This window comes from Streptomyces sp. NPDC001714 (genome assembly GCF_042892755.1).
GTDB lineage: Bacteria > Actinomycetota > Actinomycetes > Streptomycetales > Streptomycetaceae > Streptomyces.
On sequence record NZ_JBIAUL010000007.1, the window covers coordinates 514,252 to 561,313 of the forward strand.

At 72.6% G+C, this 47,062-nt stretch carries 38 protein-coding genes and 1 pseudogene; 22 read left to right on the top strand and 17 right to left on the bottom strand.

Features of this window, described 5'->3' with window-relative positions:
• Nucleotides 1–244: 244 nt before the first annotated feature.
• Nucleotides 245–1,480: an ROK family transcriptional regulator gene (locus ACFY0P_RS21600; protein WP_388915252.1), complete on the bottom strand. Its 1,236-nt coding sequence runs from the start codon at nucleotides 1,478–1,480 to the stop codon at nucleotides 245–247.
• 68 nt (nucleotides 1,481–1,548) lie between these two features.
• Nucleotides 1,549–2,802: an FAD-binding protein gene (locus ACFY0P_RS21605; protein WP_388915255.1), complete on the bottom strand. Its 1,254-nt coding sequence runs from the start codon at nucleotides 2,800–2,802 to the stop codon at nucleotides 1,549–1,551.
• Between the two features lie 159 nt (nucleotides 2,803–2,961).
• Here ACFY0P_RS21605 and ACFY0P_RS21610 point away from each other — a divergent pair, with 159 nt between their 5' ends.
• The 5 genes from ACFY0P_RS21610 to ACFY0P_RS21630 all read left to right on the top strand — a co-directional run bounded on the left by ACFY0P_RS21610 (nucleotide 2,962) and on the right by ACFY0P_RS21630 (nucleotide 9,110).
• A complete protein-coding gene (locus tag ACFY0P_RS21610; RefSeq protein ID WP_388915258.1) occupies nucleotides 2,962–3,969 on the top strand; it encodes a hydroxyacid dehydrogenase in 1,008 nt (335 codons plus the stop codon).
• A gap of 71 nt (nucleotides 3,970–4,040) precedes the next feature.
• Entirely contained in the window at nucleotides 4,041–5,108 is a 1,068-nt protein-coding gene (locus tag ACFY0P_RS21615) for a LacI family DNA-binding transcriptional regulator (RefSeq protein ID WP_388915261.1), read from the top strand.
• Nucleotides 5,109–5,213: 105 nt separating this feature from the next.
• On the top strand, nucleotides 5,214–5,888 hold the full coding sequence (locus ACFY0P_RS21620; RefSeq protein WP_388915264.1) for a pyridoxamine 5'-phosphate oxidase family protein: 675 nt from the start codon (nucleotides 5,214–5,216) through the stop codon (nucleotides 5,886–5,888).
• Between the two features lie 57 nt (nucleotides 5,889–5,945).
• The gene (locus tag ACFY0P_RS21625) at nucleotides 5,946–7,265 is read left to right on the top strand and encodes a radical SAM protein (protein WP_388915267.1); all 1,320 of its coding nucleotides are present in this window, start codon (nucleotides 5,946–5,948) and stop codon (nucleotides 7,263–7,265) included.
• Nucleotides 7,266–7,598: 333 nt separating this feature from the next.
• Nucleotides 7,599–9,110: a cellulose-binding domain-containing protein gene (locus tag ACFY0P_RS21630; protein WP_388915270.1), complete on the top strand. Its 1,512-nt coding sequence runs from the start codon at nucleotides 7,599–7,601 to the stop codon at nucleotides 9,108–9,110.
• Between the two features lie 97 nt (nucleotides 9,111–9,207).
• Here ACFY0P_RS21630 and ACFY0P_RS21635 read toward each other — a convergent pair whose 3' ends face one another.
• Genes ACFY0P_RS21635 through ACFY0P_RS21645 form a run of 3 tightly spaced genes read right to left on the bottom strand, consistent with a single transcriptional unit; the run spans nucleotide 9,208 to nucleotide 12,085 of the window.
• Entirely contained in the window at nucleotides 9,208–10,209 is a 1,002-nt protein-coding gene (locus ACFY0P_RS21635; RefSeq protein ID WP_388915273.1) for an ABC transporter substrate-binding protein, read from the bottom strand.
• Between the two features lie 50 nt (nucleotides 10,210–10,259).
• Nucleotides 10,260–11,294: an ABC transporter permease gene (locus ACFY0P_RS21640; protein ID WP_388915275.1), complete on the bottom strand. Its 1,035-nt coding sequence runs from the start codon at nucleotides 11,292–11,294 to the stop codon at nucleotides 10,260–10,262.
• On the bottom strand, nucleotides 11,291–12,085 hold the full coding sequence (locus ACFY0P_RS21645; RefSeq protein ID WP_388915278.1) for an ATP-binding cassette domain-containing protein: 795 nt from the start codon (nucleotides 12,083–12,085) through the stop codon (nucleotides 11,291–11,293). The genes ACFY0P_RS21640 and ACFY0P_RS21645 overlap by 4 nt, the downstream gene beginning before the upstream one ends.
• A 201-nt stretch (nucleotides 12,086–12,286) precedes the next feature.
• Between ACFY0P_RS21645 and ACFY0P_RS21650 the strand changes: the two genes are divergently transcribed.
• Complete coding sequence (locus tag ACFY0P_RS21650; protein WP_388915281.1) at nucleotides 12,287–13,303, top strand: LacI family DNA-binding transcriptional regulator; 1,017 nt, start codon at nucleotides 12,287–12,289, stop codon at nucleotides 13,301–13,303.
• 235 nt (nucleotides 13,304–13,538) lie between these two features.
• Here ACFY0P_RS21650 and ACFY0P_RS21655 read toward each other — a convergent pair whose 3' ends face one another.
• From ACFY0P_RS21655 to ACFY0P_RS21665, 3 genes are all read right to left on the bottom strand, one after another.
• The gene (locus ACFY0P_RS21655; protein WP_388915284.1) at nucleotides 13,539–15,317 is read right to left on the bottom strand and encodes a DEAD/DEAH box helicase; all 1,779 of its coding nucleotides are present in this window, start codon (nucleotides 15,315–15,317) and stop codon (nucleotides 13,539–13,541) included.
• A gap of 96 nt (nucleotides 15,318–15,413) precedes the next feature.
• Nucleotides 15,414–15,617: a cold-shock protein gene (locus ACFY0P_RS21660; RefSeq protein WP_016578941.1), complete on the bottom strand. Its 204-nt coding sequence runs from the start codon at nucleotides 15,615–15,617 to the stop codon at nucleotides 15,414–15,416.
• A 140-nt stretch (nucleotides 15,618–15,757) separates the two neighbouring features.
• Nucleotides 15,758–17,077 (bottom strand): acyltransferase, encoded by a 1,320-nt coding sequence (locus ACFY0P_RS21665; protein ID WP_388915288.1) that lies wholly within the window; start codon nucleotides 17,075–17,077, stop codon nucleotides 15,758–15,760.
• A 361-nt stretch (nucleotides 17,078–17,438) separates the two neighbouring features.
• Between ACFY0P_RS21665 and rsgA the strand changes: the two genes are divergently transcribed.
• The 3 genes from rsgA (at nucleotide 17,439) to ACFY0P_RS21680 (ending at nucleotide 21,803) form a co-directional block, all read left to right on the top strand.
• A complete protein-coding gene (gene rsgA / locus ACFY0P_RS21670) occupies nucleotides 17,439–18,533 on the top strand; it encodes a ribosome small subunit-dependent GTPase A (RefSeq protein ID WP_388915291.1) in 1,095 nt (364 codons plus the stop codon).
• 170 nt (nucleotides 18,534–18,703) lie between these two features.
• A complete protein-coding gene (locus ACFY0P_RS21675; RefSeq protein ID WP_388915409.1) occupies nucleotides 18,704–20,164 on the top strand; it encodes a DNA-3-methyladenine glycosylase 2 family protein in 1,461 nt (486 codons plus the stop codon).
• Between the two features lie 457 nt (nucleotides 20,165–20,621).
• Entirely contained in the window at nucleotides 20,622–21,803 is a 1,182-nt protein-coding gene (locus ACFY0P_RS21680) for an SGNH/GDSL hydrolase family protein (RefSeq protein WP_388915293.1), read from the top strand.
• A gap of 4 nt (nucleotides 21,804–21,807) precedes the next feature.
• Here ACFY0P_RS21680 and ACFY0P_RS21685 read toward each other — a convergent pair whose 3' ends face one another.
• Together ACFY0P_RS21685 and ACFY0P_RS21690 are read right to left on the bottom strand one after the other, a co-directional pair.
• Nucleotides 21,808–22,293 carry a DUF456 domain-containing protein gene (locus tag ACFY0P_RS21685; protein WP_388915296.1) on the bottom strand — a complete coding sequence of 162 codons (486 nt, stop codon included), beginning with the start codon at nucleotides 22,291–22,293 and terminating at the stop codon, nucleotides 21,808–21,810.
• A gap of 111 nt (nucleotides 22,294–22,404) precedes the next feature.
• Nucleotides 22,405–22,533, bottom strand: a pseudogene (locus tag ACFY0P_RS21690) (helix-turn-helix transcriptional regulator); the annotation flags it as partial.
• A gap of 552 nt (nucleotides 22,534–23,085) precedes the next feature.
• Here ACFY0P_RS21690 and ACFY0P_RS21695 point away from each other — a divergent pair.
• Nucleotides 23,086–24,570, top strand: coding sequence for a protein phosphatase 2C domain-containing protein (locus ACFY0P_RS21695; protein ID WP_388915299.1), 1,485 nt, complete (start codon nucleotides 23,086–23,088; stop codon nucleotides 24,568–24,570).
• 78 nt (nucleotides 24,571–24,648) lie between these two features.
• A complete protein-coding gene (locus ACFY0P_RS21700) occupies nucleotides 24,649–26,391 on the top strand; it encodes a pyruvate dehydrogenase (protein ID WP_388915301.1) in 1,743 nt (580 codons plus the stop codon).
• Between the two features lie 13 nt (nucleotides 26,392–26,404).
• Here ACFY0P_RS21700 and ACFY0P_RS21705 read toward each other — a convergent pair whose 3' ends face one another.
• Nucleotides 26,405–27,802 carry a helix-turn-helix domain-containing protein gene (locus tag ACFY0P_RS21705; RefSeq protein WP_388915304.1) on the bottom strand — a complete coding sequence of 466 codons (1,398 nt, stop codon included), beginning with the start codon at nucleotides 27,800–27,802 and terminating at the stop codon, nucleotides 26,405–26,407.
• A 177-nt stretch (nucleotides 27,803–27,979) separates the two neighbouring features.
• Between ACFY0P_RS21705 and ACFY0P_RS21710 the strand changes: the two genes are divergently transcribed.
• From ACFY0P_RS21710 to ACFY0P_RS21720, 3 genes are all read left to right on the top strand, one after another.
• Nucleotides 27,980–28,600: a hypothetical protein gene (locus ACFY0P_RS21710; protein ID WP_388915307.1), complete on the top strand. Its 621-nt coding sequence runs from the start codon at nucleotides 27,980–27,982 to the stop codon at nucleotides 28,598–28,600.
• Nucleotides 28,601–28,752: 152 nt separating this feature from the next.
• Nucleotides 28,753–29,214: a hypothetical protein gene (locus ACFY0P_RS21715; RefSeq protein WP_388915310.1), complete on the top strand. Its 462-nt coding sequence runs from the start codon at nucleotides 28,753–28,755 to the stop codon at nucleotides 29,212–29,214.
• A gap of 308 nt (nucleotides 29,215–29,522) precedes the next feature.
• Nucleotides 29,523–29,972, top strand: a complete 450-nt coding sequence (locus ACFY0P_RS21720; RefSeq protein WP_388915313.1) for an ATP-binding protein — start codon at nucleotides 29,523–29,525, stop codon at nucleotides 29,970–29,972.
• An 84-nt stretch (nucleotides 29,973–30,056) separates the two neighbouring features.
• On the opposite strand, the gene ACFY0P_RS21725 is transcribed toward ACFY0P_RS21720, so the two are convergent.
• Complete coding sequence (locus ACFY0P_RS21725) at nucleotides 30,057–31,088, bottom strand: DUF2637 domain-containing protein (RefSeq protein ID WP_388915316.1); 1,032 nt, start codon at nucleotides 31,086–31,088, stop codon at nucleotides 30,057–30,059.
• A 329-nt stretch (nucleotides 31,089–31,417) separates the two neighbouring features.
• A complete protein-coding gene (locus ACFY0P_RS21730; protein ID WP_388915319.1) occupies nucleotides 31,418–32,242 on the bottom strand; it encodes a (2Fe-2S)-binding protein in 825 nt (274 codons plus the stop codon).
• A 163-nt stretch (nucleotides 32,243–32,405) separates the two neighbouring features.
• Here ACFY0P_RS21730 and ACFY0P_RS21735 point away from each other — a divergent pair, with 163 nt between their 5' ends.
• The gene (locus ACFY0P_RS21735) at nucleotides 32,406–33,173 is read left to right on the top strand and encodes a GntR family transcriptional regulator (RefSeq protein ID WP_388915322.1); all 768 of its coding nucleotides are present in this window, start codon (nucleotides 32,406–32,408) and stop codon (nucleotides 33,171–33,173) included.
• A 300-nt stretch (nucleotides 33,174–33,473) separates the two neighbouring features.
• Here ACFY0P_RS21735 and ACFY0P_RS21740 read toward each other — a convergent pair whose 3' ends face one another.
• From ACFY0P_RS21740 to ACFY0P_RS21750, 3 genes are all read right to left on the bottom strand, one after another.
• Nucleotides 33,474–33,974 (bottom strand): DUF2231 domain-containing protein, encoded by a 501-nt coding sequence (locus ACFY0P_RS21740; RefSeq protein ID WP_388915325.1) that lies wholly within the window; start codon nucleotides 33,972–33,974, stop codon nucleotides 33,474–33,476.
• A 74-nt stretch (nucleotides 33,975–34,048) separates the two neighbouring features.
• Nucleotides 34,049–34,816 carry a hypothetical protein gene (locus tag ACFY0P_RS21745; RefSeq protein ID WP_388915327.1) on the bottom strand — a complete coding sequence of 256 codons (768 nt, stop codon included), beginning with the start codon at nucleotides 34,814–34,816 and terminating at the stop codon, nucleotides 34,049–34,051.
• Between the two features lie 168 nt (nucleotides 34,817–34,984).
• A complete protein-coding gene (locus ACFY0P_RS21750; RefSeq protein WP_388915330.1) occupies nucleotides 34,985–36,685 on the bottom strand; it encodes a PucR family transcriptional regulator in 1,701 nt (566 codons plus the stop codon).
• 373 nt (nucleotides 36,686–37,058) lie between these two features.
• Here ACFY0P_RS21750 and ACFY0P_RS21755 point away from each other — a divergent pair, with 373 nt between their 5' ends.
• The 5 genes from ACFY0P_RS21755 to ACFY0P_RS21775 all read left to right on the top strand — a co-directional run bounded on the left by ACFY0P_RS21755 (nucleotide 37,059) and on the right by ACFY0P_RS21775 (nucleotide 43,993).
• Entirely contained in the window at nucleotides 37,059–37,949 is an 891-nt protein-coding gene (locus ACFY0P_RS21755; RefSeq protein ID WP_388915333.1) for an FAD binding domain-containing protein, read from the top strand.
• The gene (locus ACFY0P_RS21760) at nucleotides 37,949–38,539 is read left to right on the top strand and encodes a (2Fe-2S)-binding protein (RefSeq protein WP_388915336.1); all 591 of its coding nucleotides are present in this window, start codon (nucleotides 37,949–37,951) and stop codon (nucleotides 38,537–38,539) included. Before ACFY0P_RS21755 ends, ACFY0P_RS21760 begins: the two co-directional genes overlap by 1 nt.
• 5 nt (nucleotides 38,540–38,544) lie before the next feature.
• The gene (locus tag ACFY0P_RS21765) at nucleotides 38,545–40,977 is read left to right on the top strand and encodes a xanthine dehydrogenase family protein molybdopterin-binding subunit (RefSeq protein ID WP_388915338.1); all 2,433 of its coding nucleotides are present in this window, start codon (nucleotides 38,545–38,547) and stop codon (nucleotides 40,975–40,977) included.
• Nucleotides 40,978–41,253: 276 nt separating this feature from the next.
• Entirely contained in the window at nucleotides 41,254–42,711 is a 1,458-nt protein-coding gene (locus tag ACFY0P_RS21770) for an NCS2 family permease (RefSeq protein ID WP_388915341.1), read from the top strand.
• 124 nt (nucleotides 42,712–42,835) lie between these two features.
• Entirely contained in the window at nucleotides 42,836–43,993 is a 1,158-nt protein-coding gene (locus tag ACFY0P_RS21775) for an XdhC family protein (protein WP_388915344.1), read from the top strand.
• Nucleotides 43,994–44,012: 19 nt separating this feature from the next.
• On the opposite strand, the gene ACFY0P_RS21780 is transcribed toward ACFY0P_RS21775, so the two are convergent.
• Complete coding sequence (locus ACFY0P_RS21780) at nucleotides 44,013–44,453, bottom strand: SRPBCC family protein (protein WP_388915347.1); 441 nt, start codon at nucleotides 44,451–44,453, stop codon at nucleotides 44,013–44,015.
• A 157-nt stretch (nucleotides 44,454–44,610) separates the two neighbouring features.
• Between ACFY0P_RS21780 and ACFY0P_RS21785 the strand changes: the two genes are divergently transcribed.
• The gene (locus ACFY0P_RS21785) at nucleotides 44,611–45,633 is read left to right on the top strand and encodes a DUF2278 family protein (protein ID WP_388915412.1); all 1,023 of its coding nucleotides are present in this window, start codon (nucleotides 44,611–44,613) and stop codon (nucleotides 45,631–45,633) included.
• Between the two features lie 81 nt (nucleotides 45,634–45,714).
• A complete protein-coding gene (locus ACFY0P_RS21790) occupies nucleotides 45,715–46,965 on the top strand; it encodes a cytochrome P450 (RefSeq protein WP_388915415.1) in 1,251 nt (416 codons plus the stop codon).
• The last annotated feature ends 97 nt before the right edge of the window (nucleotides 46,966–47,062 follow it).

Below are 47,062 nucleotides of genomic sequence, written 5' to 3' on the forward strand. Positions count from 1 at the left end.
GGGCCGACCGGCCGCGGATACGTCACGACGGTCGCAGAGCGCCGAGTAGCCCGGCAATGGATTAATCGAGCCGCGATTTGGACTATTCGATCACTGGGATCCGGTCACCGAGATCCGATCACCCGGATCCGATCACCCGGATCCGATCACCCGGATCCGATCACCCGGATCCGATCACCCGGATCCGGTCACCGGGATCCGGTCACCGGCAAGAGCGCGTCAACGGCCGTGAGGGCCGGGGCGGTCAGCGGGAGGCGGGCATGGTGCGGCCCGTGCGGCCCCCGTTGCGCAGGCCCACCGACCGCAGGGCGCCCTCCAGCGCGAACGTGGCCGCGCCCAGGCAGACCGGGTCGGTGGGGATGGGGGAGAGGACGATCTCGGTGGCGGCGAACGGCCGCCCGAGCGCGTGCCGCCGGACGGCCTCCCGCACCTCCTCCAACAGCGGCTCGCCGAGCCGGCGGGCCACCCAGCTGCTGAGCACGACCAGCTCGGGGTTGAGCAGATTGACCAGGTTGGCGATGCCGGCGCCGATGTAACGGGCCGTGTCCCGTACGACCTTGACGGCGACCGGATCACCCTCCGCCAGACCCCGGGCCAGCGCGCCCACGGTGGCCGTCTGGTCCTCCGGGTGCAGCAGCGGGCTCTGCGGGCTCAGCTCCCGCAGGTTCAGCATGATCCCGGGCGCGCCGACGTACGTCTCGACGCAGCCGTGGTTGCCGCAGTGGCACGGCCGCCCGTCCAGGACGAGCGTCGTGTGCCCCCACTCCCCGGCGCTGTTGCTGACCCCCCGGTGCAGCCCGCCGCCGAGCGCGAGCCCGGCGCCGACCCCGGTCCCGAGGTTCACCACCACGGTGTCCCCGCGCCCGCGCGCCGCCCCGAACCACTGCTCGGCCACCACACACGCCCGCAGCGGGTTGTCCAGGTAGAGGGGGTAGGCGATGTGCTCGGCGAGCAGGTCGAGCAACGGCACGTCGTGCCAGTCCCAGTTGGGCGCGTACTCGGCGATGCCGGTGGCCCGGTCCACCTGCCCCGGCACGCTCACCCCGACGCCCAGCACCCGCGCGCCCTCGATCCCGGCCTGCGCCACCACCGCGCCGACCGCCGCGGCCACCTGGCCCACCACCTGCTCGGGCCGGTTCTCGCCGGGGCGCATGTCCTCGTCGGCGCGGGCCAGCACGTTCAGGGCGAGGTCGAACAGCTCGACGTGGACGTACGTCTCCGCGATGTCGACGCCGATCAGCGCGCCCCCCGAGGCGTTGACCGCGACGAGTCCCCGGGGGCGGCCGCCGGCGGAGTCCTCGAAGCCGACCTCCGTGATCATCCGCAGCTCCAGCAGCTCCCCGACGAGGGTGGCGACCGTGGCCAGGCTCAGCCCGGTGACGGCCGCCAGCTCCTGCCGGGAGGTGGGAGACTCGGCGATGATGTGCCGCAGTACCTCGTAGCGGTTGGCGGTGCGGATGTCACGTGATGTGTGCTTCACGCGGCGCAAGGCTATGGCCTGGGAAGCGCTTTCGACAAGGCATTACGTTAAGGGTTTGATTAAGTCCGTCAGTCACCCAGGAGATCCGCCACGAAGGGGTTCGAGAACTTCCCGTCGGGGTCCAGGTCCCGGGCCAGGACGCGGAAGTCGCCGAGGCGCGGGTAGCGCCGCCGCACTTCCGCCGCCGGGGCGGCGAAGACCTTGCCCCAGTGCGGCCGCGGGTCGAACGGCTCCAGTGCCTCCTCCAGTCCGCGCACCACGGGCAGTACGGCCGACAGGTCGTCCACCCAGGTGAAGTGCAGGGCCACGGAGTCGCGGCCGTGGGCGGGGCTGAGCCACTGCGGATCGGCGGCGATCGTCCGCACCTCGCAGGTCTGCAGGACGGGGGAGACCGTCCGCCGGATGCCGTCGACGGCGTGCAGCGCGTCGACGGTCGTCGTCCTCGGCAGCAGGTACTCCGACTGGAGCTCGTCCCCGCTGCTCGGCGTGAACTCCGCCCGGAAGTGCGGCAGCCGCTCGTGCCAGGGCCCCGGCACCCCGAACTGCTGGGTGCAGTTGCCCGCCGGCATGCCGGGCACCGGGTGCATCGCCTCGGTCGCGGGCGCGGCCCACCCGAAGTCCACGGCAGGCCGGTCGGTGCGCCGCTTCACCCACACCTGCCGGAAGCCCGGCTCCCGCCAGTCGGTGAACAGGCTGACGCTGTAGGCGGCGCCGGACACCGCCGGGAAGTCCAGGCCGTCCAGCGGCAGTTCGGTGTATACGGTCTGCGCCATGTCATATGCCGCCTCCAGGTCCAGGGTGAGCGCGGTGACGGCCCCCAGCGCCCCCAGCGAGGTCACCGCCCCCTCGAACCCCGCCTCCCCCCGCGCGATCGTCACCGTCGAGCCGTCGGCGAGGAGCAGCTCCACCTCCCGCACCGGCGCCGCGAGCGACCCGTTGGCCACGCCCGAGCCATGGGTGCCGGTGGCGACCGAGCCGGCCACCGAGATGTGCGGCAGCGAGGCCATGTTGGGCAGCGCGAGGCCGTGGGCATGGACCGCGCGGGCCAGCTCGGCGTACCGCACCCCGCCCGCGACCCGGACCGTACGGGCCGCGGTGTCCACCTCGATCACCGGCGGCAGCCCGGCGATCGAGACCAGGACGCCCTCCGGGCCCGGGTCGGCGATGCGGTTGAAGGAGTGCCCGCTGCCCAGCACCCGTACCCGCGCGCTGCCGGCCACCAGCGACCGCAGCGCGTCGAGCGAGCGCGGGCGGTGGAACTCCTTGGCGGTGTACGTGATGTTGCGCGCCCAGTTGGTGACCGTCTGCACCGGATCCGTCATCTCTGCCGTCCCATCCTGTCGTTCGCCGGAGAGTGCCGGCCGTCCTTCGAGAGTGTCCGTCCCCTCCGGGGGTGCCTGTCCATTGACCCTCTCATTCGCCGAGACCTACGGTAGAGACCGGTTGCTATCCGCGCGTCACCGAGCCGGAAGGTCACTTCCTTGCCCGAGCGTCCCCAGGCACTGTTCGCCATGTCAGCCCAGAACGTGCCGCACGTCTTCCCGCCGGAGGTGCTCGCGCGACTGCGTGAGTACGTAGAAATCGATCCCACTCTGGTGGCGCACGACTTCACCGACCCCCGGATACGGGAGACGCTCGCCCGCACCGAGGTGCTGGTCACCGGCTGGGGCTGCCCGGTCCTGGACGCCGCCGCCCTGGACGCGGCGCCGAAACTGCGGGCGGTGCTGCACGCGGCCGGCTCGGTCAAGGGCTTCACCACGCCCGAGGTCTGGCGGCGCGGCGTCGTCGTCTCCTCGGCCGCCGCCGCCAACGCGCTGCCGGTCGCCGAGTACACCCTCGCGATGATCCTGCTGGCCGGGAAGGGCGTCTTCGCCTTCCGCGACCTGCTGCGCACCCGCCGCGCCTTCCCGTACGGCGACATCGTCCCCGGCATCGGAAACTTCCACCGCCGGGTCGGCATCGTCGGTGCCTCCCGCATCGGCCGCCGGCTCATCGAACTCCTGCGCCCGTACGACCTGTCCGCCGCCCTCGCCGACCCCTACGTGGACGAGACGGAGGCCGCGCGGCTCGGCGTTCCGCTGCTGCCCCTTGACGAACTGCTGCGCACCTCGGACATCGTCACCGTGCACGCCCCCCAGACCCCGGAGACCCGGCATCTCCTCGGCGCCCGCGAACTCGCCCTGATGCCGGACGGCTCGGTACTGATCAACACCGCGCGCGGCTCCCTCCTCGACCACGACGCCCTGATCGAGGAGCTGCGCACCGGCCGCCTGACCGCGATCCTCGACGTGACCGACCCGGAGCCGCTGCCCGCCGACTCCCCCCTCTTCGACCTCCCGGGCGCCTTCCTCACCCCGCACCTGGCCGGCTCGCAGGGCAACGAGCTGGCGAGGCTCGGGCTCACCGTCGTGGAGGAGGCCGGACGGCTGCTCACCGGCGACGGCCTGCGGTACGCGGTCGACCACTCGGTCCTCGAGCGGGCCGCGTGACGGCCCGTCCGCCGGGGGCCTCCGGCCGTCTCGTAGGGTGACCTGAACACATGACGAAGGGGAGCCGAGCGGTGGCGAAGCGGACACAGCCGGCGCCGAACGGGGACGCCTCGACGGTACGGGACGTGGCCGCGCGGGCCGGGGTCTCCGCGTCGACCGTCTCCCGGGTCCTCGGCGGCACCTACCCGGTGGCCGCCGCCACCCGCGCGAAGGTCCTGAAAGCCATGCGCGAGCTGGACTACGTGGTCAACGCGCACGCCCGCGCGCTCGGCGGCGCCACCAACAACACGGTCGCCTTCGTCGTCGACGACGTCACCGGCCCCTTCTACGCGCACATCGCCCGCGGGGTGGAGGAGCAGGCCTCGGCGGAGGGCCGGCTGTGCATGCTCTGCACCACACACGGCGACCCGCGGCGCATCCTCGCCGTCGTGGAGACCATGCGGGAGCAGCGGGCCGACGCGGTGATCGTGGTGGGCGGCGCCCTTCAGGACAAGGCCTACCACGACCGGATGACCCACTTCGCGCACGCCCTGGACCGGTCCGGCTCCCGGCTGGTCCTCGTCGGCCGCCCGCCGCTCGGCCCCGGCGTCCCGGCCACGGTCGTCGACTACGACAACGAGGGCGGCGCCTTCGCCCTCACCGGCCACCTCCTCTCCGGCGGCCACCGGCGCATCGCCTACCTCGGCCGCGTCCCCGGCCTGTCCACCAGCGCCCAGCGCATCGCCGGCTTCACCCGCGCCCACGAACTCCTCGGCCTCGCCCCGGACCCCGGCCTCGTCCTCGACGGCGTCTTCTCCCGCTCCTACGGCTACCAGGCGACCCGGGAACTCCTCGCCTCCGGACGCGACTTCACCGCGGTCTTCGCGGCCACCGACATGATCGCCACCGGCGTGATCCAGGCCCTGCGGGAGTCGGGCCGCCGCATCCCCGACGACATCGCCGTGGCCGGCTACGACGACATCCCGGTCGCCCGGGACGTCTACCCGACGCTCACCACGGTCCACGTACCCCAGGAGGAGCTGGGCCGCGCCGCCGTCCGCCTCGCCCTGCACCGCGACGAGCTGCCGGACGGGCAGCATCTGGTGCTGGGGACGCACGTGGTGCTGCGGGAGTCGACGCGGCGGGCTGCCGGCGGCTGAGCGGCCGGGGCGTAAGGGCTGCGGATTTCGTCGTCAGATGCTTTGCTCGCTGCTGTAATCGATGACGCTATGGCCACCGTGCAGCGATATCGGTAGCGTGCGCGTATGACCCCTGACCGGCTGCCCCCACGCCTTCCCGCCACCGGTCTCACCCGCCATCGCCGGCTGCGCGAGCAGGGCAGCCTCGACCGGGCCGACCTGGAGGCGATCCTCGACGCCGGGTTCGTCTGCCATCTGGGGGTGGTGGTCGAGGGGCGCCCGCTGGTCGTGCCGACGGTGTACGGGCGGGACGAGCGGCAGCTGTACCTGCACGGCTCGGTCGCCAGCCGCAGCCTCGCGGGCGGGACCCCGGTGTGCGTCACGGTGACGCACGTCGACGGCCTGGTGCTGGCGCGGTCCGTCTTCGAGCACGGCGTCAACTACCGCAGTGCGGTGATCCACGGCACCGCCCGCAAGGTGACCGACCCCGAGGAGAAACTGACGGGCCTGCGCCTGCTCACCGAACACACGGCCCCGGGCCAGTGGTCGTACGCGCGCCGGCCGAACCGCAGGGAACTGGCCGCCACCACTCTGCTGGCCCTCTCCCTGGTAGAGGCCTCCGTCAAGATCCGTACCGGGGCGCCGGAGGACGGCGGCGGACCGGACGCGGAGCTGGGGCTGTGGGCCGGTGTCCTGCCGCTGACCTCGGCCTGGGGTGCGCCCGTGACGGATCCCGCACTGCCCCCGAACACCCCCGTACCGGGACACATCGCGCGCCGAGAGGGGACCCGGCACGGCTGACGGCGGGGCGGGGGCATACCGTGAGGAGTCGAACGCCTGAGCCGGGAGGAGACACGGATGGGCAGCCGTACCGCGCTGGTCGAGGATCTGATGGAGAGGTTCCCGCACGTACCACGGGAGGCCGTCTTCAAGGAGGACCTGCTCCGGGGCGGTGTGGCCTTCGACCCGTCCGCGCTGAGCGACAACGAGAGCGGCGAGGTCAAGCCGAAGTCGTACTTCATCTTCTCCTTCGACCACGGCACCCTGCCCGAGCTGGGTGAGGCCGCGCTGCGCCGGCCCCCGGAGGAGATCATCCTCACCGGCGGGCCGTACGACCTGCGGCGGACCGTGGTGTCGGTGCGGGTGAACCCGACCTCGCCGTACCGGGTGGCCGCCGACGAGGAGGGCGTGCTCGGGCTCTACCTCGACGGGAAGCGGATCGCCGACGTCGGGGTGCCGCCCATGCCGGAGTACTACCGGCACAAGCTCGCCAACGGGAAGTCCGTGATGGAGGTCGCCCCGACCATCCAGTGGGGCTACCTGATCTACCTCACCGTCTTCCGGGTCTGCCAGTACTTCGGCGCCAAGGAGGAGTGCCAGTACTGCGACATCAACCACAACTGGCGCCAGCACAAGGCGGCCGGGCGGCCGTACACGGGGGTGAAGGACGTCGAGGAGGTCCTCGAGGCCCTGGAGATCATCGACCGGTACGACACCGCCAAGGCGTCCACCGCCTACACGCTGACCGGCGGCGCGATCACCAAGACCGTCTCCGGGCGCGACGAGGCCGACTTCTACGGCCACTACGCCAAGGCCATCGAGGAGCGGTTCCCGGGGCGGTGGATCGGCAAGGTCGTGGCGCAGGCGCTGCCGCGGGACGACGTGCAGCGGTTCAAGGACTACGGCGTGCAGATCTACCACCCCAACTACGAGGTGTGGGACGAGTACCTGTTCAAGATGTACTGCCCGGGCAAGGAGCGGTACGTCGGCCGGGACGAGTGGCACAGGCGGATCCTGGACTCCGCCGAGATCTTCGGCGCGCGGAACGTGATCCCCAACTTCGTGGCCGGCGTGGAGATGGCCGAGCCGTTCGGGTTCAAGACCGTGGACGAGGCGATCGCGTCGACCACCGAGGGGCTCCGCTTCTTCATGTCGCACGGCATCACGCCCCGCTTCACCACGTGGTGCCCGGAGCCGACCACCCCGCTCGGCAAGGCCAACCCGCAGGGCGCCCCGCTGGAGTACCACATCCGGCTGCTCCAGGCCTACCGCCAGACGATGGAGGACTTCGGCCTCTCCTCGCCGCCCGGTTACGGCGAGCCCGGCCCCGGCCGTGCCGTCTTCTCCGTCAGTTCGTTCATGGACAGCCTGCCCGCGGAGGAGCCGACGAAGGTGTGACGCAGGGGGGCTCGGGGCTCGGCAGGGCGGGCGCAATTATTTACGGGAACGGTGAGTCGAAACGCGGTCGCTGTCCGTACCAGAGGCCGGAGTTGTGGGCCACGGCGGACACGAAGGTGTTCTCCGGGCGGTCGGCACGGCGGTTGACGTGACGCCGGGGGCCGGTGGTACAGGTGACGGGGAGAATCCGTGGCACGACCACCGGAAACCGGTTTTGCATATGCCGCTTGTCAGTTGTGCAGGAGACGTGAAAAGCTCTGGCCCTGCCGTGAGGTTCCCCCCAACTCCGTTGCCGATACGGTGAGTTGACCTTGCTTTGGATGCAGGAGACCCATGCCCGACCTGCCGACCCCTCAGGACGCCGCCGAGGCAGCGCTGTTCTCCGAATGCTGGGACGCGGTGCTCTCCTACGCCGACCTGTGCACGTCCGGCTCTCTGACGGCCAATCAGCTGGCCACCGAGGCCTTCACGCTCGGCATGCGTGAGGCCCGTGAGGCGGACTTCGCGCCGGTCCGCAGCTCCGGACGGCGCGCCACCCGGCTTCCCATGATCCCGCTGCTGCTCACCGCCGTGCGCAACACGGCCGCCACCTGGGAGGCCGGCGGGCTGGGGCACAAGCTCGATCCGGATCTCAGGCTGTGGCTCAACTCCGAGAAGGCCGCGCGCTACACGGGTCCGCCGTTGCAGCGGCCCGTCGCACTGCGCGGCCTGCGCGACATGCAGGACGCCGACGCCTCGCTGCTGTGGCTGGCCGAGGTGGAGGCGCTGCCGCTGTCCTCCGTGGCGCGCCGGCTCGGTCTCGACCAGGCCGTCGTCGCCCAGGAGTTGGACCAGGTGCGCGGACTCTTCCGCGACCGCTGCCACCGTGCCCACCTCGACACGCCGATGGCCGCCGAGTGCCGCAGCTACGCCCGGCTCCTCGACGCGGTCACCCGGTCCTCGGCGGCCGACACACCCGAGGACCTCTCCCGGCACCTCGCCACCTGTGTGCAGTGCGCCGAGGCCGCCGCCTGTCTGCGGCTGCACGGCGGCGGACTGCCCGCCGCGCTCGCCGGCGGGGTCGTCGGCTGGGGTGGCCTCGCCTACCTGGAGCGCCGCCGGCGCGCCGCCGAGGTGCGGCTCGGCGCGAGCCGCCCGGCCACCGCCGACCACGATGGCGGCGACCCCAAGGAGAGCGTCGGCCGGGGCAAGGTGCTGCGGCACGGCCTGCTCGGCGCGGCGGTGCTGATCTCGCTGCTGGCGCTCGGCGTGTCGATGATGCCGATGGGCGGCGGCTCCGGCGACGACACGGCCTCCGCCTCCCACGACGACCGTCAGCCGGTGGCCGACCCCACCGCCGTCGTCCCGTCGGCCGACCCGACCGCCACCCACACCGCCTCCGCCTCCGCGGCCCCCTCCTCCTCGGCCACCGCGGGAAAGCCGGGCCACAAGAACCCCGACCCGGAGCCCCAGGGCACCTCCTCGGCCACGGCCACGGCGAGCACCGGCCACCACGGCACCGCCTCCACCGGCCCCACCGGCCCCGCGGCGGCCACCTGCCGGGTCTCCTACGACCTGGTCAACCAGTGGACCGACGGCTTCCAGTCCACCGTCACCGTCACCACCAGCCAGGCGCTGACCGGCTGGCGGGTCCAGTGGTCCTTCCGGGACGGTCAGAAGGTCACCCAGATGTGGGACGCGACCGTGAGCCAGGACGGTGGCCGGGTCACCGCCGACGCCGCCGACTACAACCAGTCGGTCGCCGCGAACGGCACCCTGTCCTTCGGCTTCCTCGGCACCTGGAGCGGCAGCAACTCGGCGCCGTACGCCTTCACGCTGAACGGCGACTCCTGCTCGCTGAACTGAGCGAAGCCGCCCGTACGACGCGCGGCCGGGCGGACCCAAGGGGGTGGGTCCGCCCGGCCGCTGACCGTACGTCAGGGTCGTGTTCCGGAACCTCCGCTCAGCACTGCGACTTGTAGAAGTACCTGCTGACGGCCGGCTCGTTCATGTTGTCCTTGGTGATCGCCACCATGTCGGTGCCGATCGACTTGCTGACCGACTTGCCCTCGAAGGCGTTGGCGAGCTGGTCCACCGCCTGCCGGCCGATCGCCGCCGGGTCCTGGGCGACCAGCACCTGGAGGGTGCCCGCCTTCAGGGAGGCGATCTCGTCGGGCTCGGCGTCGAAGGCGGCCACCTTCACCGCGCCCTCCTTGCCGGCCTGCTTCAGGCCGGTGGCGATGCCCTGACCGGTGTTGGTGTTGCCCGCGAACACCCCGCCGAGGTCCGGGTGGGCGGCGAGCGTCGACTGGATCTGGGAGGCCGCGGTGGCCGGCAGGTCGTTGTCGTAGAGCGTGGGCAGCACCTTGATGTTCGGGTACTTGGCCATCTCCTCGGTGAAGCCCTTGATCCGCGCGTCGGTCGTGGACACACCGGGCTTGACGCTGATGACGATGACCGAGCCCTTCTCCTTCATCAGCTTGGCCAGCGCGTCGGCGGCGACCCGGCCGCCCTTCTCGTTGTCCGAGGAGATCCGGGTGATGCCGATCGAGGTGTCGGTCACCGTCGTGTCCACCAGCGCCACCTTGGTGCCGGCCGACTGGATCTGCTTGAGCGAAGGGGTCAGCGCGCTGGTGTCGACCGGCGAGATCAGCAGCCCGTCGGGCCGGGACGCGGCCGTCGAGTCGAGCAGCGGCCGCTGCACCGACACGTCCCACTGCGCGGAACCGTCGGCCTTGAAGTCCATCCCCTTGGCCTTGGCCTCCGCCTGCGCGGCACAGGTCATGGTGATGTAGAAGGGGTCGCTCTTCACCCCGGTGATCAGCCGGACCTTCTTGCCCTTGGCGCTGCCCGAACCGCCCGAGCCGCCACTGTCGTTCGACGAACCGCACGCCGAGGCCGCGCCCAGGGCCAGGACCGTGCCCACCGCGACCAGCAACCCGCGCCTGCTGCGAATGTTCCCCATCACAGAGTTCTCCTTAGTCACGAGCGATTCAGTAGTCACGAGTGATGCCGTCATGCACGTTCCCGGGTCTTCCTGCGCAACTGGTCGATGTAGACGGCCACGACCAGCACCACGCCCACCGCCACGTCCTGCCAGTACTGCTGGACGCCGATCACGATCAGCCCGGTGGTCAGCACCGCCGGGATGAACACACCGATCACCGTGCCCAGCACCGAACCCCGCCCGCCGAACAGGCTGGTACCGCCGAGGACCACCGCGGTGATCACCTTGAGGTTGTCCGTGGAGTGCCCGGCGATCGACGTCGTGCCGTACGAGGCCAGCCACATCACCGCGCCGAGCCCGGCCAGCAGCCCCATCAGGCCGTAGACCTTCACGAGTTGCCGGCCCACCGGAATGCCCGCTCGCCGTACGGCGGTCGGGTTCGAGCCGATCGCGAGGGTGTGCTCGCCGAACCGTGTGCTGCCGAGCACCGCGCCGAAGATCGCGGTCACCACGGCCGCCAGGATCACCATCCAGGGGATGCCCAGCACCTTGCCGAAACCGAGGCTGTTCTGCAGATGCGTGGAGGCCGCCCCGGCCGGGTCCTGGCCGCCGGTGGCGAGTTCGGCGATGCCCAGCGCCGCGCCGAGCCCGCCCAGCGTCACGATCAGCGGCGGCACCTTGCCGGTCGCCACCACCGCGCCTTGCAGCGCGCCCCACGCCGTACCCACCGCCAGCGCGATGACGACACAGAACGCGACCGTGCCCCAGCCCGAAGTCGCCCCGCCGTGATGGATGTTGTACTCACCCGCCGCCACCGCGGCCAGCACCAGCACCGAGCCGATCGACAGGTCGATGCCCGCCGTGATGATCACGAACGTCATGCCGACGCCGAGCACCAGGTAGATGGCCGCGTTCACGGCGATCTGGGTGATGTCGTACGTGGTGAAGAACTTGCCGGGCGCCGCGATCGTGAAGAACAGGACCAGCGCCACCAGGATGACAAAGGTCCACAGCTCGTTGAGGGTCGCCGCGCGGCGCACCCAGTCGGGCACCGCGGCCCGGCCGCCCGCGGCCACCGGGGCCTTCTCGCTCTGCGCCGTCATCGTGCGCCCTCCGCTTTCCCGGTGCCGTTCGGCCCGTCCAGCGAGCCGGTCATCGCCCCGACCAGCTCCTCGATCGTCGTGTCCGCGGCGGTGTACGACGCGACCCGCCGGCCCAGCCGCAGCACCTCCACCCGGTCCGCGACCGACAGCACCTCGGGCATGTTGTGGCTGATCAGCACGACGCAGATGCCCCGGTCGGCGACCCTGCGGACGGTCTCCAGGACCCGGGCGCGCTGGACCACGCCCAGCGCGGCGGTCGGCTCGTCCATGAAGATGACCTTGTGGGCGAAGGCGACGGCACGGGCCACCGCGACGGACTGCCGCTGCCCGCCAGACAACGTTGTCACAGCGGCCGTCACATCCTTGAGTTCCACACCGAGTTCGGCGAAGGCCTTGACCGCCTCCCGGCGCATCGTGGGCCGGTCGAGAACGCCGAGGCGCCCGAGCAGCCCCCCGCGCACGATCTCCCGGCCGAGGTAGAGGTTGGCCGCGGCGTCCAGGTCGGGCGCGAGCGACAGGTCCTGGTAGACGGTCTCCACGCCCTGCCGCTGGGCGTCCATCGGACCGGAGAACCGCACCGGCGCGCCGTCCAGACGGACCTCGCCGGCGTCGGGGGAGAGCACGCCCGACAGGACGTTCACCAGAGTGGACTTGCCGGCACCGTTGTCACCGATGAGGGCGACGACCTCGCCGGGGTATGCCGTGAAATCGGCGCCCGAGAGCGCCTGGACGTGGCCGAAACGCTTGACCACCCCATGTGCGGTGAGCAGTGGTTCCCTTGCAGAGGCCATGTTGTGCCTTCTGGTTGGTATCGTTAACAGCTTGGCTGATTCTTGGGGCGCCCGCGGCGGGGTGTCAAGGGTGGTGCAGCCGGTCGCCGAGCACGCTGGTCGCGCCCTCATCTCCCGCTGTTTGCAAGGCCGTTGATACGCATGCGAGTTGGTAACGTTAACGAGTCGACGCTCAAACGTGACGCAGGTGGAGGACGTGGCGTGGCAGCCACCCGGCCGACCATGAAGGACGTTGCCGCGGAAGCGGGCGTCAGCACGATGACGGTGTCCCGCGTCGTCAACGGCGATTCGGCCGTCGCCCCGCGGACCGCCGCGCGGGTGGAGGCCGCGGTCCGCAAGCTCGGCTACCAACGCGACGACGTGGCACGCCAGTTGCGCCGCACCCACGAACTGAGCCAGATCATCGGCCTGTTGGTCGACGACGTGACCGACCCCTTCATGGCCGCGGTCGCCTCCGCCGCCGAGGACGTCGCCCGGCAGCGCGGCAGCATCATGCTCATCGGCTCCAGCCGCGCCGACCTGCGCCGTGAGCGCGAGGTGATCGCCGCGTTCACCGCCCGCCGCGTCGACGGTCTGATCCTCACCCCGGCCGCCGGCAGCCACCGCTTCCTGCGCCCCGCGCAGGCGCAGGGCACGAAGATCGTGTGCGTGGACCGGGCGGCGCCCGGCCTGGACGTGGACGCCGTGGTGGTCGACAACTTCGGCGCGGTGCGCGGGGCCGTGGCGCAGCTGGTGGCACACGGCCACCGCAGGATCGGCTACATAGGCGACACGCCGAAGATCTGGACGTTCGGCGAACGCCGGCGGGGCTATCTGGCGGCGCTCGGGGCCGCGGGCATCACGGTCGACCCGGCGCTGGTCAGGGACGCCGTGCGCACCGGTCCGGAGGCGGCCGCGGCCGTCACCGGGATGCTGGCGCTGCCCGACCCTCCGACGGCCCTCCTCGCCGGCAACGAACTGCTCGCCTTCGGCGCCCTGACCGCGGCCCCCGCCGACCTCGCCTTCGTCGCCTTCGACGACTTCGCGCTCGCCGCCCGGCTGACCCCGCCCGTCACGGTGATCGCCCAGGACCCGGTGGCCCTCGCGACCAGCGCGGCCCACCTCCTGTTCGCCCGCATCCACGGCGACGTCTCACCACCACGCACGGTGGTCATGCCGACCCGGCTGATCCGGCGGGGGTCCGGGGAGATACCCGGGCCGTTCGTGGGAGGGGCGTAGGGCTTCGATGAGGGCGTGGTCCGGCCCGGATTCCGGGTGCGGGCCGGTGCGGGCGGGCCGCGCAGTTCCTCCCCCAGCCTTCGGCCGGGGGTACCCCCAGCGCCCCTTCAGGGCGCGACAGCGTTCGGGGTGTGGCGGCGTGGAGCGCCCCTTCAGGGGCGCGGGGAACTGCGCGACCAGCCACGATGGTGCCGCAGTCGACTGACGGCGTGGCGCGGCACTTCCGGCGGAGCGCTCAGGTGGCCGTGGTGCGCCGACCCCCTCGGCGGCCGGAGCCGTGGCCGCTCGTGCCGGCCGCCCCGCCGGACGGGGTGCGCCGGCGGGAGCCGCGGTCGTCCTTGTCGGAGGTGGTGCCGGCCGCGCCCCGGCGGTCGGAACCGCGGCCGGCCGCGCCGCCCGCAGCCCCACCGGACGCGGCCCGGCGGTCGGCACCACGGCCGTTGCCCGTGCCGACGGAACCGCGACCACTCGTGCCGGCGGCACCACGGCCACCCGCTCCTGGGGCATCCCCCGTGGCCCCCGCGGTTCCCTTGCGGCGGGCGGAACGGCCGTCCGCCGCGGGCGTGCCGGCTCGGCCGCCCGTGGCCGTACCCGTCGCCGTTCCGGCGTCGCCGCCGCGGCGTCGGCGGGCGGAGCGCCTGCCCGGCTTGGGGACGGTCTTCTGGTCCGGGCGGGACGCCGGGGGCGTCGCCGGCTGCGGGAGCTCGATGACGACGGGCACACCGGAAGGTTCACGGGCGCCGGTGAGGGTGGTCAGTTCGGCGTCGCCCGACGTGACGCGGGCCGTGCGGGGGCGGATTCCCGCGTCCGACATGAGCCGGGTGACGTCCCGCTTCTGCTCGGGCAGGACCAGCGTGACGACACTGCCGGAGCCCCCGGCGCGGGCCGTACGGCCGCCCCGGTGGACGTAGTCCTTGTGGTCGGTCGGGGGATCGACGTTCACGACGAGGTCGAGGTTGTCGATGTGTATGCCCCGGGCCGCGACGTTCGTCGCCACCAGAGCGGTGACCTGGCCGTTCCTGAACTGCTCCAGCGTGCGGTTGCGCTGCGGCTGGGAGCGGCCGCCGTGCAGCGCCGCCGCGCGCACGCCGACGGCCAGGAGCCGCTTGGCGAGCCGGTCGGCGGATCTCTTGGTGTCGAGGAAGAGGATGACCCGGCCGTCGCGGGCCGCGATGCGCGTGGTGACGGCCTTCTTGTCGGTCTCGTCCTGGACGTGGAGCACATGGTGCTCCATGGTGGTGACCGCCCCCGCGGACGGGTCCACGGAGTGCACCACGGGGTCGGACAGGAACCGCTGCACCAGACGGTCGATGTTGCGGTCGAGGGTGGCCGAGAAGAGCAGCCGCTGTCCGTCGGGCCGTACCTGCTGGATCAGCTTGGTGATCTGCGGCAGGAAGCCCATGTCGGTCATCTGGTCGGCCTCGTCCAGCACCGTGATGCGGACGTCGCCGAGTACGCAGTCCCCGCGTTCCACGAGGTCGTTGAGCCGGCCCGGACTCGCGACGACCACCTCGGCGCCGCGCCGGAGGGTGGCGGCCTGCTTGGTGATCGACAGTCCGCCGACGACCGTGGCCACCCGGAGGTTCACCGCCGTGGCGTAGGGGGTCAGCGCGTCCGTCACCTGCTGGGCGAGCTCACGGGTGGGCACCAGCACGAGTGCGAGGGGCGCCTTGGGCTGCGCGCGCAGCCCCGCCGTACGGGCGAGGAGCGCCAGCCCGAACGCGAGGGTCTTGCCGGAACCGGTGCGCCCCCGGCCCAGCAGGTCACGCCCGGCGAGTGAGTTGGGCAGCGTGGCGGCCTGGATGGGGAACGGGGTGGTCACGCCCTGCGCGGTGAGGGTCTTCAGCAGCGCCGCGGGCATGTCCAGAGCGGCGAAGTCCTCGACGGCGGGAAGCCCCGGTGTCGTGTTCTCCGGCAGCCGGAACTCACGCGCCGACGACCCGGACGGCGGGGACGCCGCGGAGGACGTGGACGACGAGGTGCGCCTGTTCGGCTTCTGGGGCCTGCGGGACATGCGGCTGTCTGCCTTCCTGGAACAGCACAAACCGGGGTCCGCACCATGACGATACGGACCCCGGCGAGTGGAAAAGCGCGGATACGCGTCCGGCGATCAGGCGGGGACGATGTTCTCCGCCTGCGGGCCCTTCTGGCCCTGCGTGACGTCGAAGGAGACCCGCTGGCCCTCCTGGAGCTCACGGAAGCCCTGGGACTGGATGTTCGAGTAGTGGGCGAACACGTCCGGGCCGCCGCCGTCCTGCTGGATGAAGCCGAAACCCTTTTCGGCGTTGAACCACTTCACGGTTCCCTGTGCCATGACCTTCTCCGATCTGTAGGCAGAGGCCCCATCCGGAGATGCCGGTAAAACAACTAATGCGCCTGCAGGAGAAACATTCCCGTCAGGCGCACATAGGTTCATGGGTACCACAACTGCAACTGTGCAACCGTAGCACAGCCTCAGACCCGGTCCGGAGCGCGCGTGGCCTCGGGCTGCCCGACGCGCTCGGTGGCCGTCCACCGGGGAAGCATCACCAGCACCGTGCCCAGCGCCAGACCCATGGCGGGCAGCACGGGGAACCGGCCGTCCGGCGCGAAGCCCCGCACGGCGAAGCTGCCCAGAGCGGCGACGACCATGGCCAGCCCCACCCACAGCGGCCACGCGCGGCGCAGACCGGCGTCCGGGACGGTCCGCCCGTACAGCACGCCCAGCCCGCGTTCCGACGGTCGCAGTGCGGAGACGACGCAGGCCAGGACGGCGCCCAGCACCAGCAGCCACGGCACGCGCAGTCCCCACCACGCCGCGGACCCGAGCGTCGGCTCGGGCGCGAGGCCGGTCAGGTAGAACGCGGCGGCGACGATCAGCACCGGCAGCATGTGCCACAGATACAGCGTCATACTGGCCGCGCCCACGGGGCGGACCACCCGCCACACCCGCTCGCGGTCCAGCAGCCGCCGCAGCTGCGGCGCCGCCAGGAGGCTCACACCGACCTGGGCGACCACCCACGCCAGCATCGCGGCCGACGGCGGATTGGTGTTGCTCGGACTCTGCCCGGTCACCAGGATCAGACTCACCGGGAACGGCCCGAGGGCCACGAGCGCGGCGAAGGCCAGACCGCCGCCCGCCGCCATCGCGAGCGGCACAAGCCGACGGCCGGTCAGCAGACCGTCCCGCCAGCAGAAGCCCAGCTGATAGGCGACACCCCACACGAGCACGTAGTTCAGCAGCCCGACACAGGGCGTGTGCACGGTCACCACGAGGGCGTCGGCCGCCAGGGCGACCGCCCCCAGCACCGGCGGGACGCGCGGTCCCCACCGCAGGTGCGCCGCGTACAGCGGCGGCGTCAGGGCGCTGAGCAGCAGATACACCGGCAGGAACCAGAACTGCATCGCCATCGCCCACCCCACCAGCGCCAGCGTGTCCGCATCCACGCCGACCGCCGCGCAGATGCCGACGGCGAGCAGCACCGCACCGCTGTAGACGGCCACCGGAAGAAGCAGCCGCAGCGCCCGCCGCCCCAGCCACCCCGCGGGCGTACCCCCGGCCGCCCGGGCCCGTGCCCAGGAACCGCCGGCTCCATGGCCACCGGCCAGGAAGAACAGCGGCATGATCTGGAACCCGAGAGTCAGCCACTGGGTCCAGGGCACGACCGCCAGCAGCTCCGGGGCGGTGATCCGTCCGTCGGGCTCCCGGACCAGGGCCGTGATCAGCCAGTGGCCGAGCACCACCAGCACGATCGCCCACGCGCGCAGGAAGTCGACGTAACGGTCTCTGCTCATGGCCGTCATGTTCCCGTGGCCCCGGCGGCGCCGCGGCGGGAAGTCCGGGCCGCAACCGATCCGTGCCCGGTACGACACCACCCGCGAGGCCCACGAGGCCCGGGCAACCCGGTCGCGAAGGAGAGCCCCCTGACCCCGATCCGCAATTCGGTGGCGGCGCGGTGCGGTCAGCCTCTAAGGTCGGTGGAGTTGGAGCGGCTACCCCCGGGTGCCGCGGGTGAGTTGGCTCGATCAGGGAGGTGTTGACCGATGGCTGCCGTTGCGGTGGGCGTTGCCCGCGACCAGAAGTTCATCCATTCCACCTCCGCGGCCACCGGCTGACCTCTCAGCTTTCCGGGGCCGCCCCTGTGAAGGGTCACCCTTGACTTCCAGCTCCGCTGTTTTCTCCGCACTCGCTCCCTACGGCTGGGACGAGACCTGGGCGAAGGAGTTCGCCCCCTACGACACCGAGGGACTGCTCGCCGGGCGGGTCGTCCGGGTCGACCGCGGGCAGTGCGACGTCGTCACCGCCGGCGGCCTGGTGCGCGCCGACACCGCGTTCGTCACCCCGCACGATCCGCTGCGCGTCGTGTGCACCGGCGACTGGGTCGCCGTGGAACCCGGCGGCAACCCCCGTTACGTACGCGCGTATCTGCCGCGCCGTACCGCCTTCGTGCGCTCCACCTCCTCCAAGCGGTCCGAGGGGCAGATCCTCGCCGCCAACGTCGACCACGCGATCGTCGCGGTGTCCCTGGCGGTCGAACTCGACCTCGGCCGCATCGAACGGTTCCTGGCGCTGGCCTGGGAGTCCGGGGCGCAGCCGGTCGTGGCCCTCACCAAGGCCGACCTGGTCCCGGACCCGGTGACCCTCGCGCACCTCGTCCAGGACGTCGAGACGACGGCCCCGGGCGTGCCGGTCCTCACGGTCAGCGCGCACGCGGGCGACGGCCTCGAGACGCTGGTCGGCCTCGTCGGCTCCGGTACGTCGGTGCTGCTCGGCCAGTCCGGCGCCGGCAAGTCCACCCTCGCCAACGCGCTCCTCGGCGAGGACGTGATGGACGTCCGGGCCGCCCGGGACGTCGACGGCAAGGGCCGCCACACCACCACCACCCGCAACCTGCTCGCCCTCCCGGGCGGGGGCGTGCTGATCGACACGCCCGGACTGCGGGGCGTGGGGCTGTTCGACGCCGAGACCGGCGTCGGGCAGGTGTTCGCCGAGATCGAGGAACTGGCGGAGGGCTGCCGGTTCTCCGACTGCGGACACGAGAGCGAGCCGGGCTGCGCCGTGCGCTCCGCGGTGGAGGCCCAGGAGCTGCCCGTACGCCGGCTGGAGAGCTACCGCAAGCTCATGCGGGAGAACCAGTGGATCGTCGCGAAGACCGATGCGCGGCTCCGGGCCGAGATCAAGAAGGACTGGAAGAAGAGGGGCGCGGAGGGGAAGGCGGCGATGGAGGCGAAGCGAGGGCGGCGGCGGTAGCGGTGGAAGGGCCGCTTCGGGTGCGTGGGGCCGAGCGCGCACCCGCGGCGGCAGCCGCACGTCGACACCGCCCCGCGCCCCTGGCGGGGCGCTGTCACTCCCGGGGGCTCCAGCCTCATGTCCGATTCCCGCCAGCCCTCTTTCCTCCCGTCGCCCACACTTGAGCCGTGATGGACGAAGACACCAGGTACGAGGCGGTCCGCAGCCGGGACGGCCGGTTCGACGGCGCGTTCTTCTTCGCCGTCGAGACCACCGGCATCTACTGCCGCCCCAGCTGCCCCGCCGTCACCCCGAAGCGGCGCAACGTCCGCTTCTTCCCCACCGCGGCCGCCGCGCAGGGCTCCGGTTTCCGGGCCTGCCGCCGGTGCCGCCCGGACGCGGTCCCCGGCTCCGCCGAGTGGAACATCCGTGCCGATGTCGTCGGCCGGGCCGTACGGCTGATCGGCGACGGCGTGGTGGACCGGGAGGGTGTCGGCGGGCTCGCCGACCGGCTCGGCTACAGCGCACGCCAGGTGCAGCGGCAGCTCACCGCCGAGCTCGGCGCCGGCCCCGTCGCCCTCGCCCGGGCCCAGCGGGCGCACACCGCGCGCACGCTGCTCCAGACCACCGAGCTGCCGATCACGGAGATCGCGTTCGCGAGCGGCTTCGCCAGTGTCCGGCAGTTCAACGACACCGTTCGCGCCGTGTACGCCACCACCCCGAGCGGGCTGCGCGAGGCCGCGCCCGGCGGCCGCGGCGCACGGCGCGGCTCCCCGGCCGCCGGCATCCCGCTGCGGCTCGCCCACCGCGGCCCGTACCAGGCCGCCCCCGTCTTCGACCTGCTGGAACGAGAGGCCGTGCCCGGCATCGAGGAGATCACCGGCGCCCCTGGCGCGCGCACCTACCGCCGCACCCTGCGGCTGCCCTACGGCCATGCCGTCGTCGCCGTCGAGGAGCGGACCGGTACGACCGCCGCGACCGGTGCGGGCCTCGGCGCGCATCCCGGCGGCTGGCTCGACGCGCGGCTGCGCCTGACCGACCCGCGCGACCTGACCACCGCCGTACAGCGGCTGCGCCGGCTGTTCGACCTCGACGCCGATCCGTACGCCGTCGGCGAGCGGCTCGCCGAGGACCCGCGGCTCGCTCCGCTGGTCGCCGCCCGGCCGGGGCTGCGGTCACCCGGCGCCGCGGACCCGGCCGAGGCCGCCGTCCGGGCCCTCGTCGGCACCGCCGGCGCCGAGCGGCTGGTACGGCGGTACGGCAGGGCGCTGGACGCTCCGTCCGACGGCCCCACGCACCTCTTCCCCGAGCCCGCGGTGCTCGCGGGAGCGGAGCCCGACGGCAGCCTCGGCGCGCTTGCCGCGGCGCTCGCCGACGGGACGCTTCGGCTGGATCCGGGCGCCGACCGGGACGAGGCGGAGGGGGCGCTGCGGTCCCTTCCCGGGATGGACCCCGCGATCGTCGCCACCATCCGCGCCCGCGCCCTCACCGACCCCGACGTCGCGCTGCCCGGCCTGCCCGGCCTCGACGTACCGGACGAGTGGCGGCCCTGGCGGTCGTACGCCGTCCGGCACCTGCTGCTGGCAGCAGAGTCGAGGAACGGCTCGCCGCCCACTTCGCCGGCGAACTCAAGGAGTTCCGGCTGGAGTTGAGCGGAAGGTGCAGCTCCTGACGTTGGCGGGAGCGGTGGGCTGAGGCGGGGGCGGGGACGCTTACCGGCGCTTGCGGGGTGCCTCCCCCAGAGGGGGGACCCCCAGCGCCCACCCTCCCCCCGCTCTCGGCTTCGCTCGAGCGGGGGGACCCCCATCGCCCCAGCGGCACGACTGCCCGCGGTAAGGTTGAAGGCACGGCTGGGCAACGCCCCGTGAGGGGCGCTGGGGGTACCCCCGGCCGAAGGCTGGGGGAGGAACTGCGCGATCAGCTCCCACTCGCCCGCAGTCATGGAACAACCGTCACCGCCTTTCCGCTCCCACTCGCCCGCAGTCGAACCGCTCTCCGGCCGCTGTCGCCGCGCTCCGCCACCCGGGTGGTCTCGTAGTCGAGTTGCTGTTCAGGGCCGCGCCCGTATGTCACCTTCCCGTCCAGTAGGCCTCGGAAGGGCAGGTGGGGATGGGCAAGGTCGGGCGAGTGCTCGTGGTGGCGTTGTTGTCGGTGATGGGGGTGAGCGGGCGGGCCGGTGCCGATCCGGAGCTCTCGCTCTGGGCGGGGAGCTGGGAGGCCGCGCCCTCCGGTACCGAAGCGGCGGTGCCCGGCGCCGCGTACCGCAATGTCGTTCACCTGAGCGTCGGCGGCGGCGAGGTGCGGGTGAGGGTCAGCAACCGGCTCGGCAGCGCCCCGCTCCGGCTCGGAGCCGTCACCGTCGCCCTGCGGCAGGGCACCGGCCCGGCCGCCGTCCCCGGCTCGATGCGCGCCGCGACCTTCGGGGGCGCCGGCACCGCCGTCGTACCCGTCGGACAGGACCTGGTCAGCGACCCGGTGCCGCTCACCGTGCCGGCCGCCGCCGACCTGCTGGTCAGCGTCGAGACCCCGGGCGACTCCGGGCCCGCCACCTACCACCGGGTCGCGCTCCAGACCAGCTACCTCGCCGAGGACGGCACCGGCCGGGCCGACGACGAGGACGGGGGCGCCTACACCCGCACCACCGGCCACTGGTACTACGTCACCGGCGTCGACGTGCAGGCCGTGACCCGCGGCACCGTGGTCGCCTTCGGCGACTCCCTCACCGACGGCAACGGCACCAGTATGGACGCCAACCACCGCTGGCCCGACCGCCTCGCGGAGCGGCTGCGGCCCTTCCGGGTCGGCGTCCTCAACGCCGGGATCTCCGGCAACCGGCTCCTGCTCGACAGCACCGGAGGACCGGGAGCCCTCAGGCGCCTGGACGCCGACGGGCTCGACCGGAGCGGGGTCCGGACCCTGGTCGTCCTCGAAGGCATCAACGACATCAAGGGCACCCCGGAGGCCACCGACCCCGCCGACTTCGTGCGGGCGTACCGGACCATCGTGGCCCGCGCCCACGAGCGCGGGATCCGGGTGGTCGGCGCGACCCTCACCCCGTACGGGGGGTACAGCGCGTACACCGCCGCCCGCGAGGCCGTACGGCAGCGGGTGAACGCGCTGATCCGCACCGGGCAGGTCTTCGACGCGTACGTCGACTTCGACGCCGTCGTACGGGATCCGCAGCAGCCCGGCCGCATCCTGCCCGCCTACGACCCCGGCGACCACCTGCACTTCAACGACACCGGCACGCGTGCCCTCGCCGACGCCGTGCCGCTCGCCGACCTGCTCTGAGCGCTCAGCCGGACCAGATCACCGCCGTCAGCCAGCCGGCCGTGACCAGCAGGCACGCGAACAGCTCGGCCAGCACGCTGGAGCCGCCCGCGTTCATCGCGGTGCGCAGGGCGGCCCGCGCCTCGGCGTGCCGGCCGAGACGGAGGCGTTCGTGCAGGTAGATCCCGGCCATGAAGCCGGGGATCGCGCCGAGGACGGGGAGCAGGACGAAACCGAGGACGGCGCCGGTTCCGGCGTACACGCCCATCCGGGGGGTGGCACCGCTCGCCCGGAGCCGGCGCGGGGGCAGCACCCAGCGGACCACCAGTGCCACCAGCAGCACCAGGGTCGCCCCGACCAGGACCGTCCAGGCCACCGGGCGTGGGTCGTACAGCGCCCACCACAGCACCGCGGCCCACACCAGCCCCGTCCCCGGCGCCCCGGGCACCAGCACCCCGCACAGGCCGAGCACCAGCACCAGGCCGACCAGCAGGAGTTCCCCTGCTCCCATCTGCCCAGAGTGCCGGACGGCCGGCGGATGCGCAGGTCAGTTCCGGGTCACCCAGCCCCGCTCGTACGCGTGCCAGCCCAGCTGCATGCGGGTCGAGACCCCGGCCAGCTCCGCGCGCTCGGTGTCCGGCTCCGCCAGCGTCAGACGCCGCGCCAGACCGGGCACGTCGGCGGCGCCCGCGGACACCAGCGCCCGGTACGCCGACTCGTCCCGTTCGTCCAGCCCCAGCGCTGCCAGCATCGACCCGCGTCCCTCCCTCGAAGCCCGGTGGCATGGCGGGAACCGGCCACGGCGCAAACCCGCCGCGGCCCGTCATCGCCGTACCGCGCGTCACTCTGCCAAGATCACGTCACCGCAGCACCTTCGCACGGAGAACCGATCCGCCGTTCACAGCCGGCCACCAGGAAGACCCGTCACAATCTGGCCTTCCGGTCGGCGCAGTGGCGTTCGGCCGTGTGAACGGTGACCGGCCCCATGACGCGCGTACGCGTAGGGGATCTGGGGCCGGTCACTCCGGTGTCGCCGGGTGGTTCTCCCGTGGGGGGTGGGACCACCCGGCGACTCACAGGTGTCAGCCCCTGGCGTCCGCGGCAACGCCCGCACTCCCGTCGACCCTTGTCAGGCGCGCCTCGCCCGCGCCGTCCGTGCCGTCCGGCACACGCGTGTCGTCGATCCCCTTTCCTCGTACGGGTGTTCAAGATGTCCCCCGTCATGCCCTTCGAGACGGGGTCCGGTACGGGATTTTCCTGATGCCCCGTTTTCATCCGGCCCGTGCGGTGGACAATTAGGGGCATGAGCCAGCCAGGGGGTAGGCCCACCCGTCACGAGGACGACTGGTGGGGGCAGTTGTACGACGACTCCACCGAGGACACCGGACCCACGCCCGCACCCGATTCCCTGGACGACCGCTTCGCCTCGGCGAAGAAGACGGTGGGGGGACGGCGGGACGTCACCGTGGAACCGGGCGACGAGCAGCCACCGCCGACCGTGCCGGCCCAGCGGGCGCCCTCCGCCCCCGCCGAGGAGACCAGGGCCGCTCCGAAGACCTGGCCGTGGGACGAGGAGGACCAGGAGCTGCTGGAGGCGGACGACGACCCGGCGGACCTCCACCCCGGCACCCGGCTCGACCTGCCCGCGCCGCCCTCGCATGCCGCCCCGGAAGCACTGGAAGCCGCGGAAGCCCGGGAGGTTCCGCAAGCCTCGGAGGTTCCACAGGCCTCGGAGGTTCCGCAGGCCCTGGAGGCTCCGCAGGGCCCGGAAAGCCGGGACGCCTCGGCCGCCGTGGCCGTCCCGGCCGCCGCCTCGGCCTCCTCCGTGGACTACGTCGGCTCCGGACCGCCCACCTACGACGCCGAGCCCACGGCCCTGCCCGCCGCCGACCCCGACGAGCTCGACGACCTGGTCGCCGACACCGTCCTGGACGGCGCCCGGTACGGTCCCTGCACCCTGCGGGCCGTCTCGCAGCGCGGTGACTCCGCCCGGTACCGGGGCGAACCGCGCCGCGACGCCCTGCTCACCGCCCGGTTCGGGGCCGGCGATCAGGCCCTGGTCCTGGTGGCGATGGCCACCGGTGCCCGGGCCACCCCCGGCGCGCACCGGGCCGCCGCCGAGCTGTGCGAGTGGATCGCCCGGGGCGTGGGCCGCAGCCACCGGCGGCTCACCGAGGACATCCAGGCGGCCCGCCGCGGCGACCTCAAGTCCGGGCTGCACCGGCTCACCGACCGCAGCCTCGGCAAGCTCCGGGCCAGCGCCGCCGAACAGGGCATCGCCCCCGAGGAGTACGCGGCCAGCCTGCGCTGCCTCCTCCTCCCCGCCCACCCCCAGTGCCGTACCCGCGTCTTCTTCGGGGTCGGCGAGGGCGGCCTGTTCCGGCTGCGGGGCGGTGAGTGGCAGGACATCGAACCGCGCGTCGACACGGACACCGCCGGTGAACCCGTGCTCGGCTTCGGCTCGCTGCCCTCCGAGACCCCGGCGGGCGACCGGCTCACCATGGACCTCGGCATCCCGACCCCGCCCAGCCCCTACGAACCGGCCCCCGAGCCGCCCCGCGACCCGTTCCTGTTCCGGGCCTCGGTAGCCCGCCCGGGTGATGCCCTGGTGATGTGCACGGGCGGCCTCGCCGACCCGCTGCGCGGCGAGCCCGCACTCTGCGCCTACCTGGCCCGACGCTGGTCCGGCCGCACCCCGCCGGGCCTCGCCGCGTTCCTCGCGGACGCCCAGGTCCGGGTCAAGGGGTACGCCGACGACCGTACGGCGGCGGCCGTCTGGGAGGCGTGAGCGCGCCCTCTGTGGATACATGGAAGGGCGTCGCGGGGGGAGCCGGAGATCCGCGCAGCCGAAGGGTGCCCGACCGCCATGGCCAAGCAGAACGTCGCCGAACAGTTCGTCGACATCCTCGTCCGCGCCGGGGTGCGCCGCCTCTACGGCGTCGTCGGCGACAGCCTCAACCCGGTCGTGGACGCCGTCCGCCGCAACGCCGCCATCGACTGGATCCACGTCCGCCACGAGGAGACCGCCGCCTTCGCGGCCGGCGCCGAGGCCCAGATCACCGGCACGCTGGCGGCCTGCGCCGGCTCCTGCGGGCCGGGCAACCTGCACCTCATCAACGGCCTGTACGACGCCCACCGCTCGATGGCCCCGGTCCTCGCCCTCGCCTCGCACATCCCCTCCAGCGAGATCGGCCTCGGCTACTTCCAGGAGACCCACCCCGACCGGCTCTTCCAGGAGTGCAGCCACTACAGCGAGCTGATCTCCAGCCCGCAGCAGATGCCCCGGCTGCTCCAGACCGCCATCCAGCACGCGGTCGGCCGCAGCGGGGTGAGCGTGGTGAGCCTGCCCGGTGACATCGCCGACCAGCCCGCCCCGGAGCAGTCCGCCTCGGCGGCCATCGTCACCTCCCGGCCCACCGTCCGCCCCGGCGACGCCGAACTCGACAAGCTGGTCGCGATGATCGACGCGGCGGACAAGGTGACCCTGTTCTGCGGCAGCGGCACGGCGGGCGCCCACGCGGAGGTCATGGAGCTGGCGGAGAAGGTCAAGTCCCCGGTCGGCCACGCCCTGCGCGGCAAGGAGTGGATCCAGTACGACAACCCGTACGACGTCGGCATGAGCGGGCTGCTCGGCTACGGCGCCGCCTACGAGGCCACCCACGAGTGCGACCTGCTGATCCTGCTCGGCACCGACTTCCCGTACAACGCCTTCCTCCCCGACGACGTGCAGATCGTGCAGGTTGATGTGCGCCCCGAGGTCCTTGGCCGCCGCTCCCGCCTGGACCTCGCGGTGTGGGGCGACGTGCGCGAGACGCTGCGCTGTCTGGTGCCGCGGGTGCGGGCCAAGGAGAACCGGCGGTTTCTCGACCGGATGCTGAAGAAGCACGCGGACGCGCTGGAAGGGGTGGTGAAGGCGTACACGCGGAAGGTCGAGAAGCACGTCCCGATCCATCCCGAGTACGTGGCCTCGGTCCTCGACGAACTCGCGGACGACGACGCGGTGTTCACCGTCGACACCGGCATGTGCAACGTGTGGGCGGCCCGGTACATCTCGCCCAACGGCCGCCGCCGGGTCATCGGTTCCTTCTCGCACGGCTCGATGGCCAACGCGCTGCCGATGGCGATCGGCGCCCAGTTCACCGACCGGCGGCGGCAGGTCGTGTCGATGTCCGGGGACGGCGGATTCGCCATGCTGATGGGCGACTTCCTGACCCTGGTCCAGTACGACCTGCCGGTGAAGGTGGTCCTGTTCAACAACTCCGCGCTGAGCATGGTCGAGTTGGAGATGCTGGTCGCGGGGCTGCCCGCGTACGGCACCGGCAACACCAATCCCGACTTCGCCGCCGTCGCGCTGGCCTGCGGAGCCTACGGCGTGCGGGTCGAGAAGCCCAAGCAGCTCGCGGGTGCGCTGAAGGACGCCTTCAAGCACAAGGGGCCGGCCCTGGTCGACGTGGTGACCGACCCCAACGCGCTGTCCATCCCGCCGAAGATCAAGGCCGAGATGGTCACCGGCTTCGCGCTCTCCGCGTCCAAGATGGTCCTCGACGGCGGCGTGGGCCGGATGGTCCAGATGGCCCGCTCCAACCTGCGCAACGTGCCCCGGCCGTGACGCGGGGCATGGCTCAGTCGGTGGGCACCCACTGGCGGACGCCGTCGACGAAGCCGTACCAGTAGTGCGGCAGGCCCTTGACGGAGCTGGTGCGGAAAGGCCGGCCGTGGTCGTCGATCCGCACCGTGCCGCTGCGGCCCTGTGACGACCAGTCGAGTTCGAGGTACCAGCGGCAGTCGCAGCCGACGGTGCTCGCCTTGACGCGCAGTACCTCGGGGTCCGTGGCGGAGACCCGGTAGGGCAGGTGCATGGTCGACACGGTGTGCCCGTCGGGGCCCTCACCGGCCACCGGGCGGGCGATGGGGCGGTCCTTGTCCAGGTTCACGTCGAAGTACCGCGGGGTGAGGCCACCGCCGCAGCCGTCCGCCATGGAGTAGGCGATGCCGGGCGCGGGAGCCGTACGGCCGACGACACGCACCCGCAGGGCCTCCAGGACGACGGCGGTGGACGAACGGCCCTGCACGGAGACGTCCACGATCGTGTTGCCGCCGTGCACCGCGTTCTGGGTGGCCGCCCACGTGCCGGCGTCCTGCGGGGCGGGCGGCGGTGGGACCTGGGCCGGCTGCTTGTCGATGACGTACTGGTGGTCGCAGCCCAGTTCCCAGAGCTGCGAGTTCGCGGTCCAGGTGAGGGGGACGCCGGTGGCGGCGGGGGAGCCGGGCGTGCCGCTGCCGGAGGGGGAGGAGGCCTTGGTGCCGCCCGACGAGGACGAGGTCGAGGTCGAGGACGACGGGGTGGCGGAGGCGGAGTTCGGCGCCGGGCCGGTGGCGCCGCTGCCGTGGCGCTCGGCGTCGCCGGCGGTGGTCGTGGTGGAGGAGCCGGGATCCCGGGCCCCGGCGCCGACGGCCTGCCGGTCGTCCGGAAGGGCGGCCAGGGTGCCCAGCGTCACCAGCACCACGGTGACCACGGCCGAGGCGACCAGCGTGCGCCGCCTGCGATACCAGGGGCGGGCGACGGGAGCCGCTTCCGTCACCGGGGCCGGTTCCGTCACGGGGGCTGCGTCCGCCAGGAGCGCCGCTTCCGCTACGGGCGCCGCTTCCGCCGACGGCTCGGCGGCGGTTCGCGGGTCCTCGGGGGTCCGCTCGTCCGCCGTCGCGGGTCCGGCGCCCTCCCCGGCGCGTGGTCGCTGCCGGGCCGCCACCGCTCGCAGCCAGCGCTCGTGGAGTTCGAGCCGCTCCTGCGGTGTCGCCCCGCAGAACGCCGCCAGCCGCTCCACCGGGGCGAAGTCCAGGGGCACCGCCTCGCCCGCGCAGTAGCGGTGCAGGGTGGAGGTGTTCATGTTCAGCCGACGGGCCAGCGAGCCGTAGCTCCGGTCCGTACGGTCCTTCAGCTGCCGCAGCAGCGCCGCGAACTCCTCGACATCGTCGCGCACGGGCACCTTCCCCCGGTCGTCGCCATCCCAGGCACTCATATACCTGCACGTCAACGGGGCTGGGATGGTTCCAGGGCGGGGAAACGGGCGGTCGCCGTTGCGGTCCACGCCGGTGACGGCCGATGCTCTTGGTGTCGCACCGAGCAGGGCCGGACCGACCAGTCGGCCGCGTCGGCGGCAGCCCACACCCATGCACCGACCCACGGGGGAACACCCATGCCCAAGCGCACCCGAGCAGGCGCGCTCACCGCACTCGCCGGCGCCGCACTCGTCGCCGGTACCGCCCTCGCCGCTCCCGCGGCGGCCGCACCCAAGGCGCCCGGCTTCCTCAAGGCGGCCGACCTGCCACCGCGGGCCGGCACGTCCTGGACGGCCGGCAAGGTCACCGCCGGCATTCCGGAGGAGGTCAAGGAGGACATCTGCATCGGCGCCGGGCTCGGCGGCGGCCAGGACTCCTGGTACCGGAAGTTCCGGACCGACCTCGACACGAGTGCCCGTCAGGTCAGCGCCGAGCTGCCCAGCCTCCGCCTGGCGAAGGGCCGGTTCGCGAAGCTCGACGAGGACATCGTGTCCTGCGCGGACCGGATCGAGATGGAGGACCCGCAGATCCGGGCCACGCTTCAGGACCACGGCACCCTCCCGGTCGGGGACGGCGCCCATGTCTACGCCCTGCGCACCGTGACCGCCTGGGGCGCCAGTGACATCCGGCTGATCTCCATCGGCCGGGAGGGGCGCACCGTCACCGTCGTGGACTGGGGGCAGCTCGGCGGCTTCGTGGACGCGCCCGTGAAGGCCTTCAAGAAGACCACCACCACGGCCGTGAACAAGCTCCACTGACCCACACGAGGGCCGGGGCCGCCCTCTCCCTCGGGGGTGGGGAGGGCGGCCCCTGACACAGAACAGCAAGACAGAAGACAGCAAGACAGCAAGACAAGAGACAGCAAGACAAGAGACAGCAAGACACGAGACTCGGAAAACGGGGAACAGACATGAGCAGCAAGACCCGCGCCGTCCTCACCGCCGGCGTCCTCGCCGTGGCCCTCGGGCTCGGCGCCACCGCCCAGGCCTCGGCCGGCGCACCGCGCACCGTCAGCGGCAACCCTGCCGACAACGTCAGCCGGATCGCCGACTTCTACGGCGCCTACATCGACGCCGAGAGCGACCCGGACGGCAGCGGCAACCTGCCCACCGCGCTGCGTGCCTACTACATCGCCCCGACCTACCTGAAGAAGCTGACGGCCTGGGAGAACCGCGAGCACGCGGACGGGGTGCTGCGTGCCCAGAACACCCCGCTCAGGTGGAAGGTCACGGAGACCGGCACCGGCAAGTACACGGAGGCCGTCGTCACGCTCACCTGGAGCCGCAACACGAGCACGAAGCTGGTCGTCGACATGACCCGCGACACCCACAAGATCGTCAACATCGGCACCAAGGGCCTCGGGAGCAAGTAGCCGGAAGGTCGGCTTTCGGCCAGGTTCGCCGGTGCCGCGGACCGCGTGAAACAGCTCAGGAGGTTGCGCGCGGGGCTGAATCACGCCGGGTCCGCGGCACCCTTGGCGCGTACGGGACGGTCCGGGCGGCGACGTACGGGCCGGAGCGGGCACCGGACATGGCCGAACACCCGGTCGTCATCGGCGTGACATGACTGGCCCGTGCCCGAGCGGGCATGGATCCCCGTGAACGTGTTCGATCAGGAGGGGAACCGGCAGACAGCGTGCGGGCGGGGGTCATGAACAGTCAGGCACGAGGGGGCGGTCCCGTGGCCATCGGGGCCTCCTCGGCGCAGACGGCGGGGGAAGAGACCGACACGACGGAACGGGGACACCCGCCGCAGTTCAGGCGCCGACTGGGGCGGTCCGATCTGCGGGCGGTGCCCGAGACACGCAGGGAACTGCGCGAACTGCTGCGGCACTGGGGGCGTCCCGGCCGCTCCGAGATAGCGGAACTGCTCACCAGCGAACTCGTCACCAACGCGCTCGTCCACACGGACCGCGAGGCGGTACTGACAGCGGTCGTGGAGCCGGGCCAACTGCGGGTGGAGGTACGGGACTTCGTGTCCCGCAGGCCGCGGATGTGCGCCCCGGACACCGACGACGGCACACACGGCCGGGGCCTGGTGCTGGTCGACGCCTTCGCCGACGCGTGGGGTGTCCAGGCCCACGAGGTCGGGAAGTCGGTGTGGTTCGAACTGGACGCGGAGGCCGCCTAGCCGGCGCCTCGTACCCGACGGGACGGGGGGCGTGACCATCATGGTCACGCCCCCCGTCCCGAGGTGCTGTGCGGCAGCAGGCGATCAGCCGAACTGCTGCTCGAGGTCCTTGAGCTTGCGCTCCAGGGAGTCGAGGCGCGGCAACGCCATTGTGTCGTCCTCCGCGGTCAGGTCGACGGTGATCGGGTCAGACCCTTTGCGGACGGGCTGAAGGGAGGGCCGCTGGCGTACGGGCAGCTGCTCCGGCGCCGATATGGCAGGCTCCGCGGTGGGCTGCGAGGCGCGCTCGACCTGGTGCACCTCGTCCTGCCGGCCGCGTCCGACGAAGCCGCGGTGGCCCCGGCTGATGGCCTTGAGCTGGGCCCGCTCCAGACGGTCCTGCTCGCGGCGGCGCAGCCGGTTGGTCTCCTTCTGCCGCTTGTCCTCGCGCACCTCGTCGACCGCCTCGTCCAGGCTGCGCACGCCCTCCAGGAGCATCAGCGACCAGGCCTTGTAGGTCTCGCGGGGGGCACGCAGCCAGCGGACGATACGGATCTGCGGCAGCGGGCGCGGCACCAGGCCCTGCTCGCGCAGGGCGGCCTTGCGGGTCTGCTTCAGCGCACGGTCGAAGAGGACGGCCGCGGACAGCGACATGCCGGCGAAGAACTGGGGAGCGCCCGCGTGGTCGACGCCCCTGGGCGCGTGCACCCAGTTGAACCAGGCCGCGGCGCCCGCGAAGGTCCACACGAGTATCCGGGAGCCGAGGGCCGCGTCACCGTGGCTCGCCTCGCGCACCGCGAGGACGGAGGAGAACATCGCCGCGCCGTCCAGGCCGAACGGCACGAGGTACTCCCAGCCGTCGGAGAGGCCGAGGTTCTGCTGGCCGAAGCCGACCAGCCCGCGGAACGAGAGGGCCGCCGCGACCGAGGCGGAGGCGAACAGGAGCGCGTAGGAGACGGTGCCGTATATGGCTTCCTTGCGCCGACGGCGCTCCTCGCTGCGCTCCCACGAGTCGTCCTTCGCGTGCTCCCCGCCGGACCGCTTGGAGCGCGTCAGTACCGCCACCGCGACCAGCATGCCCAGGAGCAGTACGGCGCCGGGAAGCAGCCAGTTCAGCGATATGTCGGTCAGTCTCATCTAGGGGTCCCTTGCATTGGGATAGGGCGTATCGCCCGCCATAGTGGCCCAATCCCACTGGCCCTCAGGGGGTTTCGGGGCAAGAGGCCGCCAAGGAAGTGCAAGGGGATGCCCCAGGGCGGCATTCTGCTCGAACTGCCGCATGAGGGGCGGGAGTTGAGTTCGAGTAAGACTACCCATACGGGTGGTTCCTCGGAAAGTTCCTGCGGCAAGTGAGGAAGTTGTGAATTCCCTGTCCCCGCAGAGGAGCTCCCGCCACCGGCGATCTTAGTGGATGCCGAGGGGTGCCGTGTCCCCGGGGTGGGGCCTGCGATCGGCCTGAGGGCGCCTCAGGCCGCCGCGGCCGCCGTGAGTTTGGCGATCCGCACGTCGTCGCAGGTGCGCGGGCAGGTGGCGCAGGTGTCCTCGTGGCGCAGTGTGTAGTACATGCAGCAGCTCGCCCGGTCCCGGGTGGGCAGCGGCTCCCCGGCCGGGCCGGACAGCACCCGGAAGGCGGCCGAACCGACGTACGGCTTGGTCGCGCCCGGGAGCTGCTGTTCGAGCTCGCGTACGGCCCGGGCCTCGTCCCCGAGCAGCCCGGCGATGTACCAGAGCCCCTCGACGACCTCGTCCGTCGCCATGCCCCACAGGGCGCGCCCGCGCCGCCGCATCCGCGGTCCGAAGCCGCCGAGGACCGGCTCCAGGTGCTCGGCGACGGCCGCCCGCACCTCGGCGCGCAGTGCCTCCTCGCCGGCCACGACGACCGCGCCGGGCAGCGCCGCCGCCGGGTCGCCCGGGAGACAGGCGAAGGAGGTGACCCGGACGGCCATCCGGCCCGCCGCGCGGTCGTACGACACCTCGGTCGCGGGGAGGCGGGGGACCCGGCGGTCCAGGAACCAGGGGAGGGTGATCAGGAGGCAGGCGGCCCAGCCGTAGCGGTGCAGGCCGAAGGTGGCGACCACGTCGGGGCGGGCCGGCCTCCCCTCGTCCCGCAGGATCTGGTCCTCGTCCCAGGCCAGGAACGCGTCCAGGCCGGGGCCGCCCGCCGCCAGCTCGGCGGCGCCCACCCAGCCGCCGCCCCCGGGGGCCGGGTCGCCCGGCCCCAGCTCCGTGACCGCCAGGTCCGGGCAGACCTCGGTGAGGCGCGCGTAGGCGGCGGAGACGGGCGAGGACATGGGCTACCACCGATCGGGTGCGGGCCGACTGTCGGGTAAGTAAGCCTTACCTTACCCATTCGTTCGGAAATTTGAACCAGCGCCTTGTGCGCCTAAGGTGCTTGACGGACAAGTAACAACCCGCCGTTAATGACCCAAGTGCCGACGAGCCGGAGGAGGACCCGTGGACCAGCGCGCGCACGCGGCTCCCGCCGAGACGGCCAGGGTGCCGGCGCAGTCGCGGTCCGAGGAGTCGGCGCGGGAGGCGCCCGGTTTCCCCGCCGGCCCGCCGGCCGCCCGGGGCGAGCACACGCACAGCGAGCGGCCGATCCCGCAGCCCCGGCCCGCCGTGCAGCGGGCGTCCGTGCGCGGGCAGATCCTCGACGCGCTGCGCACCGCGCTGGTCGGCGGGGAGCTGGCGCCCGGCGAGGTGTACTCGGCACCGGTGCTGGGGGAGCGGTTCGGGGTCTCCGCGACGCCGGTGCGCGAGGCGATGCAGCAGCTGGCGCTGGAGGGCGCGGTCGAGGTGGTGCCCAACCGCGGGTTCCGGGTCGTCGAGCGGGGCGCACGCGAGCTCGCGGAACTGGCCGAGGTACGGGCGCTGATCGAGGTACCGGTGATGATGCGGCTGGCGCGCAGCGTGCCGGCCGAGCGGTGGGCCGCGCTGCGGCCGCTGGCCGAGGAGTCGGTGCGGGCGGCGGCGACGGGGTGCCGGGCGACGTACGCGGAGGCCGACCGGGCGTTCCACCGGGCGGTGCTGGCCCTTGCGGGCAACGAGCAGCTGGTGCAGATCGCGGAGGACCTGCACAGGAGGGCGGTTCCGCTGCGCGGGGCGCGGGCCGACCTGGTGTCGGACGCGGCGGAGCATGCGGCGCTGCTGGAGGCGTTGATCGCGGGGGAGTCGGATGCGGTGCGGAGGTTGGTGGCCGGGCATTTCGCTGCCGCGGGCTGACAGGGGAAGGCGTTGGCGCGGCTTCCGGCCGTGAGAGGGGCGGCCGGGGGCCGGGTGTCAGGCGGGATGTGGTGAGTGCCGGGCGGCCGCCGTGGAGGCGCGGGCCGCGGGCCGGGGGCCGGGTGCGGGTGCTTCGTGGCTGGTCGCGCAGTTCCTCCCCCAGCCTTCGGCCGGGGGTACCCCCAGCGCCCCTGACGGGGCGCGGTCCTGGCCGTTTCTTCCAGCCGCGGGCAGTCGTGCCGCTGGGGCGGCACCCGGCCAGTGCCGGTGGAGCGTCCCCACCCCCCGGCCGCAGCCCCCTCAGTTGCCCTGTGCCGTCTTCTGGTACGCGTCGTGCCACGCGGCCTTCGCGCCCGAGTCGCCTATGCGGTAGACGTCGATCACCGCGCCGGTCGCCACGGCCACCGACAGCACGCCCACGACGATCCGCACCGGGAGGGCCGACCAGCGGGCACCCTGGCCGGGAGCCCGCTCCTCCCCGCCGCGTCGGGTCGCCCACCACACCACGGTGGCGAGCAGGAACAGACCCAGAGCCCACGGCAGCAGGCCGTCGCCCAGTTCGGTGTGCCGGCGGACCAGGGTGTCCTCGGTCACGTGCCGCTCCAGCCACTCACCGGCCTGCGTCGTCAGCGGCACGCTGACCAGGGCGACCAGGGCGAGCGCGGGCAGCAGCACCCCCAGCCGCCGGGCGGCCCGCGGCCACAGCGCGGCGGCCACCAGGGTGAGAGCGGTCAGCGGGACCAGGACGACGACGATGTGGACCAGCAGGACATGGGCCGGCAGCCCGTTGACGGTGCTCATGGCGAAGCGCTCCTGAGAGGGTCGGGGCGCGCCAGCCTGGCACAGCCAACTCTCAGTTTCCTCTGAGCCGGGTCTCAGGCGGTCGCCGCTCCCGGCGCGGGAGGTGTCAGCTGCCTCGCCAGCCAGGTCGGGACACCGCCCAGCAGGCGGAACAGGCGGCCCGCCTCCTCGCGCAGGCGGGACGCCTCCGGCTCGGACTCCGTGTCGGCGAGGGAGGCGAGCGCCGGAGCGGTGCCCACCAGGTAGCCCAGTTCCTCCCTGATCCGCAGCGACTCCGCGAACCCGTGCCGCGCCTCCGCCAGCTCCCCGTCCCGCAGCGCCAGTCCGGCCAGGTGGCGCCAGGTGAAGGAGAGCAGGAGGGGGTCGGCGTGGGCGGTGGCGGCGGCGTGGGCCCTGCGGTAGGCGGCGCGGGCCGCCTGCGGGGAGCGGGTCAGGTTCTCCGCCAGCAGGCCCCGGCGGAAGTCGAGCAGCGCCCGGCCCGGCGCCCCCGGAGGGATCAGCGCCGCCGCCCTCCCGAGCGCGGCCCGTGCCTCGTCCGCCCGGTCGCGGACCCCGTGCAGGGTGGCGGCGTAGGCGAGTTGCCCGCGTTCGCAGGCGGCAGCGCCCCGCTCCTCGTCGGTCCGGGCCACCGCCTCCGCCGTCCGCAGCGCGTCCTCGGCCTCCTCCCAGCCCCCCTCGGTGTACAGACACCGCTCGACCATCAGCCCCGCCCGCTGCAGGGTGTACGTCGGCGTGTCCGAAGGCAGCAGAGCCGCCGCGTCGGCCCAGCAGGCCCGCGAGCGCAGCCGCCATACCGCGGTCTGGAGCGGATCGTCACCGTCGGTCGTTCCGTTCCCAGACATGGCGGAATACGCCACGTTGCCCTCCCCTTGCGCGCCGTCGAGCAGTGAAGTGGTGGCCGCATTCCAGCACCGATCGCCGCGCCGGGCCAAGAGGGTGGGTGAATAATTTCACAAAGTCGTGGGACGGCGGCGGCACTTGGCACGAGCCGGTCGCACCCCCGCGTGACCTCAGCTCATCCGCAACGCCAAGAAGAAATCGAGCTTGTCCTCCAGCCGGGACAGGTCCCGGCCCGTCAACTGCTCGATCCTGCCCACGCGATAGCGCAGCGTGTTGACGTGCAGGTGGAGACGGGTGGCGCAGCGGGTCCAGGAGCCGTCGCAGTCGAGGAACGCCTCCAGGGTGGGGATCAGTTCGGCCCGGTGACGGCGGTCGTAGTCGCGCAGGGGGTCCAGGAGGCGGGCGGTGAAGGCGCGCCGGACGTCGTCGGGGACGAAGGGGAGGAGCAGGACGTGCGAGGCCAGCTCCTGGTGGCCGGCCGCGCAGACCCGGCCCGGGCGGGCCGCCGCCACCCGGCGGGCGTGCCGGGCCTCCTCCAGGGCACCGCGCAGGCCCTCCGCCGAGTGCACGGCCGCGCTGACGCCGAGAGTGACCCGGCCGTCGTCGTCGAGGCCCGCCGACAGCGGGGCCCGTACCGACTCCAGGAGGGTGTCGGCGTGGATGCCGGACTCGGAGCCGTCGTGCTCGGCGGTGACGGCGGGCAGCGGGACCAGGGCGATCGCCTCGTCGCCGGTGTGGGCCACCGCTATCCGGTCGGAGGGCTCCGGGCCGGTCGCCAGCGGGTCGACCAGGATCTCCTCCAGGAGGGACTGGGCGACCGGGCCGCCCTCGACCTCCCCGCCGTCCCACTCGACCCGGGCGACGACCACCTGCCAGTGCGGTGCCGCGCCGAGCCCGGGCAGCAGGACCGGGGCGGCCACCCGCAGCCGGGCGGCGATCTCGGCCGGGGCCGCGCCCGTCTGGACCAGTTCGAGGACCTCCTGCGCGAGCCTGCGCCGCACCGTGCGGGCCGCGTCGCGGCGGTCGCGCTCCACGGCGATCAGCTGGGTGACGCCCTGGAGCAGGTCGAGCCGCTCCTCCGGCCAGTCACCGGCGTCCGCCTCGACCGCGAGCAGCCAGTCCGACAGCACGGTCTCGCGCACGTCCCGGGCGCCCTGCGGAGAGCGGCCTCCCCCAGCTACCGCTGGGAGGTGCCCCCAGGAGCGGATCGGGAAGAGGGAGTAGGTCGTGCCGCCGAGCAGGACGCGGTACGGGCCGCGGCGGCCGGTGCGGGTGGCGGCCAGGTGCTCGGCGGCCAGCCCGGCGCAGGCGTCGGCGGGCAGCGCGGGCCCGGACACCTTGGAACCCGCGATCAGGCGGCCGGCCGGGGACAGTACCCAGGCGCGCAGGTCGAGGTCGGAGCCGAGCAGGTCCAGGACCACGTCCGGGCCGCCGCCCGCCGGGCCCGAGGTCATCATCCGCCGGTGCCGGTCCACCACGGCCGCCAGGTCCCCGGCGCGCTCGCCGCTGACCTGCCGTACGACATGCTCGGTGATCGTCGCGAAGGCCACCGACTCGTGGACCGCGAAGAGCGGGAGACGGTGGCGCGCGCAGGCCACGGCCAGGTCGTCCGGGACGGCGCCCAGCTCCGCCTCACCGGCCGCCAGCGCGGCCACCCCGGCCTGCACCAGCAGTCGTACGAACGGCTCGGAGTCCGCCGCGTCCCGGCGCCAGGCCAGGCCCGTCAGCACCAGCTCACCGCCGGAGAGGTAGCGGCTCGGGTCGCGCAGGTCGGTGGTCATGACCCCGCGCACGGTACGGTCCAGCTCGTCCTCGCCGCAGAGCAGCCGCAGGCCCAGCGCATCGGTGTCCAGCAGTGCGCGCAGCCGCATCTCGTCGCCGCCGTTCTGTGTCTCGAAATCTACGATGAATCTTGAAGGGTCACGGGGGAGGTGCCCGGCGGGCGCCTCCGTGGGCCGTCACCAAGGGCTGCCGGGCCGCAACCGGTGGTCGCCAGGGCGTTTCCTGCGTTTCCGCAGGAGAACCAAGAGGTTACTGATGACCTCCGTTCATACGAATCTACAAGATGCCCGTGCTGGCCAGCCAACTCCTTCATGGTTTCGGTGACTGACCCCGCTGGAGTAAGGGGCGGTGTACTGGCGTCGTTCCGCGTTAACAGGACATGAACGAGCCGGGCCCGCCGCACACGGATTGGCTCAATCCGCACGACTCACGAGACTCACGAGACGGAGAAGAGAGCCGGTCATGGACTTCCTTCGCCCCGCCAGCTGGGAGGAGGCGCTCGCCGCGAAGGCCGAGCACCCCACCGCAGTGCCGATCGCGGGTGGCACCGATGTGATGGTCGAGATCAACTTCGACCACCGCCGGCCCGAGTACCTCCTCGATCTCAACCGCATCGGCGATCTCTACGAATGGGAGGTCGGCGAGGAGAGCGTACGGCTCGGCGCCTCCGTTCCGTACACCCGGATCATGGAGAACCTGCGCGCCGAACTCCCGGGTCTCGCCCTCGCCTCGCACACCGTCGCCTCCCCGCAGATCCGCAACCGCGGCGGCGTCGGCGGCAACCTCGGCACCGCCTCCCCGGCCGGCGACGCCCACCCCGCGCTGCTCGCGGCCGGCGCCGAGGTCGAGGCCGAGTCGGTGCGCGGCACCCGGCTCATCCCCATCGACGACTTCTACACCGGCGTCAAGCGCAACGCCCTCGCGCCGGACGAGCTGATCCGTGCGGTACACGTGAAGAAGGCCGACGGCCCGCAGCAGTACTCGAAGGTCGGCACGCGCAACGCGATGGTGATCGCCGTGTGCGCCTTCGGGCTCGCCCTGCACCCCGAGACGCGGACCGTGCGGACCGGGATCGGTTCGGCCGCCCCGACGCCGGTGCGGGCGAAGACCGCCGAGGAGTTCCTGAACGCGGCACTCGACGAGGGCGGCTTCTGGGACAACGGGAAGATCATCACCCCGTCGGTCGCCAAGCAGTTCGCGGACCTGTGCGCCGCCGCCTGCAATCCGATCGACGACGTCCGGGGCACGGCGAGCTACCGCCGCCACGCGGTCGGCGTGATGGCCCGCCGCACGCTCACCTGGACCTGGGAGTCGTACCGCGGCACTACTGAGCAGAAGGGGAGTGTCGCCTGATGCGCGTCAACTTCACCGTCAACGGACGTCCGCAGGAAGCCGACGACGTGTGGGAGGGCGAGTCCCTGCTGTACGTGCTGCGGGAGCGGCTCGGCCTGCCCGGTTCCAAGAACGCCTGTGAGCAGGGGGAGTGCGGTTCGTGCACCGTCCGGCTCGACGGCGTGCCCGTGTGCTCGTGCCTGGTCGCGGCGGGGCAGGCGGAGGGGCGGGAGGTCGTCACCGTGGAGGGGCTGGCGGAGTTCGCGGAGCGGCGGGCCTGCGGCGGCGGGACGGGCGACAGTGCTATGTCACATGTCACGCGTGACAGCGCACAGAGCTGGCAGCCCAAGCCCCCCGCCGACTCCCAGACCGGCGGAGGCACCCGACTCTCCCCCATCCAGCAGGCCTTCATCGACGCCGGCGCCGTCCAGTGCGGCTTCTGCACCCCCGGTCTGCTGGTCGCCGCCGACGAGATGCTGGAGCGCAACCCCAACCCGAGCGACGCGGACATCCGCGAGGCGCTCTCGGGCAACCTGTGCCGCTGCACCGGCTACGAGAAGATCATGGACGCGGTCCGCCTCGCGGCCGCCCGGCAGGGAGAGGCGGTCTGAGCGACATGCCCTCCTCCACTCCCGGCCTCGCTCGAGCGGGCGGTGCCCCCATCAGCGCTCCGCTCGGCACTCCCACCAAGGTCACCCAGGGCTCCCAGACCAAGGGCGGCATCGGCGAGTCCACGCTCCGTCCGGACGGCACCCTCAAGGTCACCGGCGAGTTCGCGTACTCGTCCGACATGTGGCACGAGGACATGCTCTGGGGCCAGATCCTCCGCTCGACGGTCGCGCACGCCGAGATCGTGTCGATCGACACCGGCGAGGCCCTCGCCCAGCCCGGCGTCTACGCCGTCATGACCTATGACGACCTGCCCACCGAGGTCAAGAACTACGGCCTGGAGATCCAGGACACCCCGGTCCTCGCGCACGGCAAGGTCCGCCACCACGGCGAGCCGGTGGCGATCGTCGCCGCCGACCACCCGGAGACCGCCCGCCGCGCGGCAGCGAAGATCAAGGTCGAGTACCGCGAACTGCCCGTCATCACCGACGAGGCCTCGGCCACCGCCCCGGACGCCGTCCACGTCCACGAGAACCGCGCCGACCACCACATCGGCCACGTCCCGCACCCCAACATCGTGCACCGCCAGCCGATCATCCGCGGTGACGCCGACGAGGCCGCCAAGCGGGCGGACGTCATCGTCAAGGGCGAGTACTACTTCGGCATGCAGGACCAGGCCTTCCTCGGCCCCGAGTCCGGCCTCGCGGTGCCCGAGGAGGACGGCGGCGTCCACCTCTACATCGCCACCCAGTGGCTGCACAGCGACCTGCGCCAGATCGCCCCGGTGCTCGGCCTGCCCGAGGACAAGGTACGGATGACGCTGTCCGGCGTCGGCGGCGCGTTCGGCGGCCGCGAGGACCTGTCGATGCAGATCCACGCCTGCCTGCTGGCGCTGCGCACCGGCAAGCCGGTCAAGATCGTCTACAACCGCTTCGAGTCCTTCTTCGGCCACGTCCACCGCCACCCGGCCCGCCTCTACTACGAGCACGGAGCAACGCGCGAAGGCAAGTTGACGCACGTCAAGTGCCGGATCGTGCTCGACGGCGGGGCGTACGCCTCCGCCTCCCCGGCCGTCGTCGGCAACGCCTCCTCGCTCGGCATCGGACCGTACGTCGTCGACGACGTCGAGATCGAGGCCATCGCCCTCTACACCAACAACCCGCCCTGCGGCGCGATGCGCGGCTTCGGCGCGGTCCAGGCGTGCTTCGCCTACGAGGCGCAGATGGACAAGGTCGCCAAGCAACTCGGCATGGACCCGGTGGAGTTCAGGAAGCTGAACGCCATGGAGCAGGGCACCCTCATGCCGACCGGCCAGCCGGTCGACTCGCCGGCCCCGGTCGCCGAACTCCTGCGCCGGGTCAGCGCGATGCCGCTGCCGCCCGAGCGCCAGTGGGAGAGCAGCGAGGGCGCCGACGTACGGCAGCTGCCCGGCGGTCTGTCCAACACCACGCACGGCGAAGGCGTCGTACGCGGCATCGGGTACGCGGTCGGCATCAAGAACGTCGGCTTCTCCGAGGGCTTCGACGACTACTCGACCGCGCGGGTGCGCATGGAGGTCGTCGGCGGCGAGCCCGTCGCCGTCGTGCACACCGCGATGGCGGAGGTCGGGCAGGGCGGGGTGACCGTCCACGCGCAGATCGCGCGCACCGAGCTCGGCGTCGCTCAGGTGACCATCCACCCGGCCAACACCCAGGTGGGCTCGGCGGGTTCGACCTCGGCATCCCGGCAGACGTACGTCACCGGCGGCGCCGTGAAGAACTCCTGCGAGCTGGTCCGGGAGAAGGTCCTGGAGCTGGGCCGCCGCAAGTTCGGCACGTACCACCCGGCCTGGGCCACCGCCGAGCTGCTCCTGGAGGGCGGCAAGGTCGTCACCGACGGCGGCGAGGTGCTCGCCGACCTGGCGGACGTCCTCGGCGACGAGGCCGTGGAGATCGAGGCGGAGTGGCGGCACCGGCCGACCGTGCCCTTCGACCTGCACACCGGGCAGGGCCACGGCCACGTCCAGTACAGCTTCGCCGCCCACCGCGCGGTCGTCGAGGTGGACACCGAACTGGGGCTGGTCAAGGTGATCGAGCTGGCCTGCGCCCAGGACGTCGGCAAGGCGCTCAACCCGCTCTCCGTCGTCGGCCAGATCCAGGGAGGTACCACCCAGGGCCTGGGCATCGCGGTGATGGAGGAGATCATCGTCGACCCGAAGACCGCGAAGGTCAGGAACCCGTCCTTCACGGACTACCTGATCCCGACCATCCTCGACACGCCGACCATCCCCGTCGACGTCCTCGAACTCGCCGACGACCACGCGCCGTACGGGCTCCGCGGCATCGGCGAGGCCCCCACCCTGTCCTCGACCCCGGCCGTCCTCGCGGCGATCCGCAACGCGACGGGCCTGGAACTGAACCGCACGCCGGTACGCCCGGAGCATCTGACGGGCAACGCGTGACCAAGGCGTGGCCGCGGCTTGCGGCCACGTCGTAACGCCGCTGCCGTTGCGGGCAGTCGTGCCTCCCTCAGTTCCTTGAGGGCCTGGGGGGACCCCATGGCGGCACGGGTGGGCGCAACGGCACCCCGGCGCCGGGCAACTGATCAACTCCCCGGCGCCAACCCCACAAGCGTGCACCTCCGGGCCGTCCCCCGGGTCATGCACTTCCCAAATCCCGCGTGTCGCCGAAGGCATCGGCATGCGCGGGGGCCCCTGTGAACCTTGGGAGACGGCACCATGACCCAGCAGTCACTCGAACCCAGGGCGACGGCCGAAGACGCGGGCGAAGGCACCCGCGTCCCGGCCGGACGCTCCTGGCTCGACCGGTACTTTCACATATCCCTGCGGGGATCGAGCGTCGCGCGTGAGGTCCGCGGCGGCGTCACCACCTTCATGGCGATGGCGTACATCCTCCTGCTCAACCCCCTGATCCTGTCAGGCAAGGACGCGGCCGGGGACACCCTCGGCCAGAAGGCGCTGATCACCGCGACGGCGTTCGCGGCGGCCTTCACCACACTGCTGATGGGCTTCGTCGGCAAGGTGCCCCTCGCGCTCGCCGCCGGCCTCTCCGTCTCCGGCGTGCTCTCCTCGCAGGTCGCCCCGCAGATGACCTGGCCGCAGGCGATGGGCATGTGCGTGATGTACGGCGTGGTCATCATGCTCCTGGTCGTCACCGGCCTGCGCGAGATGATCATGAATGCGATCCCGCTCGCGCTCAAGCACGGCATCACCATGGGCATCGGCCTGTTCATCGCCCTCATCGGCTTCTACAAGTCCGGCTTCGTGCACCAGGGCAAGGCCACCCCGGTCACCCTCGGCCCGGCCGGCGAACTGGCCGGCTGGCCGGTCCTGCTCTTCGCCGGCACCCTGCTGCTGATCTTCATGCTGCAGGCCCGGAACGTCCCCGGCGCGATCCTGATCGGCATCATCAGCGGCACCGTCGTGGCGGCCGCACTGAACGGCCTCGGGGTCGTCGACCCCGGGCAGTGGGCCGACGGCGCCCCCGAACTGCACGGCTCCGCCGTCTCCATGCCGGACTTCTCGCTCTTCGGGCACGTCGCGTTCGGCGGCTGGGGCAAGGTCGGCGCGATGACGGTGGCGATGATCGTCTTCACCCTGGTGCTCGCCGGGTTCTTCGACGCGATGGCCACCATCATCGGCGTCGGCACCGAGGCGAAGCTGGCCGACGACAAGGGCCGGATGCCGGGCCTGTCCAAGGCGCTGTTCATCGACGGCGCGGGCGGCGCGATCGGCGGGGTGGCGGGCGGCTCCGGGCAGACCGTGTTCATCGAGTCGGCGACCGGCGTCGGCGAGGGTGCCCGTACGGGTCTCGCGTCCGTCGTCACCGGCCTGTTCTTCGCGGCCTGCCTGTTCTTCACCCCGCTCACCGCGATCGTCCCGCAGGAGGTCGCCTCGGCCGCCCTGGTGGTCATCGGCGCGATGATGCTGATGAACGCCAGGCACGTGGACTGGGCCGACCGGGCCACCGCCATCCCGGTGTTCCTGACGGTCGTCCTGATGCCGTTCACCTACACCATCACCACCGGCGTGGCCGCCGGTGTGATCTCGTACACCGCCATCAAGGCAGCTCAGGGCAGGGCCCGGGAAATCGGGGCATTCATGTGGGGCCTGACAGGGATCTTCCTGGTCTATTTCGCCCTCAATCCCATTGAGAGCTGGCTGGGCGTCCACTAGACGCTCCGCCGGGAGAGAGCCGTGAACGGGCCCGTGGTCGGCTGCGGGTCCGTTGGGGCTGGTCGCGCAGTTCCCGCGCCCCTTGCGGGGCGCTTTCCCTCAACTTCGTCAAGGAGATCCGGACATGCTGGACATCGCCGAGGAGCTGAGCCGGTGGGTCGCCGATGGGCGGGACTTCGCCGTGGCCACGGTGGTGGCGGTCGGGGGGAGTGCGCCGCGGCAGCCCGGCGCCGCCCTCGCGGTGGACGGCGAGGGGATCGCCGTCGGCTCGGTGTCCGGCGGGTGCGTGGAGGGTGCCGTGTACGAGCTGTGCCGGCAGGCGCTGGAGGACGGGGAGACCGTCCTGGAGCGCTTCGGGTACAGCGACGAGGACGCCTTCGCCGTCGGCCTGACCTGTGGGGGCGTCATCGACATCCTGGTCACCCCGGTCCGGGCGGACGACCCCGCCCGGCCGGTGGTGGCCGCCGCGCTGGCCGCCGCCGCGCGCGGGGAGGCCGCGGCCCTGGCCCGGATCGTCACCGGGCCGGCGGAGCTGCTGGGCGGTGCCCTCCTGGTGGCCGCCGACGGTTCCCACGAGGGCGGCTTCGGCGCCCACCCCGAGCTGGACCGCACGGTCGCCGCCGAGGCCGCCGCCTTCCTGGACGCGGGCCGCACCGGCACCCTGGAGATCGGAGAGCAGGGCTCACGCTGCGGAGCACCGCTCACGGTGCTGGTCGAGTCCTCCGTCCCGCCGCCCCGGATGATCGTCTTCGGCGCGATCGACTTCGCGTCGGCGCTGGTCCGGGTCGGCACGTTCCTCGGCTACCACGTGACGGTGTGCGACGCGCGGACCGTCTTCGCGACGCGGAACCGCTTCCCGGAGGCCGACGAGATCGTCGTCGAGTGGCCGCACAGGTACCTGGAGCGCACGCAGGTCGACGGCCGTACCGTCCTGTGCGTCCTCACCCATGACGCCAAGTTCGACGTCCCGCTGCTCCGGCTCGCCCTCCGCCTCCCGGTGGCCTACGTCGGCGCGATGGGCTCCCGCCGCACCCACCTGGACCGCAACGAGCGCCTGCGCGAGGTCGGCGTCACGGAACTGGAGCTGGCCCGCCTCCGGTCGCCCATCGGCCTCGACCTCGGCGCCCGTACGCCCGAGGAGACCGCGCTGTCGATCGCGGCCGAGATCGTCGCGAACCGCAGGGGCGGCAGCGGGGCCTCCCTGACCGGCGCGCACACCCCGATCCACCACGACGTGACGTCGTCGCCGGTCCCGGCGCGGCGGATCGGGTCGGTGGCCTAGGGCCTGTCCGGCACCGCCGTCAGGGCCGCCGGAGGAGGGAGTTGACCGCGCGCCCGAAGACGGCCCGGGAGGCCATGCGCACCAGGGGGTCGAAGAGCGACGGCAGCCCCCGGATCCGCAGCTCCTCGTGCCAGACCACCCGGGTACGGCCGCCGGGGCCCGGGTGCACCGCCAGTTCGGCCCAGCCGAGCACCACCCGGCCGTGCTTGACGAGCCGGCACCGGCCGGGGCCGCCGTCCTCGGGAGGATGCCAGACGGTCACCTCCATGGGATCCTCGAAGGACAGCGGTCCGAGACCGGAGCGCGCCACGAAGACCGTGCCCTCGTGGGTCGGGGGATCGGTGAGCACGGTGATCCGGGTCAGCGGAACTACGTCGGCGTGCCGGGACCACTCCGTGAGCCGGCGCCATGCCTCGTCGATCGGGAGCGGAGCCGTCCGCCGGAGGAGGAAGTTGACCACGGCACGATCGTAGGGACCCGGCCACCGGAAACGGGGCACGCACCGACTGTTCACAGGACCGACAGAATCGTCCAACCCGGGCCGCAACCGGCTCCGGGCTCGTACGATTTCCGCCATGGGCGGGCAAACCGCCTGCTTTTACGGGGAGTTGGTCATCATGCCGTTGAAGACCTATGGCGTACTGATCACGCGGGCTGTCGGCGTCCGGCGCGAAGGCGCCGCCGAGACCCCGCACTACCAGATCCACCTCACAGACGACGCCGGCGTCCACTACCGGGCCGCCGTCAACGTCCTGTCCCAGCAGAAGCCCGCCGACCTGCTCTACCTCGTCGACGACGACTTCAAGCACCCCATCACCGCCCGGCTGGAGGGACTGGCCGGCGGCTGGAACACGCTGCCGCCGGGACCCGGCGGACCCAACCTCGACTTCGTGCGCGGCAACCTCTTCGACCCGGCGAGGCTGCGCGTCCTGCCGGCGGACCGTCCCGGCCCCGACAACGACCTGGCCGACCTGCTCGACCACTACGTCCGGCGGGCCGTCGACGACCCCCGCGTCCGGCTGTACCTCTTCGGCGAGCGCTGGGGGCCCGAAACCGGCGTCAAGGACAAGGTGTTCGGCTTCCTGCCCGGCAACGGCGTGCACGACATCCACATGAACCAGGGCAACAGCGGCCGCTTCACCGGCGACGACGGGGTGTGGCAGGACGGCGGTCTCCTCATCCGCCTCCCGGGCGAGGACGGGAACCGGGACCGCTGGGTCGGGATCTTCCTCGCCTTCCAGAGCCAGGCCTGGCACACCGACGACGTCACCGGCCATACCCTCCCCGACGTCGACACCTCCCGGCCCGCCCCCGGCGAGCAGCCGGTCCGGGTCGTCGCCGCGCTCGTCAACCCGCCCGGCCCCACCCCCGAGGCGGAGACCGTCATCCTCCTCAACGCCTCGCCCGCCCCGGTCGACCTCACCGGCTGGCGCCTGCTCAACCGCATCGGCCAGGCCTCCCCGGTACCGGCCGGTCCGCTGGCCGCCGGCGCCACCCTCGCCGTGCCGCTGTCCGACGGCGCCCGACTCGGCAACCGCGGCGGCGAGATCACCCTCCTCGACGCCGCCGGCCTCAAGGCGCACGGGGTGTCGTACACGGCCGAGCAGGCGGCCCGCGAAGGGTGGTGGGTCGTCTTCTGACCCGGCTCTGTCGGGAGCGCACGGCGGTACGGCACCATGAACGCGGCCCGTACCGCCGTCGTCCGTCCCGGGGAGCGTCTCGTGGAGCACGAACTGCACGACAGGCACGACAGCTACGCCAGCCTCGACGACTTGATGCGCGAGCCCTACCCGCTCTACGCGCGGGCGCGGGCAGCGGAGGGGCTCGTGCGGGTGCCCGAACTGGACGCCTGGCTGGTGGCCCGGGACGCCGACGTCCGCGAAGTGCTGCGCCGCACCGAGGAGTTCTCGTCGGCGAACGCGTTACGGCCGGACGTCATGCCCTCGCCCGCCGCGCTCGCCGTGCTCGGCGGCGGCTTCGGCGGCCGGCCGGTCGTGGTCACCTCGGACGGCGAACGGCACCAGCGGCTGCGCGCCCCGCTGCTGCGGGCGCTGTCGCCGGCCCGGATCGCGGCGGCCGTGCCGTACGCCCGTGCACGCGCCGCCACCCTCGTCGACGGGTTCGCGGCAGACGGCCGGGTGGAGCTCATGTCGGCCTACGCCGATCGGCTGCCCGGTGAGGTCATCGGCCGGATCGTCGGACTCGACCCCGCCGACGTGCCCCTGGTCGTGCACGGCGGGCGCCGCGCCGAGGAGCTGCTGTTCCGGCCGCTGCCGGAGGCCGGGCAGATCGCCGCCGCCGAGGACGTCGTCGCCATGCAGCACGTCCTCGACCGCTGCGCCCGCGACCGCTACACCCACCCCCGTGAGGACCTGGCCACGGAGATCGTCGCCTCCGTGTCCGAACCCGGCCATGCCGAACTCCCCCTGGAACAGCGCCACGAGGCCGTAGCCCACCTCCAGAACCTGCTGATCGCCGGGCACCTGACCACCACCGCGCTGATCGGCACCACCGTCCTGCACCTGCTGAGCCACCGGGAGCAGTGGCAACTCCTCCGCGAGCGACCCGACCTGATCCCGGCGGCCGTGGAGGAGGCGGCCCGCTACGACGGCGCGCTCCAGGGCTTCCGCCGGGTCGCCACCCGCCCGGTCACCCTCGCCGGCACCGAACTCCCGGCCGGCGCCGAGCTGTTCGTCGCCTTCGGTGCGGCCAACCGCGATGCCTCGCGTCACCCCCGCCCCGACGCGTTCGACATCACCCGGGCCGCCCCCGCCCGCCACCTCGCCTTCGGCTTCGGCGCCCACGCCTGCGTCGGCGCCCAGTTGGCGCGCGAGCAACTCCGCATCACCGTGGACGAATTGACCCGTCGGCTGCCGGACCTGCGGCTCGCGGAAGGCCGTCCGGTGACCATGCGCCCGACGATGATCCACCGCTCACCGGAGGAGCTGCACCTCATCTGGGAGGCGTCCTGAGGCCTAGGCCGTTTCGTTTGGATCAGTCGGTCGTTGGTCTGGGTGTGCCGTTAACTGATGCGCAGTGGTCGCGGATCGAGCCGTTGCTCCCTGACCG

Coding starts and splice junctions, on each gene's coding strand:
- ACFY0P_RS21605 (WP_388915255.1), bottom strand. CDS start 2,802: ATGACGGATCCGGTGCAGACGGTCACCAACTGGGCGCGCAACATCACG.
- ACFY0P_RS21620 (WP_388915264.1), top strand. CDS start 5,214: ATGACCCCTGACCGGCTGCCCCCACGCCTTCCCGCCACCGGTCTCACC.
- ACFY0P_RS21625 (WP_388915267.1), top strand. CDS start 5,946: ATGGGCAGCCGTACCGCGCTGGTCGAGGATCTGATGGAGAGGTTCCCG.
- ACFY0P_RS21630 (WP_388915270.1), top strand. CDS start 7,599: ATGCCCGACCTGCCGACCCCTCAGGACGCCGCCGAGGCAGCGCTGTTC.
- ACFY0P_RS21635 (WP_388915273.1), bottom strand. CDS start 10,209: ATGGGGAACATTCGCAGCAGGCGCGGGTTGCTGGTCGCGGTGGGCACG.
- ACFY0P_RS21640 (WP_388915275.1), bottom strand. CDS start 11,294: ATGACGGCGCAGAGCGAGAAGGCCCCGGTGGCCGCGGGCGGCCGGGCC.
- ACFY0P_RS21645 (WP_388915278.1), bottom strand. CDS start 12,085: ATGGCCTCTGCAAGGGAACCACTGCTCACCGCACATGGGGTGGTCAAG.
- ACFY0P_RS21655 (WP_388915284.1), bottom strand. CDS start 15,317: ATGTCCCGCAGGCCCCAGAAGCCGAACAGGCGCACCTCGTCGTCCACG.
- ACFY0P_RS21660 (WP_016578941.1), bottom strand. CDS start 15,617: ATGGCACAGGGAACCGTGAAGTGGTTCAACGCCGAAAAGGGTTTCGGC.
- ACFY0P_RS21665 (WP_388915288.1), bottom strand. CDS start 17,077: ATGAGCAGAGACCGTTACGTCGACTTCCTGCGCGCGTGGGCGATCGTG.
- ACFY0P_RS21675 (WP_388915409.1), top strand. CDS start 18,704: ATGGACGAAGACACCAGGTACGAGGCGGTCCGCAGCCGGGACGGCCGG.
- ACFY0P_RS21680 (WP_388915293.1), top strand. CDS start 20,622: ATGGGCAAGGTCGGGCGAGTGCTCGTGGTGGCGTTGTTGTCGGTGATG.
- ACFY0P_RS21685 (WP_388915296.1), bottom strand. CDS start 22,293: ATGGGAGCAGGGGAACTCCTGCTGGTCGGCCTGGTGCTGGTGCTCGGC.
- ACFY0P_RS21695 (WP_388915299.1), top strand. CDS start 23,086: ATGAGCCAGCCAGGGGGTAGGCCCACCCGTCACGAGGACGACTGGTGG.
- ACFY0P_RS21700 (WP_388915301.1), top strand. CDS start 24,649: ATGGCCAAGCAGAACGTCGCCGAACAGTTCGTCGACATCCTCGTCCGC.
- ACFY0P_RS21705 (WP_388915304.1), bottom strand. CDS start 27,802: ATGAGTGCCTGGGATGGCGACGACCGGGGGAAGGTGCCCGTGCGCGAC.
- ACFY0P_RS21710 (WP_388915307.1), top strand. CDS start 27,980: ATGCCCAAGCGCACCCGAGCAGGCGCGCTCACCGCACTCGCCGGCGCC.
- ACFY0P_RS21715 (WP_388915310.1), top strand. CDS start 28,753: ATGAGCAGCAAGACCCGCGCCGTCCTCACCGCCGGCGTCCTCGCCGTG.
- ACFY0P_RS21725 (WP_388915316.1), bottom strand. CDS start 31,088: ATGAGACTGACCGACATATCGCTGAACTGGCTGCTTCCCGGCGCCGTA.
- ACFY0P_RS21730 (WP_388915319.1), bottom strand. CDS start 32,242: ATGTCCTCGCCCGTCTCCGCCGCCTACGCGCGCCTCACCGAGGTCTGC.
- ACFY0P_RS21740 (WP_388915325.1), bottom strand. CDS start 33,974: ATGAGCACCGTCAACGGGCTGCCGGCCCATGTCCTGCTGGTCCACATC.
- ACFY0P_RS21745 (WP_388915327.1), bottom strand. CDS start 34,816: ATGTCTGGGAACGGAACGACCGACGGTGACGATCCGCTCCAGACCGCG.
- ACFY0P_RS21750 (WP_388915330.1), bottom strand. CDS start 36,685: ATGCGGCTGCGCGCACTGCTGGACACCGATGCGCTGGGCCTGCGGCTG.
- ACFY0P_RS21755 (WP_388915333.1), top strand. CDS start 37,059: ATGGACTTCCTTCGCCCCGCCAGCTGGGAGGAGGCGCTCGCCGCGAAG.
- ACFY0P_RS21760 (WP_388915336.1), top strand. CDS start 37,949: ATGCGCGTCAACTTCACCGTCAACGGACGTCCGCAGGAAGCCGACGAC.
- ACFY0P_RS21765 (WP_388915338.1), top strand. CDS start 38,545: ATGCCCTCCTCCACTCCCGGCCTCGCTCGAGCGGGCGGTGCCCCCATC.
- ACFY0P_RS21770 (WP_388915341.1), top strand. CDS start 41,254: ATGACCCAGCAGTCACTCGAACCCAGGGCGACGGCCGAAGACGCGGGC.
- ACFY0P_RS21775 (WP_388915344.1), top strand. CDS start 42,836: ATGCTGGACATCGCCGAGGAGCTGAGCCGGTGGGTCGCCGATGGGCGG.
- ACFY0P_RS21785 (WP_388915412.1), top strand. CDS start 44,611: ATGCCGTTGAAGACCTATGGCGTACTGATCACGCGGGCTGTCGGCGTC.